Source organism: Rhodanobacter sp. FW104-R8, from assembly GCF_001617365.1.
Classification (GTDB): Bacteria; Pseudomonadota; Gammaproteobacteria; order Xanthomonadales; family Rhodanobacteraceae; genus Rhodanobacter.
The window spans coordinates 1-41,728 of sequence record NZ_LVJR01000117.1 but is presented as its reverse complement, the minus strand read 5'-3'; the positions used below and the strand labels follow the sequence as shown (position 1 = coordinate 41,728).

The following is a 41,728-nucleotide window of genomic DNA, read 5'->3' as shown; positions in this document are numbered from 1 at the left end:
GCTCCGGCGTGCGCACCTGCACCGTGCCGAGCACGCGCGCCCAGTGCGCGCGCACCTTGTCCAGCGCGTCGGCGGCGCTGCCGTTGCCGCGGAAGCGCTGCACCAGCGCGCTGGCGTCGGCGGCGTCGCGGCCCAGGCCGAGGCGGAAGATCAGCTGGCGCTGCTCGCCGTCGTCCAGGCTCACCACCGACTGCAGCGCCGCGCACGGGTCGAGCCCGGCGCCGAGCCGGCCGGACAGGTGCGCGCGGCCCAGCCCGGCCGGCGCACGCATGCTGCCGTTGCGGCCGAGGAATTCGCTGCGGTCGCCGTCGATGCCGCGCGCGGGGTCGTCCACGTCGAGGAAGGCGACCCGGTTCGGGAACTCGCTGTTGTACGCGTTGCGCGCCAACAGCGCGCCGCTGGCCGGGTCCGACTCGGTGACCACGTGCATCGCGGTCTTCTCGCGCAGGTCGCCGAGCAGCCATTCGACATAGGCGGTGATGCTGAGCCGGCGCGGCGCGCCGGAGTCGTTGCGCAGCTTCAGCACCGAGAACTTCACCGACGCATCCAGCGCCACGTAGACCCACAGCTCGGAGTGGATGCCGTCCTCGTGGTGCTCGAACACGCTGTAGCCGAAGCCGTGGCGGGTGATGTAGTTGCCGCTGCCGCCGCAGGGCAGCGGCGTGGGCGACCACAGCTGGCCGGTTTCCTCGTCGCGCAGGTACAGCGCCTCGCCGCTGCCATCGCCGACCGGGTCGTTGTGCCACGGGGTGAGCCGGAACTCGTGCGCGTTCTCGCCCCAGCTGTAGGCGCTGCCGCTGTCGGAGATCACCGTGCCGAACTGCGGGTTGGCCAGCACGTTGCACCACGGCGCCGGGGTGGCGCTGCCGGCCGTCTGGGTGATCACGTACTCGCGGCCGTCGGCGCTGAAGCCGCCGTGCGGGTTGGCCAGCTGCAAGCCGCTCGAGGCATCGGCGCCGAGCACGGCGCTGCCGATGCGCCGCGGCCGGCTCGGCTCGAAGCGCGGCGCGTGGGTTTCCACGTGGCGGCGGTTGATCTGCTCGGCCAGGCTGCCGCGACTGTCGCTGAGCACCATCCGCGCGCTGGCCAGCATCACCAGCCGGTCCTCGCCGGAGAGCTGCTGCGCCGGGCGCACGAAGATGCCGCCGGGGCGGTCGAGCAGGCTGGCCTCGCTGCCGGAGGCGATCAGGCCCATGATCAGGTCGTGCAGTTCCTGCCGGTAGCCGGCGCGGTCCTCGTTCCAGATCACCAGGTCCACCGCCAGCCCCTTCAGCCGCCAGTACGCGTGCGCCTGCACCAGCTGGCGCACCAGCTCGATCCGCGACGGGCTGGCGATCTGCAGCAGCACGATCGGCAGGTCGCCGGAGACCGACTGCCCCCACAGCCCGGACTGGCCGCGCCGGTTGCCGCGCAGCACCGCCGGGTCGGCGCGCAGGGTGGCGTTCGGGTACAGGACGCCGGTGGCCATGTGCTCGTACAGCTGGGCGTCGGCGAGGCTGGCGTTGAGCTGGCGCAGCAGCACCTGGCTGTGCGTCCAGGCCAGGTCGAACACGCGGTCGGCGAGGTGGCGGTCGCGGTACTTGCCGATCAGCCGCAGGCAGTCGTCGCGCTGTTCGGCGAAGCCGGTGACGAAGTCGATGGTGGCGGTCTGCTCCGGCTCCAGCGTGATGCGGCAGCGGATCGCCACGATCGGGTCGAGCACCGGGCCGGCGCTGTTGGACAGCTGCGCCTGCTCGCGGTCGAGCATCTGCGGCTCGGCGGTGTCGCGGCCGCGGCCGATGAAGCGGGCGCGATCGGTTTCGTAGGAGATCTGGTCGATGTCGGCGTCGTGCACCGCCAGCAGGTGGAACAGCCACGGCGGCCGCTCGTCGGCGGCGCGCGGCCGCCGCGTGCACACGATCGCCTGCAGCGCCGGCACCAGTTCGGTCTGCACGAACAGCTTGCTGAAGGCCGGGTGCATCGCGTCGGCCAGCGCCGGCGCCAGCACCACTTCGGCGTAGCTGGTCAGCTCGATGGTGCGCCGGGTGCGGCCGCGGTTGGTGAGGTGGGTGCGGCGCAGGCCGATGTCGTCCTCCGGCGACACCACGATCTCGGTATGCGCGTCGAACTCGCGTTCGCGCACGCGGAACTCGGCGCGCGCGTCGGAGAAGATCGCCTCGTACAGCTCGGTCTTGCGCCGCGTGGGCTGGTAGGTGGTGGACCAGCAGTCGCCGCTGGCGACGTCGCGCAGGTAGCAGAACATGCCGCGGTGGTCGCGTGTGATGTCCTCGTGCCAGCGGGTCAGCGCCAGCTCGCCGCGGCGCACGTAGCCGCCGCCGGCGCTGCTCAGCATCACGTGGTAGCGGCCGTTGGAGAGCAGTTGCACCGCCGGTCGCGGGCGGTCCGGGTCGGTGAACACGCGCAGCCGCGCCTCGGCCGGCCGCGGCGTGCCGTCCGATTCGGGGAAGCCGGAGGCGTGCAGGTATTCGGCGGCGGTCTTCGGCACGCGCTCCTGCAGCAGCAGGCTGGTGGCCTGGAACTGCGGGTCGGATTCGAAGCGCCGCTGCATCGGCCGGTCCAGCAGCGCGTGGCCCAGCGCCAGCAGGCTCATGCCCTGGTGGTGCGCCATGAACTGCCGCACCAGCGCCCAGTCCTGCCCCAGCGGCAGCCGCGCCGGCGTGCAGTCGATCGCTTCGTACAGGCCGTAGCGCCCGCGCGCGCCGGCTTCGGCCAGCCGCTGCAGGTTCCGCGTCGCCGCCGCCGGTGCCACCATCAGCGCCAGCGCGCTGGCGTATGGCGCGATCACCACGTCGTCGCCGAGCCCGCGTTTCAGGCCCAGCCCGGGCACGCCGAACGCGCGGTACTGGTAGGTGAAGTGCGAGTCCAGCATGTTGTAGCCGGATTCGGAAATGCCCCACGGCCGGCCGATCTGGTTGCCGTACTCGATCTGCCGCGCCACCGCGGCGCGGCAGGTCTGGTCGAGCAGGGTGCCCTCGTAGCTGGGCATCACCAGGTTCGGCATCAGGTACTCGAACATCGAGCCGGTCCACGACAGCAGCACCGGCTCGCCGCCCACGGTGGTGAGCAGGCGGCCCAGGGCGAACCAGTTGTCCTGCGGCAGCTGGCCCTGCGCGATGCCGACGAAGCTGGCCAGCCGCGCCTCCGACGCCAGCAGGTCGTAGTAGCCGGCGTCGAGCCGGCGCTGGTCCGCGTTGTAGCCGATCGCCAGCAGGTCGCGCGCGCTGTCGTACAGGAAGCGGAAATCCATCTCGGCCAGCTCGCCGGCCTGCTGCGCCAGCCGTTCGATCGCGGCGATGCGTTCGGCCGCGCGTTCGCGCACGGCGTCGGCGCCGGCCTCGGCCGGCCAGCACAGCGGCTCGATCCGCGCCAGCTGGCGCAGGGCGGGGATGCCGCCGAAGCCGGCGGCGTCGTCGTCCGGCGGGTCGAGTTCGAAGGCGAGCGTCTCGTCGATCAGCCGGCTGGCCTGGTCGATCAGCGCGTCGAGCCAGAACGCCGTGTCGCCGGCGGGTTCGGGCGCAAGGGTCTGCGCCAGCGCGCGGGCGTGCCCGTCCAGCCGCTGCAGCAGCGCCAGTGCGGCGCTGCTGCGTTGCGGCGGGGCGTCCAGCGCGGCCTGCAGTTCCTGCTGCAGGGGCCGCAGCGCGCGGGCGACGTCGGCGTCGAGCGTGTCGTGCAGCAGCGCCAGCGTGTCGCCCAGGCCATGCAGCGCGCGCGGCTGGAACACCGGCTCGTCGGCCAGCCCCAGCAGGCCCCGGCGCAGGGTCAGCAGGTGGCCGGCGAGGTTGCCGCTGTCCACTGCCGAGACGTACAGCGGCGGCAGCGGCTGCAGGCTCTGTGTGTCGTACCAGTTGTAGAAGTGGCCGCGGTGGCGCGGCAGCTGCTGCATGGTGGCCAGGGTCAGCCGGGTGCGCTCGAGCAGGCGGCCGCCGTCGATGAAGCCGAAGTCGTGCGCGGCCAGGTTCGCCAGCAGCGCCATGCCGATGTTGGTGGGCGAGGTGCGGTGGGCGATCGCCGGGCCCGGCTGCTCCTGCAGGTTGTCCGGCGGCAGCCAGTGCTCGTCGGCGCCGACGTGGACCTCGAAGAACGCCCAGGTCTGCCGCGCCAGCGTGCGCAGGAAACGCCGCTGTGCCGCGCTGGGTGCGAACGTGTCCGGCGCGCGCGGCTGGCTGATCCACCAGGCGACCGCGGGCGAGCCCAGCCACAGCAGCAGCAACGGCGCCGCCAGCCACAGCGCGGCCGGACGCTGCAGCGCCAGCGCCACGCCCAGCAGCAGCGCCAGCGCCGGGCCGATCCCCATCAGCCGCCACAGCGCGGCGGCCGTGTTGCCGCTGCGCCGCTCGACCTCGCCGGAGGTCTGCCACTGCAGCAGGTGGCGCCGGCTGACCGCCATCCGCCACAGCGTGCGCACGATGGCGTCGAGGTGGTACAGCGCCTCGTGCGGCAGCCACGCCAGCCCCAGCGCCATCCGCGCGAGGTGCTGCATGCCGGCGCGGAAGCCGGCGCGCAGGTGCTGGTCGAGCTGCACCTCGCGCGGCTTCTGCACCAGTTCCAGCAGCGCCGACAGCAGCGGCGGCAGCAGCACCATCGAGAGCACCGCCAGCGTCCACGAGAGCGCCGGCACGATCGCCAGCCAGCCGGCCACCAGCAGCGCCAGCACCGCCACCGGCACCAGGCTGCGGCGCAGGTTGTCGAGGATCTTCCAGCGCGACAGTGCGGTCAGCGCATTGCGGCGCCAGCCGTCGCGCGCGGTCGGCGCCCACGGCAGCAGCCACGGCAGCAGCTGCCAGTCGCCGCGGATCCAGCGGTGGCGGCGCTTCACGTCGTCGCCGTAGCGGACCGGGCAGCTCTCGAACAGCTGCACGTCGCTGAGCAGGCCCGAGCGTGCGTGGCAACCTTCGACCAGGTCGTGGCTGAGAATGCGGTTCTCGGGGAAGCGGCCGTCCAGGGCGCGCTCGAACGGGTCGATCGCGTAGATGCCCTTGCCGATGAACGAGCCCTCGCCGAACACGTCCTGGTACACGTCCGAGACCATCTGCGTGTACGGGTCGATGCCGGCGTCGCTGCCGTACAGCTGCGCGTAGCGCGAGCGCGCGGTGCTGGGCAGGCTGATCCCCACGCGCGGCTGCAAAATCGCGTAGCCGCTGACCACGCGGCGCCGCTCGGGGTCGTACACGGCGCGGTTGAGCGGGTGGTCGATGGTGCCCACGAGCGCCTGCGCGGTGTCGCGCGGCAGCTCGGTGTCGGTGTCCAGGGTGATCACGTACTGCACCGGCGGGAGCGTCGCGATGTCGCCCACGATCAGCATGAAGCGGTCGTGCGCGTTGCCGCGCAGCAGGGCGTTGAGGTCGGCCAGCTTGCCGCGCTTGCGCTCGTGGCCCATCCAGCGTTGCTCGCCGGCGTTCCAGCGGCGCGGCCGGTGGAACAGGAAGAAGCGATTGGCGCCGGCGTCGGCGTAGCGCTCGTTGAGCGCCTCGATGCGGCGCCGCGCCAGCCGCAGCAGCGCCTCGTCGCCGGGCAGCGCCTCGCGCTCCGCGTCGGCGAAGTCGGTGAGCAGGGCGAAGTGCAGGTGATCGTCGCGGTTGCCGAGGAAGCGCACCTCCAGCGCCTCGACCAGGTCCTCGACGTCCTGCGCGGCGGCGATCAGGCTGGGCACCGCCACCAGCGTGCGCGCGCTGGCCGGGATGCCGTGCGTGTAGTTCATCCGCGGCAGCCGCCGCGGCGCGATCGCCAGCGTGGCCATCCAGTTGAGCAGGCTCAGGCCCAGCTGGCTGGCCAGCACGATCGCCGGCAGCGCGATCGCGACCAGCGCCCAGGCCGGCAGCCGCGCGTGCGCGGCGGCGGCGACCAGCGGCTGCGCGAACGCGAACGTCAGCAGCGCCAGCAGGCCCAGGTAGATCGGCAGCGGCGCGCGGTCGAAGCCGCGCCGCAGCCGTTCGCGCAGGCGCGGGCGGACGCCGAGCCGCTGCTCCAGCCGGTACCGCCCGCGGTCGATCAGGTAGTAGCCCACGTGCGCGGGCAGCGGCGCGGTGTCGTCGGCGCGGACCTCGTCCCGGCACAGCGCCACGGTCGCCTCGGCCACCGCCAGCTCGGTCAGCCGGTGCTTTCGCGCGATCGCCTCCACCATGTGGCGGTAGCGGTCGCGGGTGGCGAAATCCATCGCCGCGTAGACGCCGGCCGGATCCTCGCGCAGGCAGTGTTCGACCAGGCTGCAGCGTTCGACGAAGTCGCGCCAGTCGATCGCCGACAGCGTGCGCAGGCTGCCGATGCTGTTGCCGATCGAGACCTGGTTGGCGGCCTGCTGCTGCGCCTCCTGCTGCACCAGGTGCTCGACGCTCTGCCCCGACGCGGCCAGGCGCTGCTCGATCCAGCTCAGCGGCAGCGCCAGCGCCGGGCTCTGGCCCTGCAGCCGGCGCGCCATCTCGGCCACGAAAGGGCCGTTCATCGGCGGGTCCGAGCGCGCCATGTCGGCTACCACCAGCACCACCGAGTTCGGGTCGCGTTCGGCGGTGGCGGTCATGTTCTCGGCCCAGCGCGCAGCCTTGCCGCGGCTGCGCCAGTCCGCCATCACCCGCGCGGCGACGCGGCGCAGGTTCTCGATCAGCGCCAGCCGCAGCATGATCGGTATCGCCCACAGCTCGCCCAGGCTGAGTGGGGCCACGTCCTGGTAGGCGTCGACGAAGCGGCGCAGGCTGTGCGTGTCGACCCGGCCGTCGCCGTGCGAAATGATCTCCAGCGCGATGTCGTACACCCGCGGCAGGCCGGCCGAGGGCCCGTTCGCCAGCCGCGGCAGCTCGCGGCTGTAGCCCTTCGGCAGGTGCCGCCGCGCGATGCGGATCTGTTCCTCGATCAGGTAGAAGTTGTCCAGCAGCCACTCGCCGGCGGGGGTGACCCGGCGCCGCTTGCGGGTCGCGCTGGTCAGTCGTTCGCAGGTGTGCGCGAGCACCGCCTCGTTGTCGGCCAGCCGTTCCAGCAGCAGGTCCATGCTCGAGCGCGCGCTGAGCCGGTGCTGGCCGGCCAGCGTGCGGCCGTGCCGTTCCATCTGCTCGGTGCTGAACAGTTCCGCGCGCAGCGCCGGCTCCTGCTCCGGGCGCGTACGTGCGGCGGCGCGGCGGCGGCGGAACGCGTGCAGGCGACGCAGCTTGAGCAGGTCGAGCAGGTTGCCGATGTTCACAACGGTTTTCCTCGGGCCTCGCGACTGACCGGCCGCGAGGCATCCATGCGGGCGGAGCGTCGGCGTGGCCCGTGGGGGAATGGCCATCGCCGCTGCGCCCGACCTTACGCGCCGGCATGTGAAGGCCGCGCACGCTAGGATGGGCGCCCGACCTTTACCGGAGCCATGCCGTGCCGCTGCAGATTCGCGCCGCCACCCTCACCGATCTGCCCGCACTGGCCGCCTGGAACGCGGCGATGGCGTGGGAAACCGAGCACAAGCGGCTCGATCCGGCGACGCTGGAGCGCGGCGTGCGCGGCGTGTTCGAGCAGCCGCGGCGCGGCTTCTACCTGGTGGCCGAGCACGAGGGCGCGGCGGTCGGCTGCCTGCTGGTGACCTTCGAATGGAGCGACTGGCGCGGCGGCGACTTCTGGTGGATCCAGAGCGTGTACGTGGTGCCCGCGTCGCGCCGCGTCGGCGCGTTCCGCGCGCTGTACGCCGAGGTTGCGCAACGCGCCGCCACGGCCGGCGCGGTCGGCCTGCGCCTGTACGTGGAGACGGAGAACGACCGCGCGCAGGCCACCTACGAGGGGCTCGGCATGCAGCGCTGCCACTACTTCATGTATGAGGCGCTGCTGGCGGAGCCGGTTTTGTAGGAGCGCACCCTGTCCACAAGGGAGTCCCTTGTGGACAGGGTGCGCTCCTGCGGGCATGGCGTGGGGGCTGGCGGCTCAGGCGGCGACGAGCAGCTGCTGGAACGCCGTTGCCGGCACCGGCGCGCCGAACAGGAAACCCTGCAATTGCGAACAGCCGGCATGGCGTAGGAACGCGGCCTGTTCGCGCGTTTCCACGCCTTCGGCGACCACCTGCTTGCCGAGGCCGCGCGCCATCGCGATGATCGCGCTGGTGATGGTGGCGGTGTCGCGGTCGCTGGCGAGGTCGCGCACGAACACGCGGTCGATCTTCAGCGCGTCGATCGGAAAGTGCTTCAGATACGACAGGCTGCAGTAGCCGGTGCCGAAGTCGTCCAGCGACAGCCGCACGCCGCGCCGCTTGATCCGCTGCAGCAGGCCGGTGGTGGCGTCGCCGCCGGACATCACCATGCGCTCGGTCAGCTCCAGCTCGAGCAGCCCGGCCTCCAGCCCGCTCCGGTCCAGCACTTCGTCGAGCCAGTTGTAGAACTCGGGATGCTGGAACTGCAGCGGCGACACGTTGACCGATACCGGGATCGGCCGGCTCGCGCCTGCCTGCAGGCCCTGCCACCGCTGCGCCTGCAGGCAGGCCTGGCGCAGCGCCCACGCGCCGATCGGCAGGATCAGCCCGGAATCCTCGGCGACCGGCACGAACTGGTCCGGCGTGTACAGCTCGCGCCCGTTCGCGTGCCAGCGCAGCAGCGCCTCGGCGCCGACGATGCGGCCGCCGTGCGCGTCCACCTTGGGCTGGTAGTGCAGGTCCAGTTCGTGCCGCGAGAGCGCCTGGCGCAGCGCCGTCTCGATCCGCCGCCGCGCCCGCGCGCGCTCGTTCATCGACGCGGTGAAGAAGCGGTAGCCGTGCAGGCCCTGCGCCTTCACCGCCATCAGCGCGGTCTCCGCGTGCTGCAGCAGCGCGTCCGGCTCGACGGCGTCGTCGGGGTACACGCTGATGCCGATGCTCAGGTGCAGGCCCAGCTCGGCCACGCCCTCGACGCGGGTCTGCTCGCCGTGGTTGATCAGGGTCTGGCACAAGCTGGCCGCCTCGCCGACGCTGTCCAGGTGCGGCAGCACCACCACGAACTCGTCGCCGCCGTAGCGGCTGAGCAGCTCGTCGCCGGGCAGGCAGCGGTGCAGCCGGGCGGCGAACGCGCGCAGTACGCGGTCGCCCACCGCATGTCCGTGCTGCTGGTTGACCTGCTTGAAGTTGTCGATGTCGATGTACAGCAGCGCGGCGCGCTGCCGGCGCCGGTTCGCGGTGGCGATCGCCTGGCCGACCTGCGCGTGCAGCTGGTTGCGGTTGGGCAGCCCGGTGAGCGTGTCGTGCTGGGTCAGGTGGATCATCTTCAGCGCCAGCGCGCGCGTTTCGCTGACGTCGTGGAACACCAGCACGCCGCCGATCACGTTGCCGGCATGGTCGTGGATCGGCGCGGAGGAATCCTCCACCGGCGTGTCGAAGCCGTGGCGGTGGCGCAGCAGGGTCTTGCCGGCCAGGTCGACGATGGTGTTCCGCTCGATCGCCCCGCGCAGCGGGTTGGCCACGGCTTGGCCGTGCCGGGCGTCGATCAGCTGGAAGATCTCCTCGATCGGCCGGCCCTGCGCCTCGGTGCCGGTCCAGCCGGTCATCGCCTCGGCGATCGGGTTGAGCGAGGTGACGCGCAGTTGCGGGTCGGTGGTGATCACCGCGTCGCCGATCGAGCGCAGGGTCACCTCGGCCAGCTCGCGCTCGCGGTGCAGCGCGTCCTCGAACGCCTTGCGCTGGCTGATGTCCTGCACCTGCGACACGAAGTACAGCGGCGCGCCCTGCCCGTCGCGCACCAGCGACACGCTGAGCAGGATGTGCACCACGTGCCCGTCTCGGTGGAAGTTGCGCTTCTCCAGCTGGTACGACTCGCGCTCGCCGGCCAGCAGCTGCGCCATCAATGCCGCATCGGCCGCCTGGTCGTCCGGGTGGGTGACGCCGGCGATGTCCAGCGCCAGCAGTTCCTCCTCGCGGTAACCGAGCATCTGGCATACCGCCGCGTTGACGCGCAGGAAGCGGCCGTCCGGACGGGTCAGCGCCATGCCGATCGCGGCGTGCTGGAACGCGCTGTAGAAGCGCTGCTCGCTCTCGTGCAGCTGCAGCTCCAGGTCGCGGCGCTCGGTGATGTCGACCAGCGCGGTGAAGATGCCGCGGACGCGGCCGTCGGCGTCGAAATCCGGCTGGAAGTTACCGTGCGCGTAGCGCCGCTCGCGACCGTTGTACAGCTCGCCCTCGTAGCTGGCCATGTGGCCTGCGTAGGCGCGCTCCAGCGCCGCGCCGGCCAGTTCGTGGTTGCGCCGGCCGACCACGTCGACCAGGCGCCGGCCGATCAGCCGCTGCGGGTCGATGCCGAGCCAGCGGCGATGCGTGTCGTTGGCGAAGCGGAAGCGCTGATCGAGGTCGAGGTAGGCCAGCAGCGCGGGCGTGCCGCGCAGCATGTGCACGGGCCAGCCGATATCATCCGGAAGCGATGGCAATACCTCGGCAGGCGTAGGCGGCCGCATGGTCATTCCGTCAGCATGGCGCCCCCCTCGGCGCGCCGCCATCATGCGCCGAGTTGGTGCGCTTGCCCAGCCGTCGCCGGCGGGCGTCAGTGCGGGGCGGTCGCCGGTGCGCCGAGCCGGCCGCCGTCGTCCAGCACCACGCGGCCCAGCGCCTGCAGCTCGGCGGCGATCCCGTAGCGGTCGGCCAGCCGCGCCAGCAGCGGCCCCAGCGCCTGCGGCTGCAGCGGATAGCCGTGCGCCAGCGCGCGGGCATGGCCGTCGCCACCACGCTGCGCCACGGTCACCGCCACCACGCCCAGGCCGGGCGCCTCATGGGCGAACAGAGCCGGCGGGCCGCAGCCGGGTTCCGCAGCGGCCAGGGTCTCCACCAGGCAGCCGCTGGCGGCTTCGCTCGCACCTGCGTCGAGCGGCTGCAATTGCAGCGGCAGCTGATGCGCGTCGAGCAGCGCGGCGTACTGGCGCAGCTCGAACACGATGCCGGCGAAGTCGTGCGCACGCTGTCGGATCCCGTCGGGGTCGCGCGCGCCGCCCTGTTCGGCCAGCCACTGCGAGGGCGACTGCGCCAGCACCTTGCCGCCGGCGTAGCGCAGGGCCAGTCCGCGCGCACTCATCGTCGACTCGTCGTGGTACGGCGTGAGCAGCGCCGCCTCCAGCAGCACCCACAGCGGCGCCAGGTTGACGTGCTCGTACTGCACGCAGGTCAACGCGAGCAGGTCGTTGCGGCTGAAATAGCGCGCATGTTCCAGCCGGATGCCGAGCATGCGCATCAGCCAGTCGGCGGTGCGCGGCCCCATCTCGCCGCGGCCGACCAGATGGACCTCCAGCTGCTCGGACAACTCCTCGGCCTGTTCCGCCGGCACCAGCAGGCTCATCGGCAGCAGCCGCATCGGGCCGTCGGCATAGACCGCCGACGGTTCCAGCGGCGGCGCCGGCATGTGCCCCTCGTGGGTGCCGAACGCGACCACGTTCTCCAGGTGGTCGCGCGGCACGCGCCGGGCCAGTTCCTCCAGCGTGGTCCACACCGGGAAGCCCGGCCGCAGCAGCTCGACCTGGTCGAACAGCGCGCCGGCCAGCGCCAGCCGCGCGGCGTCGACCTGCGGCACGAGTCCATGCAGGTCGGCGGCGACCAGGGCGGCCAGCTCGGCGGCCTCGTCGCGGGTGAAGGTCATCCTCGCCGCCGGCTCGCCCGCGACCGGTTCCAGTGCCAGCACGACTGGCAGGGCGAGCAGCGTTTTCGTATCCACGAGCGGGGGTCCGGAAGACATCAAGAGACCGGATTCTACCATTCAGCGATTTGGGCTTTCGCCGCGCGGCATGGCGGGTTAGCCTTGACAAACTTGAGTGGTGGACTGTCCTGAGCATGGAAAACACGCAAAAGCGCGTCGGGGTGATCGGCGGCGTGCGCATTCCGTTCTGTCGCAACAACACCGCCTACGCCGACGTCGGCAACTTCGGCATGTCGGTGAAGGTGCTCGGCGCGCTGGTCGAGCGCTTCGGCCTGCACGGCGCGGAACTGGGCGAAGTGGCGATGGGCGCGGTGATCAAGCACTCGTCCGACTGGAACCTCGCGCGCGAGGCGCTGCTCAGCTCCGGGTTGGCGCCGACCACGCCGGGCATCACCACCGCACGCGCCTGCGGCACCTCGCTGGACAACACCATCATCATCGCCAACAAGATCGCCGCCGGGCAGATCGAGGCCGGCATCGCCGGCGGTTCGGACACCACGTCCGACGTGCCGATCGTCTACGGCACCCGCCTGCGCAAGCGCCTGCTGGCGATGAACCGCGCCAGGACGCCGCTGGACAAGCTGCGCGTGGCGCTGCGCGGGTTCTCCCTCGGCGAGCTGAAGCCGTCGTTCCCCGGTGTGGCCGAGCCGCGTACCGGCAAGTCGATGGGCGACCACTGCGAGCAGATGGCGAAGGAATGGCACATCGCCCGCGAGGCGCAGGACCGGCTGGCGCTGGACAGCCACCGCAAGCTGGCCGCCGCCTACGACGCCGGCTTCTTCGAGGACCTGCTGGTGCCGTTCCGCGGCCTCAAGCGCGACGGCTTCCTGCGCCCGGATTCGAGCCTGGAGAAGCTGGCCGCGCTGAAGCCGGCGTTCGACAAGGCCTCCGGCCAGGGCACGCTCACCGCGGGCAACTCCACCGGCCTGTCCGACGGCGCCGCCGCGGTGCTGCTGGGCAGCGACGCGTGGGCCGCGCAGCGTGGCCTGAAGGTGCAGGCCTACCTGCGCGACGCCGAGGTCGCCGCGGTGGACTTCGTGCACGGCGAAGGCCTGCTGATGGCGCCGACCGTCGCGGTGCCGCGCATGCTGGCGCGCCACGGGCTGAGCCTGCAGGACTTCGACTACTACGAGATCCACGAGGCGTTCGCGGCGCAGGTGCTGTGCACGCTGCGCGCGTGGGAGTCGGCGGATTACTGCCGGAACCGGCTCGGCCTGGACGCGCCGCTGGGTACGATCGATCCGGCGAAGCTCAACGTGCACGGTTCCAGCCTCGCCATCGGCCATCCGTTCGCCGCCACCGGCGCGCGCATCGTCGCCACGCTGGCCAGGCTGCTGGAACAGAAGGGTTCGGGCCGCGGCCTGATCTCGATCTGCACCGCCGGCGGCATGGGCGTCACCGCGATCCTCGAACGGCCATGAACGCGGCCGACTGAACATGCTGCGCCTGCGCACCACCACCGGACTGAGTCTGCTGGCGCTGGCGATCGGCGTCGCCGGCACCGGCTGGCTAAGTACGCTGACCGCCGCCTGGCCGGGACCGCCGGCGCGGTTCGCCGCCGCCGGCGGACGCGCCGCGCCGGCGCCGCGCACCCTGCCCTCGCCGCGGCGGGCGCACGGTCCGCCGCGCGCGGCGCCGCCGGTGCGCCGCATGGCCGCGGTGATCGACGGCAGCGAGGCGCAGGCCAGCGTGCCCGCGCCACCGCCGGAACTGGTGCCGCTGGCCACGCCCAGCGACACCTCGCAATCGTGGGACGAGCTGCGCGGCCATCTGGACGGCCGCGTGCTGCTGCACGTGGACATCGACGCCAGCGGCCGGGTCAGCGCCGCCAGCCTCACCGAATCCAGCGGCGACCCGGTCCTCGACACGCACGCCTTGCGCAGCGTGCGCGGCTGGCGCTTCGCCGTGCCGCCGGATCGCCCCGACGGCCTCAGCGGCGAACTGCCGATGCGCTTTTCCTCGCGCGGCGACGGCATCGCGAAGCTGCCGTAGGGTTTTGTCCAGCCATACGGCCCTGGTGGTTCGGGAGCAAAGAGCTTTCGCCCTCCGCAGGAGGACGAAAGCTCTTTGCTCTTGCTTCAAAAAACACAGTTGCGAAAGCGATTTTCTCGGAGCGCAAGGCACGGCCAGCAGTGATCACAGTACGCCCTTGGCGCCCACTCCGAACGCGGTGACCAGCCGCGTGATGATCAGCTTCGACGACAGCGCCACGTCGGGGAAATCGCCGACCGGCTCGTAGCAGGCGTAGAAGTTCGGGTCGGTGGCGCGCAGCGGCTGGCAGCCGGGCTTGAGGTCGTAGCTGGTGGCGTAGCGGAGCGGCCACAGGTCGAACAGCGGCAATTGCTCGGAGATGCTGCCGATGGCCTGGTTGATGTCGGTCAGCAGCGGTATCTTCGACTGCCGCGGCGCGATCACCCAGGCGTTTTCCGGCTGGGTGAGCTGGGTGATGCTGAGGCGCAGCTGGTCGGCGAACGCGTGGTCATAGACGATTACGCCAGCCTCGGTGTTGTAATGGTCCGAGCGCGGGTCGAAGTTGTGCGAGCCCACCATCGCGAACGCCCCGTCGATCACGATCGATTTCGCGTGCAGGCCGAAGCGGAGGCCTTCGCTGTGCAGCGGTGCCGGCCGGTTGCCGCTGCCGCGGCTGCCGAGCAGGTGGAAGCGGGTGCGCCGGGCCCCGGCCGGGCTCGTGGTTTCCGGCGGCAGGCTGGTCATGTCGGTGTCGAGGTTGGCCAGCTCGTAGTCCTCCATCGCGCTGGGCGCGTGTGGCTTCATCTCGTGGATCTCGAAGCCGAACTTTTTCAGGTAGCGCTTGCGGTGCTTGTACGACATCGCGTACACGGCGAACGCATCGGTCGATGCCAGCGAGTTGGTGGAGACGAGCACCTGCGGGGGCTCGTCGCGCCGGTGCAGGCGCCGGAAGATGCCCTGGGCGCGGCGGCTCATCACCAGGTACGGCGTCTGCAGCACCACCTGCTCTTTCGCCTCGCTGATCATGCGCATGATGTGGCGGGTAAATTCCTGCGCGCGCTGCTTGTTGGGCTTGTCGGTCTTCGACGGCAGGTCGCTGAAGTAGTCGACCTTGCCCACGCGCAGCGAAGGGTCGACCAGCCAGGCCTGCAGCCAGGCCGGATCCTCGGCCGCCTGCTGCACCTGGGCCACCCGCAGCGGCCGGCGGTAGTGCGGCGCCGGCCACGCGGGCGGCGCGGGGTCGGACAGGATGCGGCGGTTGACGTCGCGCAGGTGGGTGAGCGGTAGCGCACGCCGGTGGTTCCAGAACAGTGCGAAGCTGCTCGCCATCTGTGCCGCGGCGGGGCCGCCGACCATCACGTCGCGGTCGATGTAGTCGAACGCGTCGTCCCAGTTGAAGTAGCGGTCCTGGTAGTTGCGCCCGCCGGTGATGCCGATGGTGTCGTCCACCAGCAGCAGCTTGTTGTGCATGCGCTGGTTGAACTGCATGAAGCAGCACACGATGCCGGCGGCGAATTCCAGCGGCTGGATGTGCGCCTTGTGGAAGGTGGGGTTGTACAGCCGCACCTGCAGGTTCGGGCTGACCCGCGCCAGCCGGTCGAGCAGGCCCGGGTCGTTGAAGGAGAACAGCTGGTCGGCCAGGATGCGCACGCGCACGCCGCGCCGCGCCGCCTGCACCAGCTCGTCCAGCATCAGCTGGCCGGCGTCGTCCTGGTCCCAGATATAGGTCTGCACGTCGATCGTTCGGCGTGCCGCGCGCACCAGGTTGATCCGCGCGGCCATCGCCGGTGCGCTGTCGTCGAGCAGGGTGACCACATGCACCGGCTGCTGCGGCGTGGAGGCGGCCATCGCCTCGGTGGCTGCCTCGAGCAGCGGCGAGGGGATCGCGCAATGGTCGGCCCGGTCGCAGTCGCTGCGGAGGTCGGCGGTGGCGGCGACCACGGCGTCGGCGCGGCGGATCTGTGCGCGCGACACCGTGCAGCCCTGCAACAGCAGCAGCGCGAGCAGGAGCGGCAGGGCGAATGGGCGCAGGACGGGCATGCGGGGATGATACGGGGCGCGCGTGTTGCGTCCGTGTCCCTGGTGCGTTGACCGTGGGTGTGCGCCGGTCAGGGCGACCAGAACGCGTCCAGCCGGGCGTTGCCCGGTTCCAGCGTGCCGCCGAGGTGCAGCACCGCCAGCGCGCCGGGCGGCATGCCGCGGAATTCGTCGGAGCGACCTTCCACCAGCAGGGCAACCAGCCGCTCGATGCCGGGATTGTGGCCGACCAGCAGCACCGTGCCGGCACCGGCCTGCTGGTCGAGCAGCGCCAGCAGTTCGCCGGGCGAGGCGTCGTAGATTTCGTCGGCCATCTGCGGCACCGGCGCGCCGTCGATCGCGGCCAGCGCCAGCCGGGTGGTCTCGCCGGCGCGCCGGGCCGGCGAGCAAAGCACGCGGTCCGGCCGCAAGCCGTGGTTGGCCAGCCACAGCCCGGCGGCCTGCGCCTCCTGCTCGCCGCGTGCGCTGAGCGGTCGCTGGCGGTCGTCACCGGCGGTTTCTATCGGCACGGCTTCGGCGTGTCGCAACAGGATCAGTTCGTGCATGGAGGACTCCGGGGATGGGTTGGCGGGGCGCGCGGCCGCCGGCATGGCGCGCCTCACGATTGCTGGCGCTTGATCCAGCGCAGCAGGGCCTTCCAATCCTGCTGGTGGCTGCGGACCTGTTCGGACTGGTAGTCGAAGATGCCTTTGCCGAGGCTGGCGAGCAGCACGTAGGCCTGGCTGTCGCGCAGCTGCGCGGCGATCGGGAACGGCGACTGCTCGGCGAGCCGGGCCAGCGCGTCCTGGCTGGCGTGGGTCCACAGCTTGAGCCGGTTGGCGACCAGCGCCACCGGCAGCTTGCCGCGGTGGATGCGGCGGATCGACTGCAGCTCGCCGAGGAAGCGCAGCGTGGCATCGAGGTCGAACGAGGAGGGCAGCACCGGCACCAGCAGCACGTCCGCCGCGTCGAGGTACGGCTCGAGTTCGGCTTCACCGGAGCCGGCGGGGGTGTCGATCAGCAATTGCTCGGTGTCCGCCGGCACGCGTTGCAGGTTGCGCCGGCCGCTGTCGAAGGCCAGCACGCCGGGTACGCTGTCGGGCCGCAGTTCGGCCCAATGGAAGCTGGAGTGCTGCCGGTCGGCGTCGATGATCGCGGTGCGCTGCCCCGCCTGGGCCCAATGCGACGCCAGTTGCGTCACCAGCGTGCTCTTGCCGCAACCACCCTTGCTGCTTGCCACCAGCGTCGTAAGCATCGGATCACCCCTGCCACGGAAGGTGGTCCAAGCCTAGCGGGCAAGGTGGGAAAGGGGAATGGGGGTGGAGCGAGGAGTGGGTGGAGAGGAGTGAGAGGCGTGCCGCGTCTTCGGCTTCTCTCTCACTGCGCACTCCTCATTTCTTGCTTCTCGCTCCCGCCGGCTGCCAGTCGGCAGGGGCTTCGGTGGGGATGTTGCGGTCGCGCAGGGCGGCCAGCAGCAGGCTCGTCTCGGTGCCGCCGTTGCGGGCCAGGGCCAGCAGGTGCTGGGCCAGCGCCGGTTCGTCCTGTGCCTGGGCCAGCAGCCGGGTGAAGTTCTGCACCTGCCAGACCAGGTGGCGACGGGCGTCCCGGGCGTCCTGCTGCTGGGCCGGGTCCTTGGCCAGCACCTCGCGCAGGTGCAGGCCGAGCGAGCGGGCGAGCGGGCTGGAACCCCATTCGAGAGTCTTGCCCAGCTTCAGGCAGTCGGCCCGGATCGAGGCGTCGTCGCCGGCGTTTTCGCACAGTTTGGCGACCAGCGGCAGGCTCGGCTGCGGCTGGGTGCCGGCCAGCCCGAAGACCAGCACGGCCTGCATGCCGGCCGTTCCGCCCGGATGCGCCGGGTCCAGCGCGGCGGGCGGCGGCGGCAGCACGCCGACAGCGTTGGCCAGCGCCTTCAGGCTGGTGCCGGTGTAGTCGTCGTACAGCTTGCCGGCGGCCGCCTTGGCCAGGTCCTCGCGGGCGGCGTCCTGCTTCATGTCGTGCGCGTCGACACCGAGCTTGACCAGCCATGCGGCGGCGTTGTCCGGTGCCTGGCCGAGCAGGCGTTCCAGTGCGGCGGCGTTCGGGCAGGCGTCGGCCTGCGCGTCGCAATCGGCCAGTTGCGCCCAGAACAGCGCGGCATCGGCGCCATCGGCGCGGGTGGCGCGCTCGATCAGCCGGTGGAAGCTGTTTTCCGGAGGCTGATTGAACAGCGGCCGGGCCAGCAGGGCGGCGCCGAGCAGCCGTTGCGGGTCGTCGTTCGGCGCCAGCACGCTGACCAGGTCGCGCTGGAACGCGAGCTGGGCCTTGTCGCGGGCCTGGGTCGCCTTGTCCGGGGTGGCGCGGGCGCTATCGGCGGGGGTCTTGCCGGCGAATGCCGGTGCGGCGGCCAGCGACAGGGCGCAGGCCAGGGCGAGGCTATGCCATCCACGCATCATGGGGTCGGCTCCGCAATCGGGCAAAGCGCGCAGCATACCTCCCGCGGATTAAGCGCGGCTGATCCATCGGTCGGCGAAGACGGAGCGGGGCGGCAAGGCTTGCTAGGATGGGGTTCCCCGGCGCAGGGCCGCGCCCCCCACGATCATCGTTCGGGAGACGCGTAGTGGATCATCTGTCGACATTCGCCGACGGCGCACCCTGGTTTGTCGGCTGGGGTACGCTGGCCCTGATCAATGCCGCGCTGGCACAGGGCAGGAACCGCAGCGGCCTGCTGTGGTTCCTGCTGTCGTTGCTGTTCGGCCCGCTGGCCACCTTGCTGCTGGTGCTGCTGCCGAAGGTGCGCTCGAAGATGTTTTGAGCGACGGGATTCGGGATTCGGGATTCGGGATTGGATATTCGGAAAAGCAGCAGGCCGCGGCTCTTCCGAATCCCGAATCCCTGCTCTTACTCCCCCAGCGCCTCGCGCATGAACTCCGGCTGGGCCAGCGCGGCCTTGTGGATCTCGGCGTTGTAGTAGCGGGTGGGGAAGTTCTTGCTGAGCGCGCCGCGCTCGCGGAAGCCGGACAGGTCGCCGCCCTTGCGCGCCATGGTGCAGCTCCACCAGCCGGTGGGGTAGCACGGCTGCGGGAACGGCAGCGTCTTCACCGCGCTGAAGCCGGTGGTGCGCATCGCCGAGCGCATCGACTTGATCAGCTCCAGGTGGACCAGCGGCGATTCGCTCTGCTGCACCAGCAGGCCGCCGTGGCGCAGCGCCTTGTGGCAGCTGGCGTAGAACGCGGCGTTGAACAGGCCCTCGGCCGGGCCGACCGGGTCGGTCGAATCGACGATGATCAGGTCCAGCGAATCGGGCTCCGCCTCGGCCATGTACTTGATGCCGTCGATGAACAGCAGCTCGGCGCGCGGGTCGCCGTTCGCCTCGCACAGCTCGGGGAAGTACTGCTCGGCCAGGCGGGTGACGCGCTCGTCGATCTCCACTTGCACCGCATGCTCGACTTCCTCGTGCTTGAGCACCTCGCGCAGCGTGCCGCAGTCGCCGCCGCCGATGATCACCACGCGCTTGGCGCGCGCGTGGGTGAACAGCGCCGGGTGGGTCATCATCTCGTGGTAGAGGAAGTTGTCGCGGCTGGTCAGCATCACGCAGCCGTCGATCACCATCAGGTTGCCCCAGTCGGTGGTCTTGTGGATCTCGATGGTCTGGAACGGGGTCTTCTCCGCGTGCAGCAGCTGCTCGGTGCGGAAACCGATGGAGGAACCGGAAGCCTGGTGGGCTTCGGTGAACCAGCTGGCTTCATTCGAGGTGGGCTGCTGCGACATGGCGGGTGTTCCTGGCGTACCGGGTGGAAGGACAAAGACCGCCAATTGTAGCGACAACGGCGGTGAACGTCCCGAAAGCGCCCGGTAGCGATTTGCGCATATCGTCACAGCCGCCCATTACAATGGCGCTCGGCATGGCCGGCGCAGCGCGCCGGCCGCCGACCAGTCCGATCGGCCCCGCGGCGTGCGAGGCTTCCGGTCGCTCGGGCTCGTGCTCGTGTAGAGCTAAAGCGTCAAGGCTCGCCGCTGCGACGACATCATTCGTTTGCGCGAGGAGCAACGCTGATGGCGAACCATTGGACTGTCGACACCGCCCGCCACACCTACGCCGTGCCGCACTGGGGCGACGGCTACGTGGACGTGGATGATGCCGGCGAGATCGTGATGCGCCCGCGCGGCGCGTACGGCCCGGCGCTGTCGCTGCCGCGGATCGTCGAACGCGCCTGCGCCGAGGGCCTGCGGCTGCCGCTGCTGGTGCGTTTCCCGGACATCCTGGCCGATCGCCTGGCGCGGCTGCAGGGCGCGTTCGCCAAGGCGATCGGCGAGTGGCACTACGCCGGCGGCTACACCGCGATCTACCCGATCAAGGTGAACCAGCAGCGCGGCGTGGCCGGCGAGCTGGTCGCCGCCGGCAGCCACGGCTTCGGCCTGGAAGCGGGCTCCAAGCCCGAGCTGATGGCGGTGCTGGCGATGGCGCGGCCCGGTTCGATCGTGATCTGCAACGGCTACAAGGACCGCGAATACGTCCGCCTGGCGCTGATCGGCAGGAAGCTCGGCCTGCGCGTGTTTATCGTGATCGAGAAGCTGTCCGAGCTGGACCACGTGTTCAGCGAGGCGCAGGCGCTGGGCGTGGAGCCGCTGCTCGGCGTGCGCGTGCGGCTGGCCTCGATCGGCGCCGGCAAGTGGCAGAACACCGGCGGCGACAAGGGCAAGTTCGGGCTGTCGCCGAACCAGGTGCTGACCCTGGTCGAGCGGCTCGACGCCGCCGGCCTCAAGCACACGCTGAAGCTGCAGCACTTCCACATGGGCTCGCAGATCTCCAACGTACGCGACATCGCCAACGGCATGCGCGAGGCCACCCGCTATTTCGTCGAGCTGCGCCGGATGGGCGTGCCGCTGGAGATCGTCGACGTGGGCGGCGGCCTCGGCGTGGACTACGAAGGCTCGCGCTCGCGCAGCCACAACTCGATCAACTACTCGATCGAGCAGTACGCCTCGACCATCGTGCAGTCGCTGGCCGAGGCGGTCGAGGCCGAAGGGCTCGACGCGCCGCACATCCTCACCGAGGCGGGCCGCGCGATGACCGCGCATCACGCGGTGATGGTGGTCAACGTGACCGAGGTGGAGCCGGTGCCGGCCGGCGCGATCCCGCCGCCGTGCGCGGACGAGCCCGCGGTGCTGCGCCGGCTGCGCGAGACCTGGGAGGAACTCGACCGGCGCCCCGCGCTGGAACTGTTCCACGAGGCCCAGCATCACCTCAGCGAGGGCCAGACGCTGTACGCGCTGGGCCAGCTGGCGCTGGCCGACCGCGCGCGGCTGGACGAGATGTACTACGCGATCGCCAACGCCGTGCGCGCCCGCCTGCTGCCCGCCGAGCGCTCGCACCGGCAGGCGCTGGACGAGCTGGACGAGAAGCTGGTCGACAAGTACTTCGTCAATTTCTCGGTGTTCGAGTCGATCCCCGACGTGTGGGCGATCGGGCAGATCTTCCCGATCGCGCCGATCGCCCGGCTGGACGAACGGCCGGCGCGGCGCGGCGTGATCGTCGACCTCACCTGCGACTCGGACGGCCGCATCGACCACTACGTCGACGCCGAAGGCGTCGACGTCAGCCTGCCGCTGCACGCGCTGCGGCACGGCGAGAGCTACCGCCTCGGCATCTTCATGGTCGGCGCCTACCAGGAGACGCTGGGCGACATCCACAACCTGTTCGGCGACACCGACGCGGTCAACGTGCGGGTGGAGGGCGACGGCTACACCTTCGCGCATATACGCCGCGGCGACACCACCGACCTCATGCTCGACTACGTCGGCTACGACCTCGAGGCGCTGCGCCGGAGTTACCGCGAACGCATCGCCGGCGCGGGCGTGACCGGCGCCGAAGCCGCGAAGCTGTATGACGCGCTCGACGGCGGGCTCACCGCGTACACCTACCTGGCCGAGGACGCCCGCTGACGACGTGATGGGGCGCGCGGCCTGCCCCAAGGTCCGATGGCGGCGGTCGCGGCGGTCCCTACAATCCGGTGGATGGTCGCGCCGCCGTGGTCGCGCCTTCCCCATTCCCATCCAAGGAGCAACGCATGACAAGTCTCAATGGCAAGGTCGCCCTGATCACCGGCGCGGCCAGCGGCCTCGGCAAGGCGATTGCCGAGCTGTATGCGAAGCACGGCGCCAGCGTGGCGATCGCCGACATCAACCAGGACGCCGCGGACAAGGTGGCGGCTGAAATCAATGCGGCCGGCGGCAAGGCGCTCGGCGTGGCGATGGACGTGACCAGCGAGGAGGCGGTCAACGCCGGCACCGACAAGGTGGTCGCTGCATTTGGCCGTCTGGACATCCTGATCTCCAACGCCGGCGTGCAGATCATCAACCCGATCGAGCAGTTCGCCTTCGCCGACTGGAAGAAGATGCTGGCGATCCACCTCGACGGCGGCTTCCTCACCACCAAGGCAGCGCTGCAGCACATGTACCAGGATGACGGTACCGGCAGGAGCCGCGGCGGCATCGTGATCTACATGGGCTCGGTGCACTCGCACGAGGCATCGAAGCTGAAGTCCGCCTACGTCGCTGCCAAGCACGGCCTGCTCGGCCTGGCACGCACGTTGGCCAAGGAAGGCGCGCCGCACAACGTGCGCTCGCACGTGATCTGCCCCGGCTTCGTGCGCACGCCGCTGGTCGAGAAGCAGATTCCCGAGCAGGCGAAGGAGCTGGGCATCAGCGAAGCCGACGTGATCAAGAACGTGATGCTGAAGGACACCGTCGACGGCGTCTTCACCACGGTGGAGGACATCGCGCAGACCGCGCTGTACCTGGCCACCTTCCCGTCCGCCGCGCTGACCGGCCAGAGCATCGTGGTCAGCCACGGCTGGTTCATGCAGTAATGGCGGCCACGCACGATCCGGCGGGGTCGTTGGCCGCGGCGGTGGCCCGCGATTACCGTACCGTCGCCCTGGTGTTGCAGGGCGGCGGCGCGCTCGGCGCCTACCAGGCCGGTGTGTTCGAGGCACTGGACGAGGCCGGCCTGCAGCCCACCCGCCTGGCCGGCATCTCGATCGGCGCGCTGAACGCGGCGATCATCGCCGGCAACGCGCCCGAGCGACGGGTGGAGCGGCTGCGCGAGTTCTGGGAGGCAATCTGCCGCCCGCCGCTGTGGCCGGACACGCCGGCGCTGCCCTGGTTTGACGCCGTGGCGTGGCCCACGTCATGGCTCAACGGACTGAGCGGCCTGGCTGCCTGGCGCGCGATGACCGAAGGCCAGGCCGGCTTCTTCCGCCCGCGCCAGCCGTCGCCGTTCATGGGTGCCCACGCCACGCCGGGCAGCGTGAGCTGGTATGACACCGCGCCGCTGCGCAGCACGCTGGAGCGGCTGGCCGATTTCGACCGTCTCAACGATCCGCGCGGGATGCGCGTGGCGGTGGGTGCGGTGAACGTGCGCAGCGGCAACTTCGCCTACTTCGACAATCGCCGCGAACGCCTGCGTTCCGAGCACTTCATGGCCTCCGGCGCGCTGCCGCCGGGCTTCCCCGCGGTGGAGATCGACGGCGAGTTCTACTGGGATGGCGGCATGGTCTCCAACACCCCGCTGTACGAAGTGCTGAGCGAACGCCCCGGTTGCGACACGCTGGTGTTCCAGGTCGATCTGTGGAGTGCCCGCGGCACGCTGCCGCGCGACCTCGCCGACGTGGCCGAGCGCAGCAAGGAGATCCAGTACTCCAGCCGCACCCGGCTGGTCACCGAGTTCATGCGCCGCACGCAGGAACACCGCCGCCTGCTGCACGACGTGATGGCGCTGGTGCCGGCCGAGCGCCGCAGCGACCCGGCGTATCGCCATGCCGAGGCGCGCTCGGCGGTGGCGCTGACCAACGTGATCCACCTGATCTACCAGGACCGGCCGCACGAAGGCCATTTCAAGGATTACGAGTTCAGCGCCGCCAGCATGCGCGGCCACTGGCAGAGCGGGCGGGACGATATGCGCCACACACTGGCGCACCCGCACTGGCTGGCCGTGCCGGATCCCGAACATCCCTTCGTGACCCACGACGTGCATCGCGGCAACGGCGGCTGAAGGCTCGCGGTCGGGCAGCGCCGGCGCAAGCCTTCAGCCATCCCGAGCCACCTGCAGCCCCGCCGCCGACTGGCTGGTCGGCATGATTTCCAACCGGGTGACGTCGAGGTGCGGCGGCAGGTTGGCGATCCACCAGATCGTGTCGGCAATGTCGCCGGCGGTGATCGGGTGGACGCCGGCGTAGAGCTGGTCGGAGGCGGCCTGGTCGCCGCCGGTGCGCACCAGGGTGAACTCGGTCTCAGCCATGCCCGGCTCGATTGAACTCACCCGCACGCCGCTGCCGTGCAGGTCCACGCGCAGGTTCTGCGAGAACTGGGTGACGAAGGCCTTGGTGCCGCCGTAGACGTTGCCGCCGCGGTAGGCGTAGCTGCCCGAGATCGAGCTGATGTTGACGATCGCGCCGCGGCGCGCGATCAGCTGCGGCAGCAGCAGGTGGGTCAGCGTCACCAGCGCGGTGACGTTGGTGTCGATCATCTGCTTCCACTGCACGAGGTCGGCCTGCTGCGCCGGCGCGGTGCCCAGCGCGAGGCCGGCGTTGTTGACCAGCAGGTCGATGCCGGCGAACGCGGACGGCAGGCCCGCGTGCGCGGCGCGCATCGCCGTCTCGTCACGAACGTCGAATGCCATCGGGTGCACGCGCTCGGCGCCGTGGCGCGCCACCAGTTGCTGCAGCCGTTCCATGCGGCGGCCGCTGGCGATCACCCGCCAGCCGCCGGCCACGAAGCGTTCCACGGTGGCGGCGCCGAACCCGGAGGTGGCGCCGGTGATCCAGGCAGTTTTGGTCGTCATGGCCGCCAGTGTAGTGGCAGGCACGATGACGCGCGCGAATCCGGGCGACCGTGCTTCCTGTCCCGGCCGTCCGGATCGGGTGGCATGACTCACTTGCTGGAGGCGATGTAGCTCAGCTCCGCGTTGTAGCTGTCCACGTGCGAGGACTCCTTCGTGACCACGTCGCCGATCGACTGTCGGATCGCGGCGGCTTCGCTCTTGCCGTACACGTTCTCGACCATCTTCCACACGCCGGGGTCGGGTTCCGTGCCCAGGTCCGCCCAGCTCTTGCCGGGGATCACCAGGATGAAGTCGGGTGCGCCGTCGCCGGCGTCGACCAGCCGGCCGATCTGGTAGTAGTGGGGCCAGTTCGACTTCGTGGCGGCGGCGGCGATCTTCTTCGCGGCGGCCATGAAGGTCTCCGCGGCCTGGTGGCCGGACTTGAGCGTGAAGTAGGTGACCTCGATGAACGGCGATGCAGGACCCATGTCCTTGGGCTGGTGGCTCAGCTCGGGCATCGCCTGCAGGAACGCGCTGGACTCGCTCTTCAGGTGCGGGTTGACGTCGGACTTGATCACCCCGAGGCACGCCTTGATCGCAGTGTCCATGGCGTCGAAGCTGGCCCACGGCACCGGGTCGGACACATAGGAGTAGCTGTAGGTATCGCCGGTTTCGTGCGTCCAGGCCGTCCAGTTGTACTTGAAGCCGTGCTGGTGCAGGCACTGGTTGAAGTTCTTGGTGCCGGCCTCGTACGCCTGCTGGTCGGCGGGCGCCACCATGTCGGTGAAATCGCGGATGACGCGCACGTTGTCCGCCGCCTGTGCGCCGGTGCACGCCAGCGCGAACGCCAGCGCCAGCCAGACTGTGCTGATCTTCATGTGAACCTCCCCTGGGCACTTGCCCCCTTGCGTCGATAGGACATCCCTTGCGTGCCGGTGTAATGGACCGCAGCGGCGATTGTGCGCAGCGCCGGCGAAGCGGGGCGTGAAGGTTGCCGTGGACGGACTTCACGCGTGTTTAAGGCAACAAAAAGGCCGCGCTGCGGGCGCGGCCTCGGGCGACCGGGTAGCCGGGGAGCGGAACCTAGCGGCCTTCCTTCAGTGCGATCGCGTTGATCCCGGCGCCGGCCAGGCGCTGCTTGGTCGATTCCAGCTCGGTGGCCGAGCGGAACGGGCCCAGGCGCACCCGGTTGTAGGTCTGCCCGCCGATGCTGACCGACTGCACGTTGGCGACGAAGCCCTGCAGCGCGAGCTTCGCCTTCAGCGTTTCGGCGTCGGCGGCGTTCGGGAAGGCGCCGACCTGCAGCAGGTAGCCGCTGCCGGTCGCGGGTTGCGGCATGGCGCTGGCCGGTGCGGCGGTGACGTCCTGGGTGACCGTGGCCGGCGCGTTCGCCGGTGCCGCTGCCGGCGCGGCCCGCTGCGCCTGCAACTGCGCCGCCTGTTGCTGCTTCTGCTGCTGCTCGACGCGCGCCTGCGCGCTGATCTCGGCGTCGGGAATGCGTACTTCCTTCTCCGACAGCACCGAGTAGAAATCGAATTGCGGCTTCTTCGGCGCGTTGTCCCCGGCACCCGATTCGAGCATGCCTGGCGCGCTGCCGCGCTCGGCGGTGGCCTGCGGGTTCGCCTGCGGGCCGTCGCTCTTGCGCAGGCCCGTCAGCAGGCTGCCGCGCATCAACACCGCCATCAGGATCGCGCCGGCCACCAGGCCGATGACCGCGTAGCCCCAGCCCGGGAAACCGTTGCTGCCGTTGCGCACGGCCTGCCGGCCCCTGCCCTTGCGTGCTGCCATTACATCTTCTCCGGGGCGCCGAGGCCCAGCAAATCCAGACCATTCTTCAACACCTGGCGGGTCGCCACTACCAGCGCCAGGCGCGCGTTGCGCAGTGCGGCGTCCTCGACCAGGAACTGGTGCGAGTTGTAGTAGGTGTGGAACGCGTTGGCCAGCTCGCGCAGCCATGCCGCGACCAGGTGCGGCTCCAGGTTCGCCGCGGCGGCCTCGACCAGCTCGGGGTACTTCGACAGCTCGGTCAGCAGGATCTGCTCGTGCTCGTTGTCCAGCCGGGCCAGGTTGGCCAAGCCGTCGGCGAGGTCGACGGTGAAGCCCTTCTCCGGCGCCTGGCGCAGCACGCTGCAGACGCGGGCATGCGCGTACTGGATGTAGTACACCGGGTTGTCGTTCGACTGCGAGCGGGCCAGGTCGATGTCGAACACCAGCTGCGAATCGGACTTGCGCGAGATCAGGAAGTAGCGCGTGGCGTCCTTGCCGACCTCGTCGATTAGGTCGCGCAGGGTGACGTAGCTGCCGGCGCGCTTGGAGATCTTCACCTCCTCGCCGCCGCGCATCACCGTGACCATCTGGTACAGCATGTAGTCGGGGTAGCCCCTGGGAATCCCGCAATCGAGCGCCTGCAGGCCGGCCTTCACCCGCGCCAGCGAGCCGTGATGGTCCGAGCCCAGCACGGTGATGGCCTTGCCGTAGCCGCGCTGCCATTTCGACAGGTGGTAGGCCACGTCCGGCACGAAGTAGGTGTAGGTGCCGTCGGACTTGCGCATCACGCGGTCCTTGTCGTCGCCGAAATCGGTGGTGCGCAACCAGAGCGCGCCGCCTTCCTCGTAGGTATGGCCGTGCGCGATGAGTTCGCGCACGGTCTCCTCCACCTTGCCGTCGCTGTACAGCGAGGACTCCAGGAAATAGGTGTCGAAGCCCACGCCGAAGGCCTGCAGGTCCAGGTCCTGCTCGCGGCGTAGGTAGGCCACGGCGAAGTGGCGGATTGCGTCGAGGTTGTCCACGTCGCCGGCGCCGGTCACCGTCTCGCCGTCCGCCAGCACCGACTCGCGATCGAGGTAGGCGCGGGCCACGTCGGCGATGTAGTCGCCGCGGTAGCCATTCTCCGGCCAGTTGCTGTCGTCCGGCGTGATGCCGCGGGCTCGCGCCTGCACCGAGATCGCCAGGTTGGCGATCTGCACGCCGGCATCGTTGTAGTAGAACTCGCGCTTCACGTTCCAGCCGGTGGCGTCGAGCAGCCGGCTCAGGCAGTCGCCGATCGCCGCGTTGCGGCCGTGGCCCACGTGCAGCGGTCCGGTCGGGTTGGCCGAGACGAACTCCACGCCCACGGTCTTGCCGCGGCCGCTGACACTGCGCCCGTAGGCGTCGCCTTCGGCCAAGATCCGGCGTACTTCGGCGTGGTAGGCGCCCGACGCAAGGAAGAAGTTGATGAAGCCGGGGCCGGCGATCTCGACCTTCTCCACCAGCGTGTTCGCCGGCAGGGCGGCAACCAGTTTCTCGGCCAGTTCGCGCGGCTTGGCACGCGCCGTCCCTTCGACGGGGCTCAGGACATGCTTGGCCAGCAGCATCGCCACGTTGCTGGCGAAATCGCCATGCTCGCGGCTGCGCGCGCGCTCGATCACGAAACCGGGCAGGACCAGGTCGGCGGGCAAGGTGGCGGTGCCTTGCAGGGTCTGGATCGCCTGCAGCACCAGTTCGCGCAGCTGTTCTTTCACGGGTGGGGTCGGTTTCGTGATGGAACCGCCAATCCTAACAGACCGACCCGTGACGAAACGCGCCGTCATGGGCGGTGGCGATGCGGGTCAATGCGTTGATCCGGGTATGACCAAATTATGATGCGCCGCCGCGAGCCGGTCTGTGGATAAGTCTGTGGGGAAAGCGGCAAGCCATGATGCGGTACCGGCTTGCGGGCACCGATTATCCCGCGGCAAGAATAAATTATTGATTTAAATCAATCAGCTACATAATCAATCTAGAGTCGATGGGTGGATGGGCCTGGCAGGTGCCGGTGTTGTCGCTTTGTGCATAAGTTCCCGCGACTTGGCGACACTTCCGCTCAGTGCAGGCGTCATGCCTTCGTCATGCGGCACTGCGACACTGATCAGGCCGGGGCATGAACTCCCCTCCATGTCACGGCCCGGGGATGCCGCTCTCCCCCACCTCCCACAATCGGCCTCGCGGCGTGGCTCATGCCACGCCGTTTTTTTGTGGGGTGGCATTCAGAGCAGGCCGCGGGCGGCCATCGACACCGGCTCGCCGCTGCCGATCACCAGGTGGTCGAGCACGCGCACGCCGACCAGTTGCAACGCATCGCGCAATTCATGGGTGATCGCCCGGTCGGCGGCGCTCGGTTCGGCCACGCCGGAAGGATGGTTGTGGGCGAAGATCACCGCGCAGGCGTTGTGTTGCAGGCAGGCCCGCACCACCTCGCGCGGATGCACGCTGGCGCCGTCCACGGTGCCTCGGAACAGTTCCTCGAACGCCAGCACGCGGTGGCGGTTGTCCAGGTACAGGCAGCCGAACACCTCGTAGGGCAGGTGACGCAATTGCGCGCGCAGGTAGTTGCCGCTGTCGCGCGGGTTGCCCAGGCTGGGCTTCTCCAGCAGCTGTTCGGCCAGGCTGCGCCGGGCCAGTTCCAGCGCGGCGGCGATCCGCGCGCGCTTGGCCGGACCCAGTCCGCCGACGCGGATCGGCCGCTCGGGCCGGGCCAGCAGTGCGCCCAGGCTGCCGGCGTGGGCCAGCAGTTCACGGCCCAGCGCCAGCGCGTCCTTGCCGCGGCTGCCGTTGCCCAGCAGCACCGCCAGCAGCTCGGCGTCGGACAGCGCGCCGCAACCGCGTGCCAGCAATTTTTCGCGGGGGCGTTCCCCTTCGGGCCAGTGACGGATGCTCATGGCCGTACCGTGCCCGAGGCCGCCGTCGCCGGGCAGCGGTACGCGCGAACGAATCCGGTAAGCTACGTGTCTGCCCGATTGTCAGGCCCGCCCTACATGAGTCTTGCCCAACGCCGCATCCTGCTCGGAGTGTCGGGCGGCATCGCCGCCTACAAGTCCTGCGAACTGGTCCGCCGCCTGCGCGACCTCGGCGCCGAGGTGCGCGTGGTGATGACCGAGGGCGCCACCCGCTTCGTCAGCCCGACCACGTTCCAGGCGCTGTCCGGCCAGCCCGTGCGGGCGAGCCTGTGGGACGCGCAGGCCGAGGCGGCGATGGGGCATATCGAACTGGCGCGCTGGGCCGAACGGATCCTGGTGGCGCCGGCCAGCGCCGACCTGCTGGCGCGGCTGGCGCATGGCCTGGCCGATGACCTGCTGACCACCTTGTGCCTGGCCAGCGCCGCGCCGTTGTACCTGGCGCCGGCGATGAACCAGCAGATGTGGGCGCACCCGGCGGTGCAGGCGAACCTCGACACGCTGCGCCGGCATGGCGCGTTGATCCTCGGGCCGGCATCCGGCGACCAGGCCTGCGGCGACATCGGCAGCGGCCGCATGCTGGAGCCGCACGAGTTGCGCGACGCGCTGGTGGCCTCGTTCGGCGCTCGCTCGCTGGCCGGGCTGAAGGTGGTGGTCAGTGCCGGTCCCACCTACGAGGACATCGACCCGGTGCGCTTCATCGGCAACCGCAGCTCGGGGAAGATGGGTTTCGCGGTGGCCGCGGCTGCCGCGCAGGCTGGCGCCGAGGTGACCCTGGTGGCCGGGCCGGTGGGCCTGGCCACGCCGGCCGGCGTGGCGCGTCGCGTCGACGTGCGCAGCGCGGCGCAGATGCACGCGGCGGTGCTGCAGGCGGCAGCGCAGGCGGATATCTATATCGGCGCGGCGGCGGTCGGCGACTACCGCCCGCAGCAGGTATCCACGCAGAAGCTGAAGAAGCGCGACGGCGGCGACCTGGTGCTGCGCCTGGGCGAGAATCCGGACATCCTGGCCAGCCTCTCGGCGCAAACCGCGCACCCGTTCCTGGTCGGATTCGCCGCAGAGACGCATGATGTGGCGGGTTATGCGCAGGACAAGCTGCAGCGCAAGGGGCTGGACATGATCGCGGCAAACCAGGTGGGCGACGGCCTCGGTTTCGAGGCTGCCGACAATGCGTTGACCCTGTACTGGGCCGGCGGTGCGGTGGAGCTGCCGCGCGCGGCCAAGCCCGAGCTGGCATGCCAGCTGGTTGCCCACGTGGCCGAGCGCTACCGGGCGACGCGCGGATGACGATCGATGTCGAGCTGAAGATCCTCGATGCGCGCCTGGGCGACAGCATTCCGCTGCCGCAGGCTGCCACCGCCGGCAGTGCCGGCATGGACCTGCGCGCCGCGCTGGAGCAGCCGCTGACATTGCAACCAGGCGAGAGTGCGCTGGTGCCCAGCGGCATCGCCATCCACATCGGCGATCCGGGCTGGTGCGCGCTGGTCGTGCCGCGCTCGGGGCTGGGCCACAAGCATGGGCTGGTGATGGGCAACCTGGTCGGCGTGATCGACGCCGACTACCAGGGGCCCCTGATGATTTCGTGCTGGAACCGCGGCAGCCGGGCGTACACCATCGCCGTGGGCGACCGCATCGCCCAGCTGCTGCTGGTGCCGGTGGCACAGGCGCGGCTGAACATCGTGGCCGATTTCGCGCCGAGCGCACGCGGCAGCGGCGGGTTCGGCTCGACCGGCGTCCAATAATCGGGGGTCGGCCCGGCAGCAGCGGTCCGGCCTGAAGTACAGCCGCGGGGGCGGGTATGGCGTTGAACATCGGCAAAGAACGGCTGCGGGGCTTCCAGGTCGACTGGCGGGACCTGCTGCCCCTGGCTGGCGGCACCGCCCTGCTGTTGCTGGGGCTGTTCTGCGCCTGGCAGACCTGGCTGATCGCCGACGAAGGCGACGCGGTCCGGCAGGTACACCTGGCCCAGGACGAGGCGGTCAAGGCGCTGTCCGAGGAAATCGCCGGCCAGCGCGCCGCGGTCGAGAAGGTGCTCGCCTCGGTGGATCCGGCGACGCTGATGAGCGCCCCGGCGCAATCCGCCGCGGCGCTGCGTCAGCGCCTGCCGCAGGTGAAAAAGCTGGAGCTGTACAGCGGCGACCTGGGCGAGGTGCTGCACGCCAACTATCGCGTGTTCGGCTATGCCAAGGCGGCTCAGCTGATGGGGGCGCAGAGTGCCGATGGGATCCCGCCGGTGCAGAGCGTCTCCTATGGCAGCGGCGACCGTCGGCTGAGTCTGGTGATTCCGCTGGGGCCGCCGCAGCAGGCCCAGGCCTGGGCCTGGATCGAATTGCCGTTCGCGCCGCTGAAGCAGCGTTTCGATGCGGTTTCCCCGGCCGGCGGCCGGCTCGACCTGCGCCAGGGCGACGATCGCGGCAACGTGCAGCTGTATTCGCATGGCGCGGCTTCGGCCGAGGCCGAGGCGGTCGGCAAGCCGGTTCCCGGCAGCGCGTTCAGCGTGGGCGCCGGCCTGCCGGGCGCCTTCATCGTATTGCCGCGGTCGTGGCTGCTGGGCGGGTTGCTGGCCTTGCTCGGCCTTGGCGGCGGCATCCACCTGCTGCGTCTGCGCCTGCGCTGGAAAGCGGAGCCGGAGGCCGAGGAGCCCGATGTGCCGCTGCCGGCCCGCCAGGCCGCTCCGGCCCGGGTCAAGCCGCCGGAGCTGCCGCCCGCGCCGCCGGTCGCCGCGCCGGCCAGCATGGATCCGAGCATCTTCCGCGCCTACGACGTGCGCGGCGTGGTCGGCAAGAGCCTGAACCGCGACGTGGCACGGGTACTGGGTCAGTCGATCGGCACCTTGATGGGCGAGAAGGGTCTGCGCGAGATCGTGGTGGGCCGCGACGGCCGCTTGTCCGGACCCGAGCTGGCCGGTGCGCTGGCCGAGGGCCTGCGCGAGGCCGGCGTCGACGTGATCGACATCGGCGCGGTGCCGACCCCGGTGGTGTACTACGCCGCCTACCGCTTCAACACCGGCTGCGGCGTGGCGGTCACCGGCAGCCACAACCCGCCGGACTACAACGGCTTCAAGATCGTGGTCGGCGGCGAGACGCTGTCCGAAGGCGCGATCCAGGACCTGTATCAGCGCATCGCCAGCGGCGCGCTGGCCGGCGGTGGCGGCGGCAGCGTGCGCCAGGTCGACGTGGTGCCGGACTATATCGAGAAGATCGTCTCCGACGTGCTGGCCGAGCGCCGCCTGAAGGTGGTGGTCGACTGCGGCAACGGCATTCCCGGCGCGATCGCGCCGCAACTGCTGGAAGGCGTCGGCTGCGAGGTGGTGCCGCTGTACTGCGACGTCGACGGCACCTTCCCCAACCATCACCCGGATCCGTCCGACCCGCACAACCTGGAGGACCTGGTCCACGCCGTGCGGCAGACCGGCGCCGATCTCGGCCTGGCGTTCGACGGCGACGGCGACCGGCTCGGCGTGGTCAGCCGTTCCGGCGAGATCGTCTATCCGGACCGCCTGCTGATGCTGTTCGCGCGCGACGTACTGTCGCGCCAGCCCGGTGCCACGGTCATCTATGACGTGAAGTGCACCAGCCACCTGAAGGGGCAGATCCTGGACGCCGGCGGCAGCCCGCTGATGTGGCGCACCGGGCATTCGCTGATCAAGGCGAAGATGCGCGAGACCGGCGCCGAGCTGGCCGGCGAGATGAGCGGGCACTTCTTCTTCAAGGAGCGCTGGTACGGCTTCGACGACGGCATCTACGCCGCCGCGCGGCTGCTGGAGATCCTCGCCGGCGACCTGGAGGGGCGCAGCGCGGAGGAGATCTTCGCCACCCTGCCCAAGAGCACCTCCACGCCGGAACTGAAGGTCGAGCTGGCCGAGGGCGAGCACTACCGCTTCATGGACAAGCTGCGCCAGCAGGCCAGCTTCGAGGGCGCCAGCCTGATCACTATCGACGGCCTGCGCGCGGACTGGCCGGACGGCTGGGGCCTGGTGCGCGCGTCGAACACCACGCCGGTGCTGGTGCTGCGGTTCGAAGCGGACAACCCGGCTGCGCTGAAGCGGATCCAGCAGGTCTTCCGCAGGCAGCTGCTGGCGGTGGACGCCACGCTGAATCTGCCCTTCTGAAAAGCCGCGGACCCCGCCGTCGCCGGGGCCCGCGCGAATGCGCCCGCTTGCCGCTGCGGAAGACAGGCTCGTGCGTGGACGGGAATACGCCCGTCGCGTCATGGCGGGAGAGGCGCCTCGCCGCGGCCGGTTCCGTGGCGGACGTTACTGTGCCGGCTGCGCCTGGGCTGCCTTGAGTTCGCGGTAATGCGCCCGCTGCTTGGCCTGCGACTGCACGGTCTGTTCCCGCAAGGCCTGCTGGCGGCGCAGCGTAGTGCGCTGCCCGGCGACCACGTTGCGCTGCTGGGCGATGCTGTCGGCGAGGGTCTTGGGCACCGCGTCCTTGGCGTTCTCGATATCGGCCGCGCGGCCGAGCAGGTCGGTCAGCGCCTTCTCCTGGCTGCGCAGGTTGATCTGGGTGGTGTGGATCTGCTGGTCGATGGTGTCCAGCACCTGCTGCAGCGAGATCTTGTATGACTCCTCGTCCGGGTAGGCCGACAGCATCTGGGCATCGGCATTCGCCTGCTCCTGCGCGGCCCGCTGCCTGGCGGCCTGTTCGGCGGCCAGCTTGTTGGCGGCGGCGCGTTCCTCGGCGGTCAGCTGACGCGGCACGTGCTGCACCACCATGCCGTGGTCGTTGACCAGGTCATAGCCGTACTTCATCGCCTCGGCGGTGAGGCTGTCGCTGAAATGCATCAGGCCCTGGGCGTCATGCCACTTGTAGCGGATGTTGCCGCTGTTCTGTGCGCGCACGGACAGGCTGGCGAGCAGCATGGCGGCAGCGGCGATGAGCAAGGTATTACGCATGAACTCCCCCTTGGAAGGCCAAGTATAGCCGCCGTCATCGCGCTGCCTACCGCGGTGCCGGCGGCGATGATCGCCACTGTGACCGGGTTCGCTGGAGTGCGCCGGCCGGAAGCCGGGATCAGCGCCGGACGCCGTAGCGTTCGCGGTAGGCCAGCAGGCGGGCGTGTTCGGCCGCCAGTTGCGGCCGTTCGCCGGCATATGCCAGCACGTCGTCGAGGCTGGTGATCGCGATCACCGGGATGCCGTAGTCGGCCGCCAGCTCCTGCGCGGCGGAGCGCTCGCCCTGCCCGCGCTCCTGCCGGTCCAGCGCGATCAGCACGCCGGCCGGGCTGGCGCCATGGGCGCGGATCAGCGCCAGCGACTCGCGCACCGCGGTGCCGGCGGTCATCACATCGTCCACGATCAGCACCCGGCCCTCCAGAGGTGCACCGACCAGCACCCCACCCTCGCCGTGATCCTTCGCCTCCTTGCGGTTGTATGCCCACGGCAGGTCACGGCCGTGGCCATCGGCCAGCGCAATGGCAGTGGCGGCGGCCAGCGCGATGCCCTTGTAGGCCGGGCCGAACAGCATGTCGACGGCGATGCCGGAGTTCATCACGGCGGCGGCGTAGGCGCGGCCGAGCTGGGCCAGCGCAGCGCCCGAGTCGATCCGGCCCATGTTGAAGAAGTACGGGCTCTGGCGGCCGGATTTCAGGGTGAATTCGCCGAAGCGCAGCACCTCGCGGCGCAGGGTGAGTTCGATGAAGTCGCGCTGGTAGTCGTGCACGGAAAATCTCGCAAACGGTGGAAGTCGGGCCGCGACAGCGGGCGCTGCGGGCCGGCACGGCCGCCATGGTACAGCCGTCGCGGACGAAGCCGGCGCTGGCGCCCGCGCGGAGGACGGACCGGGCCGGTATGGTTGCTATGATGATCCGCCGCCCGAGGAGTTCGCATGCGCATCATCAGCTTCAATGCCAACGGCATTCGTTCGGCCGCCAGCAAAGGCGTGTTCGAGTGGCTGCGGCGTCAGCGCGCCGACGTGGTCTGCCTGCAGGAGACCAAGGCGCAGGAAGGCCAGCTCACCGACCCGATGTTCCGCCCCGACGGCCATCACTGCTTCTATCGCGACGCGACCAGCAAGAAGGGCTACAGCGGCGTGGCGATCTACGCCAGGCGCGAGCCCGACCAGGTACTCACCGGACTGGGCTGGGACGAGTTCGACAACGAGGGGCGCTACATCGAGGCGCGCTTCGGCCAGCTCAGCGTGGTCTCGCTGTACTTCCCGTCCGGCTCCTCCGGCGACGAGCGCCAGCAGTTCAAGTTCAAGGCGATGGAGTGGATCACGCCGATCTTCGATGCGTGGCTGAAGAGCGGCCGCGACTACGTGATCTGCGGCGACTGGAACATCGTGCACACCAAGAACGACATCAAGAACTGGAGTTCCAACCAGAAGAATTCCGGCTGCCTGCCGGAAGAGCGCGCATGGCTGGACCTGCTGTTCCGCGAGCGCGGCTGGGTAGACAGTTTCCGCGCGATCAAGCCGGACGCGGTCGAATACACCTGGTGGTCGAACCGCGGCCAGGCGCGGGCGAACAATGTGGGGTGGCGCATCGACTACCAGGTCGTCTCGCCAAGCTTGCGCGAGCGCCTGAAGGCCTGCTCGATCTACCGCGACGAGCGCTTCTCCGACCACGCGCCATATACCGTCGACTATGCCGACTGAGCCGCTGGCGCGTAAGCCGGCGAAGCCGTCGGTATGGCGGGCGTTCGCCCAACCGGCGGCGTGGACGATGTTCCTGTTCGGCTTCTCCTCCGGCCTGCCGTTCCTGCTGGTGGCCGGCACGCTGGCGTACTGGCTGAAGGAAAACGGCATCGAGCTGAAAGACATCACGATGATCGCCAGTGCCGGCATGACCTATGCGTTCAAGTTCGTGTGGGCACCGCTGCTCGACCATGGGCGGATCCCCGGCTTCGGCCGCCTCGGCCAGCGCCGCGGCTGGCTGCTGTTCGCGCAACTGGGCGTGACCGCGGGCCTGATTGCGATGGCCGTGCTGACTCCGCAGCAGCTGGTGCCGTTCGTCGCCGCCACGCTGGCGGTGGCGTTTTTCGGCGCCACCCAGGACATCGCGGTGGATGCCTATCGCATCGAGATCGCACCGATCGAGGCGCAGGGCGCGCTGGTGGCCACCTACTCGCTCGGCTACCGCATCGGCCTGCTGCTGGCCGGTGCGGTGGCGCTGATCCTGGCCGACCACCTGCCGTGGCGGCTGGTCTACGCGCTGATGGCGCTGGCGATGGCGGTGCCGCTGGCGACCACGCTGGTCGCGCGCGAGCCGGAGGTGCTGCGGGTACGGGCCACGTGCTGGCGCGATGCGATGCGCGAGAGCGTGATCGATCCGTTCGCCGATTTCTTCCGCCGCTACGGCTGGGTTCTGGCCGGCGTGACGCTGCTGTTCCTGCTGCTGTTCAAGATACCCGAGCAGGCCACGATCGGCGGCATCATGAGCCCGTTCTACCGCGACATGGGTTTCTCCAAGACCGAGATCGGCACGATCACCAAGATCTACGGGATCTGGATCGGCATCGTCGGCGTGTTCCTCGGCGGTGCCGCGGTGGCACGCTGGGGCGCGTGGCGCCCGCTCGGCGCCACCATCGTGCTGTGTGGCTGCAGCAACCTGCTGTACCTGCTGCTGATCGACCATCCGGGCGACCTGCTGGTGCTGACCCTGGTGATCTCCGGCGAGAACCTTACCCTGGGCATGCTGGGGCCGCCGACGGTGGCGTTCCTCTCCTCGCTGGTCAACCGCCAGCACACCGCCACCCAGTACGCGCTGCTGAGCTCGCTGGTCAACCTGCCCGGCAAGCTGCTCGGCTTCTTCGCCGGCGGCATCGCCACCGCCACCGGCTACGGCGGCTACTTCGTCATCACGGTGCTGGCGGTGCTGCCGTCGGTGCTGCTGTTCGCCGGCCTGTGGCGATACTTCCGCGGCGAAGAGCGTGCGCGTGCGGCGGCGGAAGGCGCCGCCTAGGTCGTCGATGGCCGGGCGTGGCTGCGTTCACAGCGGAATTGCCAAGTCGGCCACGAAATCGTCATCGCGGTGTGTACCGCGGCGGCGGTTGTGCAAGGATCCGCGACACAGGGCATGTGTAACACGGAGTGACGCTTATGCCGGACATGATCCTGCAGCATATCGACAGCCTGCTCGTCGAGCGCATCAGGTCGCTGGCCAGGGATCGCCAGTGCTCGATCAATGACGTGATGCTGCACGCCCTGCGCTGCGGCCTGGGCATCTCGGCCGCGCAGCAATTCAGCGAGAGTCTGCGTGACCCCGATGCACTGGCGGTCCTCGATGGCGATTGGGAGGCCGCGGAACAGGGGGTGTTCCAGGAAGCGTTGCGCGCGCTGGCGCAGACCCGGCCGACTCAACTGGCGCCGGAAAGCATCGGCTATGCCGGGCGCGCGGCGGGCGCGGAATAGATCGCACCCAGCACCCGCGGCCCGCGGGCGCCGGTCACCGTCGGCAGGTTGCCGGGCAGGCCGAGCAGGCGCTGCCGCGCCAGCCAGGCGAACGCGGTGGCTTCGAGGAAGTCCGGGTCGATGCCGTAGCGCGAGGTGCCCAGCAACACACGCGGCGCCAGCAGTTCGCCAAGGCGGTGCATCAGCGCATTGTTGTGCACGCCGCCGCCGCAGGCCAGCACCTCCTGCGCCTGCGGCGCGTGCCGGGCGATCGCCGAGGCGATGCTGCGCGCGGTGAGCTCCAGCAGCGTCGCCTGCACGTCGGCCGGGTCCAGCGTGGCGCGCGGTGCGCGCGCGGCCAGCCAGTCCAGATGGAAGTATTCGCGCCCGGTGCTCTTCGGCGGCGGCAGCGCGAAGTAGGGATCGGCCAGCAACGCATCGAGCAGGCCGGCGTCGACGCGGCCGCTGGCGGCATACGCGCCAGCGCGATCGAACGGTTCGCCGCGCTGGCGCAGGCACCAGGCGTCGAGCAGGCCGTTGGCCGGGCCGGTATCGAAGCCGAACACGCTGCCGTCGGCGCCCAGCGCGGTGATGTTGGCGATGCCGCCGAGGTTGAGCACCACCCGTGCATGCCCTGGGCGCGCCAGCAGCATCGCATGCAGCGCCGGCAGCAGCGGCGCGCCCTGCCCGCCTGCCGCGACGTCGGCACGGCGGAAATCCGCCACCACGTCGATGCCGCAGCGTTCGGCGATCACGCTGGGGTCGCCCAGCTGCAGGGTGAACGGGTATTCGCCGGTGGGGCGATGGCGCAGCGTCTGGCCGTGTGAACCTATCGCGCGGACGGCCGCTGCCGGCGTGCCGCTGCGCTCGAGCAGTTGTGTCGCGGCATCGGCGAAGCAGTGGCCGATCTGGACGTCCAGCCGTCCGAATGCATCCAGGTCGAGTGCGCCCTCGCCCTGGGCCAGCGCGAGCATCCGGCTGCGTAGATCCTCCGGCCAGGGGTGCGCGTGACTCGCCTGCAGTTGCGGTACGCCGCGACTGAAGCCGATCAGTGCGGCATCGATGCTGTCGGCGCTGGTGCCGGAGATCAGCCCGATGTAAAGCGCAGAGGCGTCATCCATGCGCGGCGGGCGCTCAGTTGTCGTGGTTGGCCGGGGCGCCGGTGCGCGCCAGCCTGATGCGTGCGTCCAGCTCAGTCAGTCGCGCCAGCTGCGGCTTCACCACCTCGGCCTTGAAGCGCGCCATCTGCGCGGCGGGCAGCGGCTCGGGCTTGGGCAGGGTCACCGTCTGCGGGTTGCGCTGCGCGCCATTGACGCGGAATTCGTAGTGCAGGTGCGGGCCGGTGGCCAGGCCGGTCATGCCGACGTAGCCGATCACCTCTCCCTGGCGCACGCGCTCGCCCACGCGCTGGCCTTTCACGAAGCGCGACATGTGGCCGTAGGCGGTGCTGATGCTGCTGTTGTGCTGGATAACCACGAAATTGCCGTAGCCGCGTTCCCAGCCGTGGAACTTGATCACGCCGTCGCCGGCGGCATGGATCGGGGTGCCGCTGGGCGCGGCGTAGTCGACGCCCTTGTGCGCCCGCATGCGGCCGAGGATCGGGTGCATGCGCGCGACGCTGAACTGCGAGGAGATGCGGGTGAAGTCGACCGGGATGCGCAGGAACGATTTCTGGATCGGCCGGCCGTCCTCGCTGTACCAGCCGTAGCTGCCGTCGGCCTTCCTGAAGCGGTAGGCGGTATAGCGCTTGCCCTGGTTGATGAACTCCGCCGCGATGATGTTGCCCTGGCCGTAGCGCACGCCGTCGCGATAGATGTCGTCGTAGATCACCGTGAAGCTGTCGCCCTCGCGCAGGTCCTGCACGAAGTCGATGTCGTACTTGAACAGGTCGGCGAGCTTGCCCACCATCGCCGCGTCCATGCCGGCCTGGTCGCCGGCGGCGTACAGGCTGCTGCGGATCACGCCGTGCGCCACCTGTTCGCGCAGGTCCATGTCGCGTTGCTGGACGGCCACGGTGGGTTGCGTGCCGTCGAAGCGGACCGTCGCGCGGCTGGCCTGGTCGCGGTCGAAGCGGAAGCCGTTGAGGCTGCCGTCGGCGCCGAGCAGGAAGTCGAATTCCTCCCCCGGGCGGATGCTGTGCAGCGCGGATCGGGCGTCACCGGCGGCGTCCAGCACCTTCTGCAGGTCGGCCATGCCGAGGCCACGCGCGGTGAAGATATCCGACAGCGTCTGGCCGGGCTGCACCCGTACCACCTGCCATTCGTCGACGGTGGCGGCCGAGGCATCCGGCGGTGCGACCTTGGGCAACGCCAGCGGCAGCAACGAATGCAGTTCCGGCGCGGGAGCGGGGCGCATGGCGCTGGCCCAGGCGGGCATGATGAAGCCGGACAACAGGGTGATCAGCAGCGCGGTGCCGGCGAGCACCAGTCGCTCGCGGTGCCAGCGGATCGGTTCGACTTCGCCCGAACGGTTGAACGACCAGTGCGCGCAACGCTCGTAGAAACGGGAGTGGCGACGCAGCGTTTTGCGGCAGATCGCCTGCCTGCGGGCTTGCCGCGCCCCCTGATTTTCTTCTGCCATGCCGTACGCGCCCCGCGATACAAAGTCGCAAACTGCGCGTACCATAACGGTCATGTGTAAATGGCGTCAACGCCTTTTCCATCAAGGGTTTGCGCGATATTCCCGGTTAACGCACAATTAACGCCGACAGCGCAGTCACAATCCCGACTGCTGCCCGTCATCGTCATCCTCCAGAGAGAAATGCATGAGCGAGTTCGACCAGGCGCTGGCCACGATTGCGCGCGGCGCCGACGAAATCATCAAGCGGGAAGACCTGGCCGAACGGCTGAAGGGCGGTCGCCCGTTGCGGGTCAAGGCGGGCTTCGATCCGACCGCACCGGACCTGCACCTGGGCCACACCGTGCTGCTGAACAAGATGCGCCAGTTCCAGAACCTGGGCCACCAGGTAATCTTCCTGATCGGTGACTTCACCGGCATGATCGGCGACCCCACCGGCAAGAACGTCACCCGCAAGCCGCTTACCCGCGAGGATGTGCTGGCCAACGCCGAGACCTATGCCGAGCAGGTCTACAAGGTGCTCGATCGCGAGAAGACCGAACTGCGCTTCAACTCCGAGTGGTTCGGCAAGATGAATGCGGCCGACATGATCAAGCTCGCCGCCCAGCACACCGTGGCGCGCATGCTTGAGCGCGACGATTTCACCAAGCGCTACGCGGCGCAGCAGCCGATCGCGATCCATGAATTCCTGTATCCGCTGGTGCAGGGCTACGACTCGGTGGCGTTGAAGGCGGACGTGGAGCTGGGCGGCACCGACCAGAAGTTCAACCTGCTGATGGGCCGCGCGCTGCAGGAGCATCACGGCCAGTCGCCGCAGATCGTGCTGACCATGCCGCTGCTGGAAGGCCTGGACGGCGTGAACAAGATGTCCAAGTCGCTAGGCAACTACATCGGCATCAACGAGCCGGCGATCGACATCGTCACCAAGACCATGAAGATCGGCGACGAGCTGATGTGGCGCTGGTTCGAGCTGCTCAGCTTCGAGGTGACGCTGGACGAGCTGGCGCGGATGAAGCGGGATGTGGCCGGCGGCACACTCAACCCGCGCGACGCCAAGCTGCGGCTGGCGCGCGAACTGGCCACGCGCTTCCACGATGCGGCCGCCGCCGAGCAGGCGATCGCCGGCTGGCAGGCGGTGGTGCGAGGCGAAGGCGATACCTCGCTGCTGCCGCAGGCGGACATCGCGGTGCCCGCCGAGGGCATCCGTCTGGCCGCTCTGCTGACTGCGGCCGGTCTCACCGCGAGCAACTCCGAGGCGAACCGCAAGCTGAAGGAGCGTGCCGTGCGCATCGACGCGGATGTCGTCGAGGATGCGCAGCGCGTCTTTGGCGCCGGCTTCGAGGGCGTGCTGCAGGTGGGCAAGCGGAATTTCGCTCGCGTCCGGCTCGTCTCCGCCTGAACCGTGGGTTGATCCGGCGCCGCCCGCCCGGGCTGGCGTGCCTGCCGGCACAGGGAAAATCTCGCGACGACTCAGCCGTTTGCAACACTTGCGCGAGATTCTTCTGAAGAAACGCTTGCCAAAATAATCCCACGTCGTATTATTCGCGCCCCGCAGTCGCCCAACGTCGTCAGACGAGCTGACGGGGCATCGAAGAAGCTTCTTCTGAGGTGTTGACGGACGTAAAAAGCGATGTAGAATGGGCGGCTCACCCGGGACGAAAGGTCTCGGAGCGATCCCCGAAAGGGTGGTCGATGCGGTGAAGATCTTTGACAGTGTGCGCAGGTGAATTGTGTGGACGTCTTGTGCTGGAG

31 protein-coding genes are annotated in these 41,728 nt (G+C 69.9%); 14 read left to right on the top strand and 17 right to left on the bottom strand.

Annotated features, from left to right (window positions below; translation table 11 throughout):
* Positions 1-7,168, bottom strand: a 7,168-nt coding sequence (locus RHOFW104R8_RS15270; protein ID WP_068205464.1) for a glucoamylase family protein, incomplete at its 3' end; no start/stop codon positions are given.
* 170 nt (positions 7,169-7,338) lie between these two features.
* Here RHOFW104R8_RS15270 and RHOFW104R8_RS15265 point away from each other — a divergent pair.
* Positions 7,339-7,803: a GNAT family N-acetyltransferase gene (locus RHOFW104R8_RS15265; RefSeq protein ID WP_068096346.1), complete on the top strand. Its 465-nt coding sequence runs from the start codon at positions 7,339-7,341 to the stop codon at positions 7,801-7,803.
* Positions 7,804-7,878: 75 nt separating this feature from the next.
* Here the strand turns inward: RHOFW104R8_RS15265 and RHOFW104R8_RS15260 are convergent, their stop codons facing one another.
* A complete protein-coding gene (locus tag RHOFW104R8_RS15260; RefSeq protein WP_235604457.1) occupies positions 7,879-10,296 on the bottom strand; it encodes a GGDEF and EAL domain-containing protein in 2,418 nt (805 codons plus the stop codon).
* Positions 10,297-10,448: 152 nt separating this feature from the next.
* Positions 10,449-11,606, bottom strand: a complete 1,158-nt coding sequence (locus tag RHOFW104R8_RS15255; protein WP_068096345.1) for a hypothetical protein — start codon at positions 11,604-11,606, stop codon at positions 10,449-10,451.
* 116 nt (positions 11,607-11,722) lie between these two features.
* Between RHOFW104R8_RS15255 and RHOFW104R8_RS15250 the strand changes: the two genes are divergently transcribed.
* Both RHOFW104R8_RS15250 and RHOFW104R8_RS15245 read left to right on the top strand, forming a co-directional pair.
* Positions 11,723-13,009 (top strand): acetyl-CoA C-acetyltransferase, encoded by a 1,287-nt coding sequence (locus RHOFW104R8_RS15250; protein WP_068096343.1) that lies wholly within the window; start codon positions 11,723-11,725, stop codon positions 13,007-13,009.
* Positions 13,010-13,025: 16 nt separating this feature from the next.
* On the top strand, positions 13,026-13,580 hold the full coding sequence (locus tag RHOFW104R8_RS15245) for an energy transducer TonB (protein ID WP_068096341.1): 555 nt from the start codon (positions 13,026-13,028) through the stop codon (positions 13,578-13,580).
* 144 nt (positions 13,581-13,724) lie between these two features.
* On the opposite strand, the gene RHOFW104R8_RS15240 is transcribed toward RHOFW104R8_RS15245, so the two are convergent.
* The 4 genes from RHOFW104R8_RS15240 to RHOFW104R8_RS15225 form a co-directional block, all read right to left on the bottom strand.
* Entirely contained in the window at positions 13,725-15,599 is a 1,875-nt protein-coding gene (locus RHOFW104R8_RS15240; protein WP_068096340.1) for a phospholipase D family protein, read from the bottom strand.
* A 68-nt stretch (positions 15,600-15,667) separates the two neighbouring features.
* A complete protein-coding gene (locus RHOFW104R8_RS15235; RefSeq protein ID WP_068096339.1) occupies positions 15,668-16,141 on the bottom strand; it encodes a histidine phosphatase family protein in 474 nt (157 codons plus the stop codon).
* Positions 16,142-16,194: 53 nt separating this feature from the next.
* On the bottom strand, positions 16,195-16,830 hold the full coding sequence (locus tag RHOFW104R8_RS15230) for a ParA family protein (RefSeq protein WP_068096337.1): 636 nt from the start codon (positions 16,828-16,830) through the stop codon (positions 16,195-16,197).
* Positions 16,831-16,966: 136 nt separating this feature from the next.
* Complete coding sequence (locus tag RHOFW104R8_RS15225; RefSeq protein WP_068096335.1) at positions 16,967-18,007, bottom strand: hypothetical protein; 1,041 nt, start codon at positions 18,005-18,007, stop codon at positions 16,967-16,969.
* A gap of 164 nt (positions 18,008-18,171) precedes the next feature.
* Between RHOFW104R8_RS15225 and RHOFW104R8_RS15220 the strand changes: the two genes are divergently transcribed.
* Positions 18,172-18,366, top strand: coding sequence for an antitermination protein NusB (locus RHOFW104R8_RS15220; protein WP_068096333.1), 195 nt, complete (start codon positions 18,172-18,174; stop codon positions 18,364-18,366).
* 86 nt (positions 18,367-18,452) lie between these two features.
* Here the strand turns inward: RHOFW104R8_RS15220 and speE are convergent, their stop codons facing one another.
* Positions 18,453-19,322, bottom strand: a complete 870-nt coding sequence (gene speE / locus RHOFW104R8_RS15215; RefSeq protein ID WP_068096332.1) for a polyamine aminopropyltransferase — start codon at positions 19,320-19,322, stop codon at positions 18,453-18,455.
* A gap of 285 nt (positions 19,323-19,607) precedes the next feature.
* On the opposite strand from speE, the gene speA reads away from it, so the two are divergent.
* The 3 genes from speA to RHOFW104R8_RS15200 all read left to right on the top strand — a co-directional run bounded on the left by speA (position 19,608) and on the right by RHOFW104R8_RS15200 (position 23,607).
* Positions 19,608-21,497 carry an arginine decarboxylase gene (speA, locus tag RHOFW104R8_RS15210; protein WP_068096330.1) on the top strand — a complete coding sequence of 630 codons (1,890 nt, stop codon included), beginning with the start codon at positions 19,608-19,610 and terminating at the stop codon, positions 21,495-21,497.
* Positions 21,498-21,622: 125 nt separating this feature from the next.
* Positions 21,623-22,423 carry a 3-hydroxybutyrate dehydrogenase gene (locus tag RHOFW104R8_RS15205; RefSeq protein WP_068096328.1) on the top strand — a complete coding sequence of 267 codons (801 nt, stop codon included), beginning with the start codon at positions 21,623-21,625 and terminating at the stop codon, positions 22,421-22,423.
* Positions 22,423-23,607, top strand: a complete 1,185-nt coding sequence (locus RHOFW104R8_RS15200; protein ID WP_068096327.1) for a patatin-like phospholipase family protein — start codon at positions 22,423-22,425, stop codon at positions 23,605-23,607. Before RHOFW104R8_RS15205 ends, RHOFW104R8_RS15200 begins: the two co-directional genes overlap by 1 nt.
* A gap of 33 nt (positions 23,608-23,640) precedes the next feature.
* On the opposite strand, the gene RHOFW104R8_RS15195 is transcribed toward RHOFW104R8_RS15200, so the two are convergent.
* From RHOFW104R8_RS15195 to radC, 5 genes are all read right to left on the bottom strand, one after another.
* Complete coding sequence (locus tag RHOFW104R8_RS15195) at positions 23,641-24,396, bottom strand: SDR family NAD(P)-dependent oxidoreductase (protein WP_068096325.1); 756 nt, start codon at positions 24,394-24,396, stop codon at positions 23,641-23,643.
* Positions 24,397-24,485: 89 nt separating this feature from the next.
* Positions 24,486-25,253 carry a hypothetical protein gene (locus RHOFW104R8_RS15190; RefSeq protein ID WP_068096323.1) on the bottom strand — a complete coding sequence of 256 codons (768 nt, stop codon included), beginning with the start codon at positions 25,251-25,253 and terminating at the stop codon, positions 24,486-24,488.
* 205 nt (positions 25,254-25,458) lie between these two features.
* Positions 25,459-26,163: an SPOR domain-containing protein gene (locus tag RHOFW104R8_RS15185; RefSeq protein ID WP_068096322.1), complete on the bottom strand. Its 705-nt coding sequence runs from the start codon at positions 26,161-26,163 to the stop codon at positions 25,459-25,461.
* Positions 26,163-27,875: an arginine--tRNA ligase gene (argS, locus tag RHOFW104R8_RS15180; RefSeq protein ID WP_068096320.1), complete on the bottom strand. Its 1,713-nt coding sequence runs from the start codon at positions 27,873-27,875 to the stop codon at positions 26,163-26,165. Before argS ends, RHOFW104R8_RS15185 begins: the two co-directional genes overlap by 1 nt.
* Positions 27,876-28,379: 504 nt before the next feature.
* Positions 28,380-29,051: a DNA repair protein RadC gene (gene radC / locus RHOFW104R8_RS15175; protein ID WP_068096319.1), complete on the bottom strand. Its 672-nt coding sequence runs from the start codon at positions 29,049-29,051 to the stop codon at positions 28,380-28,382.
* Positions 29,052-29,147: 96 nt separating this feature from the next.
* Here radC and coaBC point away from each other — a divergent pair, with 96 nt between their 5' ends.
* From coaBC to RHOFW104R8_RS17915, 3 genes are read left to right on the top strand one after another with little or no spacing between them, the layout of a single operon-like run.
* Positions 29,148-30,353: a bifunctional phosphopantothenoylcysteine decarboxylase/phosphopantothenate--cysteine ligase CoaBC gene (coaBC, locus tag RHOFW104R8_RS15170; RefSeq protein ID WP_068096318.1), complete on the top strand. Its 1,206-nt coding sequence runs from the start codon at positions 29,148-29,150 to the stop codon at positions 30,351-30,353.
* Positions 30,350-30,808, top strand: coding sequence for a dUTP diphosphatase (gene dut / locus RHOFW104R8_RS15165; RefSeq protein ID WP_068096317.1), 459 nt, complete (start codon positions 30,350-30,352; stop codon positions 30,806-30,808). The genes coaBC and dut overlap by 4 nt, the downstream gene beginning before the upstream one ends.
* Positions 30,809-30,864: 56 nt before the next feature.
* Positions 30,865-33,177 (top strand): phosphomannomutase/phosphoglucomutase, encoded by a 2,313-nt coding sequence (locus RHOFW104R8_RS17915; RefSeq protein WP_068096315.1) that lies wholly within the window; start codon positions 30,865-30,867, stop codon positions 33,175-33,177.
* A 144-nt stretch (positions 33,178-33,321) separates the two neighbouring features.
* On the opposite strand, the gene RHOFW104R8_RS15155 is transcribed toward RHOFW104R8_RS17915, so the two are convergent.
* The gene (locus tag RHOFW104R8_RS15155; RefSeq protein ID WP_068096313.1) at positions 33,322-33,963 is read right to left on the bottom strand and encodes a DUF4124 domain-containing protein; all 642 of its coding nucleotides are present in this window, start codon (positions 33,961-33,963) and stop codon (positions 33,322-33,324) included.
* Between the two features lie 118 nt (positions 33,964-34,081).
* Entirely contained in the window at positions 34,082-34,729 is a 648-nt protein-coding gene (gene pyrE / locus RHOFW104R8_RS15150) for an orotate phosphoribosyltransferase (protein WP_068096308.1), read from the bottom strand.
* 165 nt (positions 34,730-34,894) lie between these two features.
* On the opposite strand from pyrE, the gene RHOFW104R8_RS15145 reads away from it, so the two are divergent.
* The 3 genes from RHOFW104R8_RS15145 to RHOFW104R8_RS15135 all read left to right on the top strand — a co-directional run bounded on the left by RHOFW104R8_RS15145 (position 34,895) and on the right by RHOFW104R8_RS15135 (position 37,420).
* Positions 34,895-35,665 carry an exodeoxyribonuclease III gene (locus RHOFW104R8_RS15145; protein ID WP_068096307.1) on the top strand — a complete coding sequence of 257 codons (771 nt, stop codon included), beginning with the start codon at positions 34,895-34,897 and terminating at the stop codon, positions 35,663-35,665.
* On the top strand, positions 35,655-36,971 hold the full coding sequence (locus RHOFW104R8_RS15140) for an AmpG family muropeptide MFS transporter (RefSeq protein ID WP_235604456.1): 1,317 nt from the start codon (positions 35,655-35,657) through the stop codon (positions 36,969-36,971). The genes RHOFW104R8_RS15145 and RHOFW104R8_RS15140 overlap by 11 nt, the downstream gene beginning before the upstream one ends.
* A gap of 137 nt (positions 36,972-37,108) precedes the next feature.
* Positions 37,109-37,420 (top strand): hypothetical protein, encoded by a 312-nt coding sequence (locus RHOFW104R8_RS15135; RefSeq protein WP_068096304.1) that lies wholly within the window; start codon positions 37,109-37,111, stop codon positions 37,418-37,420.
* Here the strand turns inward: RHOFW104R8_RS15135 and RHOFW104R8_RS15130 are convergent.
* Together RHOFW104R8_RS15130 and RHOFW104R8_RS15125 are read right to left on the bottom strand one after the other, a co-directional pair.
* Positions 37,390-38,520, bottom strand: a complete 1,131-nt coding sequence (locus tag RHOFW104R8_RS15130; RefSeq protein ID WP_068096302.1) for an anhydro-N-acetylmuramic acid kinase — start codon at positions 38,518-38,520, stop codon at positions 37,390-37,392. The genes RHOFW104R8_RS15135 and RHOFW104R8_RS15130 overlap by 31 nt on opposite strands.
* Before the next feature lie 13 nt (positions 38,521-38,533).
* Entirely contained in the window at positions 38,534-39,979 is a 1,446-nt protein-coding gene (locus RHOFW104R8_RS15125; RefSeq protein ID WP_068096300.1) for an OapA family protein, read from the bottom strand.
* A gap of 184 nt (positions 39,980-40,163) precedes the next feature.
* On the opposite strand from RHOFW104R8_RS15125, the gene tyrS reads away from it, so the two are divergent.
* A complete protein-coding gene (gene tyrS / locus RHOFW104R8_RS15120; protein ID WP_068096298.1) occupies positions 40,164-41,375 on the top strand; it encodes a tyrosine--tRNA ligase in 1,212 nt (403 codons plus the stop codon).
* Positions 41,376-41,728 lie beyond the last annotated feature (353 nt).

Excerpts from the sequence above, each read along its gene's own strand:
- RHOFW104R8_RS15260 (WP_235604457.1), bottom strand. The coding sequence starts at position 10,296 with ATGCTGCGCGGCACGCCCGCGCTGCTGGCCTACCTCGACCTCGATCAG.
- RHOFW104R8_RS15250 (WP_068096343.1), top strand. The coding sequence starts at position 11,723 with ATGGAAAACACGCAAAAGCGCGTCGGGGTGATCGGCGGCGTGCGCATT.
- RHOFW104R8_RS15245 (WP_068096341.1), top strand. The coding sequence starts at position 13,026 with ATGCTGCGCCTGCGCACCACCACCGGACTGAGTCTGCTGGCGCTGGCG.
- RHOFW104R8_RS15240 (WP_068096340.1), bottom strand. The coding sequence starts at position 15,599 with ATGCCCGTCCTGCGCCCATTCGCCCTGCCGCTCCTGCTCGCGCTGCTG.
- RHOFW104R8_RS15235 (WP_068096339.1), bottom strand. The coding sequence starts at position 16,141 with ATGCACGAACTGATCCTGTTGCGACACGCCGAAGCCGTGCCGATAGAA.
- RHOFW104R8_RS15230 (WP_068096337.1), bottom strand. The coding sequence starts at position 16,830 with ATGCTTACGACGCTGGTGGCAAGCAGCAAGGGTGGTTGCGGCAAGAGC.
- RHOFW104R8_RS15225 (WP_068096335.1), bottom strand. The coding sequence starts at position 18,007 with ATGATGCGTGGATGGCATAGCCTCGCCCTGGCCTGCGCCCTGTCGCTG.
- speE (WP_068096332.1), bottom strand. The coding sequence starts at position 19,322 with ATGTCGCAGCAGCCCACCTCGAATGAAGCCAGCTGGTTCACCGAAGCC.
- speA (WP_068096330.1), top strand. The coding sequence starts at position 19,608 with ATGGCGAACCATTGGACTGTCGACACCGCCCGCCACACCTACGCCGTG.
- RHOFW104R8_RS15205 (WP_068096328.1), top strand. The coding sequence starts at position 21,623 with ATGACAAGTCTCAATGGCAAGGTCGCCCTGATCACCGGCGCGGCCAGC.
- RHOFW104R8_RS15200 (WP_068096327.1), top strand. The coding sequence starts at position 22,423 with ATGGCGGCCACGCACGATCCGGCGGGGTCGTTGGCCGCGGCGGTGGCC.
- RHOFW104R8_RS15195 (WP_068096325.1), bottom strand. The coding sequence starts at position 24,396 with ATGACGACCAAAACTGCCTGGATCACCGGCGCCACCTCCGGGTTCGGC.
- RHOFW104R8_RS15190 (WP_068096323.1), bottom strand. The coding sequence starts at position 25,253 with ATGAAGATCAGCACAGTCTGGCTGGCGCTGGCGTTCGCGCTGGCGTGC.
- RHOFW104R8_RS15185 (WP_068096322.1), bottom strand. The coding sequence starts at position 26,163 with ATGGCAGCACGCAAGGGCAGGGGCCGGCAGGCCGTGCGCAACGGCAGC.
- radC (WP_068096319.1), bottom strand. The coding sequence starts at position 29,051 with ATGAGCATCCGTCACTGGCCCGAAGGGGAACGCCCCCGCGAAAAATTG.
- coaBC (WP_068096318.1), top strand. The coding sequence starts at position 29,148 with ATGAGTCTTGCCCAACGCCGCATCCTGCTCGGAGTGTCGGGCGGCATC.
- dut (WP_068096317.1), top strand. The coding sequence starts at position 30,350 with ATGACGATCGATGTCGAGCTGAAGATCCTCGATGCGCGCCTGGGCGAC.
- RHOFW104R8_RS17915 (WP_068096315.1), top strand. The coding sequence starts at position 30,865 with ATGGCGTTGAACATCGGCAAAGAACGGCTGCGGGGCTTCCAGGTCGAC.
- RHOFW104R8_RS15155 (WP_068096313.1), bottom strand. The coding sequence starts at position 33,963 with ATGCGTAATACCTTGCTCATCGCCGCTGCCGCCATGCTGCTCGCCAGC.
- RHOFW104R8_RS15145 (WP_068096307.1), top strand. The coding sequence starts at position 34,895 with ATGCGCATCATCAGCTTCAATGCCAACGGCATTCGTTCGGCCGCCAGC.
- RHOFW104R8_RS15140 (WP_235604456.1), top strand. The coding sequence starts at position 35,655 with ATGCCGACTGAGCCGCTGGCGCGTAAGCCGGCGAAGCCGTCGGTATGG.
- RHOFW104R8_RS15135 (WP_068096304.1), top strand. The coding sequence starts at position 37,109 with ATGCCGGACATGATCCTGCAGCATATCGACAGCCTGCTCGTCGAGCGC.
- RHOFW104R8_RS15130 (WP_068096302.1), bottom strand. The coding sequence starts at position 38,520 with ATGGATGACGCCTCTGCGCTTTACATCGGGCTGATCTCCGGCACCAGC.
- RHOFW104R8_RS15125 (WP_068096300.1), bottom strand. The coding sequence starts at position 39,979 with ATGGCAGAAGAAAATCAGGGGGCGCGGCAAGCCCGCAGGCAGGCGATC.
- tyrS (WP_068096298.1), top strand. The coding sequence starts at position 40,164 with ATGAGCGAGTTCGACCAGGCGCTGGCCACGATTGCGCGCGGCGCCGAC.